This is a genomic window from Streptomyces sp. Root1304 (assembly GCF_001426405.1).
GTDB lineage: Bacteria > Actinomycetota > Actinomycetes > Streptomycetales > Streptomycetaceae > Streptomyces.
Map to the genome: position 1 here is coordinate 1 of NZ_LMEP01000028.1, position 57671 is coordinate 57671.

General features: G+C 71.8%; 51 protein-coding genes, 1 tRNA gene and 2 pseudogenes (1 of these 54 running past the window's edge). 35 read left to right on the forward strand and 19 right to left on the reverse strand.

Features of this window, described 5'->3' with window-relative positions; genetic code table 11:
• A partial coding sequence (locus ASD33_RS35955) for a hypothetical protein (RefSeq protein WP_206780093.1) occupies positions 1–276 on the reverse strand: 276 nt, incomplete at its 3' end.
• A 669-nt stretch (positions 277–945) separates the two neighbouring features.
• Here ASD33_RS35955 and ASD33_RS32415 point away from each other — a divergent pair.
• A pseudogene (locus ASD33_RS32415) lies at positions 946–1791 on the forward strand (site-specific integrase); the annotation flags it as partial.
• Here the strand turns inward: ASD33_RS32415 and ASD33_RS32420 are convergent.
• The gene (locus ASD33_RS32420; protein ID WP_056569643.1) at positions 1788–2897 is read right to left on the reverse strand and encodes a hypothetical protein; all 1110 of its coding nucleotides are present in this window, start codon (positions 2895–2897) and stop codon (positions 1788–1790) included. The pseudogene ASD33_RS32415 and the gene ASD33_RS32420 overlap by 4 nt on opposite strands.
• Before the next feature lie 186 nt (positions 2898–3083).
• A tRNA-Gly gene (locus ASD33_RS32425) sits at positions 3084–3154 on the reverse strand.
• A 415-nt stretch (positions 3155–3569) separates the two neighbouring features.
• On the opposite strand from ASD33_RS32425, the gene dcd reads away from it, so the two are divergent.
• Together dcd and ASD33_RS32440 are read left to right on the forward strand one after the other, a co-directional pair.
• On the forward strand, positions 3570–4145 hold the full coding sequence (dcd, locus tag ASD33_RS32435) for a dCTP deaminase (protein ID WP_030209939.1): 576 nt from the start codon (positions 3570–3572) through the stop codon (positions 4143–4145).
• Between the two features lie 13 nt (positions 4146–4158).
• Positions 4159–4656 (forward strand): phosphoribosyltransferase, encoded by a 498-nt coding sequence (locus tag ASD33_RS32440; protein WP_056569024.1) that lies wholly within the window; start codon positions 4159–4161, stop codon positions 4654–4656.
• Positions 4657–4735: 79 nt separating this feature from the next.
• On the opposite strand, the gene ASD33_RS32445 is transcribed toward ASD33_RS32440, so the two are convergent.
• From ASD33_RS32445 to ASD33_RS32455, 3 genes are all read right to left on the reverse strand, one after another.
• Positions 4736–5638, reverse strand: coding sequence for a Yip1 family protein (locus tag ASD33_RS32445; protein WP_056569027.1), 903 nt, complete (start codon positions 5636–5638; stop codon positions 4736–4738).
• Positions 5639–5843: 205 nt separating this feature from the next.
• Positions 5844–8099 (reverse strand): (Fe-S)-binding protein, encoded by a 2256-nt coding sequence (locus ASD33_RS32450; protein ID WP_056569031.1) that lies wholly within the window; start codon positions 8097–8099, stop codon positions 5844–5846.
• Positions 8100–8216: 117 nt separating this feature from the next.
• Positions 8217–8732 (reverse strand): sugar transferase, encoded by a 516-nt coding sequence (locus ASD33_RS32455; RefSeq protein ID WP_056569034.1) that lies wholly within the window; start codon positions 8730–8732, stop codon positions 8217–8219.
• Positions 8733–8944: 212 nt separating this feature from the next.
• Between ASD33_RS32455 and dnaK the strand changes: the two genes are divergently transcribed.
• Genes dnaK through ASD33_RS32475 form a run of 4 tightly spaced genes read left to right on the forward strand, consistent with a single transcriptional unit; the run spans position 8945 to position 13115 of the window.
• Positions 8945–10792 (forward strand): molecular chaperone DnaK, encoded by a 1848-nt coding sequence (gene dnaK / locus ASD33_RS32460; RefSeq protein WP_056569038.1) that lies wholly within the window; start codon positions 8945–8947, stop codon positions 10790–10792.
• Positions 10792–11427 carry a nucleotide exchange factor GrpE gene (grpE, locus tag ASD33_RS32465; protein WP_056569041.1) on the forward strand — a complete coding sequence of 212 codons (636 nt, stop codon included), beginning with the start codon at positions 10792–10794 and terminating at the stop codon, positions 11425–11427. The genes dnaK and grpE overlap by 1 nt, the downstream gene beginning before the upstream one ends.
• 55 nt (positions 11428–11482) lie before the next feature.
• Positions 11483–12667, forward strand: coding sequence for a molecular chaperone DnaJ (gene dnaJ / locus ASD33_RS32470; protein ID WP_056569044.1), 1185 nt, complete (start codon positions 11483–11485; stop codon positions 12665–12667).
• A 4-nt stretch (positions 12668–12671) separates the two neighbouring features.
• Complete coding sequence (locus ASD33_RS32475) at positions 12672–13115, forward strand: helix-turn-helix domain-containing protein (protein WP_056569047.1); 444 nt, start codon at positions 12672–12674, stop codon at positions 13113–13115.
• Positions 13116–13189: 74 nt separating this feature from the next.
• On the opposite strand, the gene ASD33_RS32480 is transcribed toward ASD33_RS32475, so the two are convergent.
• The gene (locus tag ASD33_RS32480; RefSeq protein WP_199863636.1) at positions 13190–14200 is read right to left on the reverse strand and encodes a helix-turn-helix transcriptional regulator; all 1011 of its coding nucleotides are present in this window, start codon (positions 14198–14200) and stop codon (positions 13190–13192) included.
• 107 nt (positions 14201–14307) lie between these two features.
• On the opposite strand from ASD33_RS32480, the gene ASD33_RS32485 reads away from it, so the two are divergent.
• Both ASD33_RS32485 and ASD33_RS36670 read left to right on the forward strand, forming a co-directional pair.
• Entirely contained in the window at positions 14308–14565 is a 258-nt protein-coding gene (locus ASD33_RS32485; RefSeq protein WP_056569053.1) for a hypothetical protein, read from the forward strand.
• Positions 14562–14882: a hypothetical protein gene (locus ASD33_RS36670; protein ID WP_057574034.1), complete on the forward strand. Its 321-nt coding sequence runs from the start codon at positions 14562–14564 to the stop codon at positions 14880–14882. The genes ASD33_RS32485 and ASD33_RS36670 overlap by 4 nt, the downstream gene beginning before the upstream one ends.
• Before the next feature lie 95 nt (positions 14883–14977).
• On the opposite strand, the pseudogene ASD33_RS32490 reads toward ASD33_RS36670, so the two are convergent.
• Positions 14978–15367: pseudogene (locus tag ASD33_RS32490) on the reverse strand (pyridoxamine 5'-phosphate oxidase family protein); the annotation flags it as partial.
• Between the two features lie 110 nt (positions 15368–15477).
• Between ASD33_RS32490 and clpB the strand changes: the two are divergent.
• Complete coding sequence (gene clpB, locus ASD33_RS32495; RefSeq protein WP_056569057.1) at positions 15478–18093, forward strand: ATP-dependent chaperone ClpB; 2616 nt, start codon at positions 15478–15480, stop codon at positions 18091–18093.
• A 1-nt stretch (position 18094) separates the two neighbouring features.
• Here the strand turns inward: clpB and ASD33_RS32500 are convergent, their stop codons facing one another.
• Complete coding sequence (locus ASD33_RS32500) at positions 18095–18514, reverse strand: hypothetical protein (RefSeq protein WP_056569059.1); 420 nt, start codon at positions 18512–18514, stop codon at positions 18095–18097.
• Positions 18515–18654: 140 nt separating this feature from the next.
• On the opposite strand from ASD33_RS32500, the gene ASD33_RS32505 reads away from it, so the two are divergent.
• Entirely contained in the window at positions 18655–19191 is a 537-nt protein-coding gene (locus ASD33_RS32505) for a YbjN domain-containing protein (protein WP_056569062.1), read from the forward strand.
• Between the two features lie 23 nt (positions 19192–19214).
• On the opposite strand, the gene ASD33_RS32510 is transcribed toward ASD33_RS32505, so the two are convergent.
• Complete coding sequence (locus ASD33_RS32510; RefSeq protein ID WP_056569646.1) at positions 19215–20351, reverse strand: hypothetical protein; 1137 nt, start codon at positions 20349–20351, stop codon at positions 19215–19217.
• Between the two features lie 210 nt (positions 20352–20561).
• Positions 20562–21755, reverse strand: coding sequence for a pyridoxal phosphate-dependent aminotransferase (locus ASD33_RS32515; protein ID WP_056569064.1), 1194 nt, complete (start codon positions 21753–21755; stop codon positions 20562–20564).
• Positions 21756–21905: 150 nt separating this feature from the next.
• Here ASD33_RS32515 and ASD33_RS32520 point away from each other — a divergent pair, with 150 nt between their 5' ends.
• The 19 genes from ASD33_RS32520 to ASD33_RS32610 all read left to right on the forward strand — a co-directional run bounded on the left by ASD33_RS32520 (position 21906) and on the right by ASD33_RS32610 (position 41911).
• Positions 21906–22157, forward strand: coding sequence for a hypothetical protein (locus ASD33_RS32520; RefSeq protein ID WP_056569067.1), 252 nt, complete (start codon positions 21906–21908; stop codon positions 22155–22157).
• 52 nt (positions 22158–22209) lie between these two features.
• Positions 22210–22455: a hypothetical protein gene (locus tag ASD33_RS32525; protein WP_079045135.1), complete on the forward strand. Its 246-nt coding sequence runs from the start codon at positions 22210–22212 to the stop codon at positions 22453–22455.
• Between the two features lie 333 nt (positions 22456–22788).
• Positions 22789–23307 carry a DUF2617 family protein gene (locus ASD33_RS32530; RefSeq protein ID WP_056569071.1) on the forward strand — a complete coding sequence of 173 codons (519 nt, stop codon included), beginning with the start codon at positions 22789–22791 and terminating at the stop codon, positions 23305–23307.
• 96 nt (positions 23308–23403) lie between these two features.
• Entirely contained in the window at positions 23404–25089 is a 1686-nt protein-coding gene (locus ASD33_RS32535) for a polyamine aminopropyltransferase (RefSeq protein ID WP_107103830.1), read from the forward strand.
• 94 nt (positions 25090–25183) lie between these two features.
• Complete coding sequence (locus ASD33_RS32540; protein ID WP_056569074.1) at positions 25184–26029, forward strand: SRPBCC domain-containing protein; 846 nt, start codon at positions 25184–25186, stop codon at positions 26027–26029.
• A 151-nt stretch (positions 26030–26180) separates the two neighbouring features.
• Entirely contained in the window at positions 26181–26966 is a 786-nt protein-coding gene (locus ASD33_RS32545) for an aldose epimerase (RefSeq protein ID WP_056569077.1), read from the forward strand.
• Between the two features lie 24 nt (positions 26967–26990).
• Complete coding sequence (gene pyrE / locus ASD33_RS32550; protein WP_056569080.1) at positions 26991–27530, forward strand: orotate phosphoribosyltransferase; 540 nt, start codon at positions 26991–26993, stop codon at positions 27528–27530.
• Positions 27531–27753: 223 nt separating this feature from the next.
• Positions 27754–28776, forward strand: a complete 1023-nt coding sequence (gene fbaA, locus ASD33_RS32555; protein ID WP_056569083.1) for a class II fructose-bisphosphate aldolase — start codon at positions 27754–27756, stop codon at positions 28774–28776.
• An 84-nt stretch (positions 28777–28860) separates the two neighbouring features.
• Positions 28861–30021 carry a MalY/PatB family protein gene (locus tag ASD33_RS32560; protein WP_056569086.1) on the forward strand — a complete coding sequence of 387 codons (1161 nt, stop codon included), beginning with the start codon at positions 28861–28863 and terminating at the stop codon, positions 30019–30021.
• Positions 30022–30238: 217 nt separating this feature from the next.
• Positions 30239–32200, forward strand: a complete 1962-nt coding sequence (locus ASD33_RS32565; protein WP_056569090.1) for a hypothetical protein — start codon at positions 30239–30241, stop codon at positions 32198–32200.
• 116 nt (positions 32201–32316) lie between these two features.
• Positions 32317–33762, forward strand: a complete 1446-nt coding sequence (locus ASD33_RS32570; RefSeq protein WP_056569093.1) for an MFS transporter — start codon at positions 32317–32319, stop codon at positions 33760–33762.
• 83 nt (positions 33763–33845) lie between these two features.
• Positions 33846–34259 carry a DUF3151 domain-containing protein gene (locus tag ASD33_RS32575; RefSeq protein ID WP_056569095.1) on the forward strand — a complete coding sequence of 138 codons (414 nt, stop codon included), beginning with the start codon at positions 33846–33848 and terminating at the stop codon, positions 34257–34259.
• A 387-nt stretch (positions 34260–34646) separates the two neighbouring features.
• Entirely contained in the window at positions 34647–35417 is a 771-nt protein-coding gene (locus ASD33_RS32580; protein WP_347232309.1) for a DUF3152 domain-containing protein, read from the forward strand.
• 124 nt (positions 35418–35541) lie between these two features.
• Positions 35542–36402 (forward strand): tryptophan 2,3-dioxygenase family protein, encoded by an 861-nt coding sequence (locus tag ASD33_RS32585; protein ID WP_056569100.1) that lies wholly within the window; start codon positions 35542–35544, stop codon positions 36400–36402.
• Positions 36395–37597: a kynureninase gene (gene kynU, locus ASD33_RS32590; protein WP_056569105.1), complete on the forward strand. Its 1203-nt coding sequence runs from the start codon at positions 36395–36397 to the stop codon at positions 37595–37597. The genes ASD33_RS32585 and kynU overlap by 8 nt, the downstream gene beginning before the upstream one ends.
• 94 nt (positions 37598–37691) lie before the next feature.
• Entirely contained in the window at positions 37692–38561 is an 870-nt protein-coding gene (locus ASD33_RS32595) for an alpha/beta hydrolase (RefSeq protein ID WP_056569108.1), read from the forward strand.
• 88 nt (positions 38562–38649) lie between these two features.
• A complete protein-coding gene (locus ASD33_RS32600; RefSeq protein WP_056569112.1) occupies positions 38650–39972 on the forward strand; it encodes a histidine kinase in 1323 nt (440 codons plus the stop codon).
• Positions 39969–40631 carry a response regulator transcription factor gene (locus tag ASD33_RS32605; RefSeq protein ID WP_079045137.1) on the forward strand — a complete coding sequence of 221 codons (663 nt, stop codon included), beginning with the start codon at positions 39969–39971 and terminating at the stop codon, positions 40629–40631. Before ASD33_RS32600 ends, ASD33_RS32605 begins: the two co-directional genes overlap by 4 nt.
• A gap of 83 nt (positions 40632–40714) precedes the next feature.
• Positions 40715–41911, forward strand: coding sequence for a cytochrome P450 (locus ASD33_RS32610; RefSeq protein WP_056569115.1), 1197 nt, complete (start codon positions 40715–40717; stop codon positions 41909–41911).
• 56 nt (positions 41912–41967) lie between these two features.
• On the opposite strand, the gene ASD33_RS32615 is transcribed toward ASD33_RS32610, so the two are convergent.
• Complete coding sequence (locus ASD33_RS32615) at positions 41968–42879, reverse strand: alpha/beta hydrolase (RefSeq protein WP_242427253.1); 912 nt, start codon at positions 42877–42879, stop codon at positions 41968–41970.
• Positions 42880–43010: 131 nt separating this feature from the next.
• Between ASD33_RS32615 and ASD33_RS32620 the strand changes: the two genes are divergently transcribed.
• Positions 43011–43457 carry a helix-turn-helix domain-containing protein gene (locus tag ASD33_RS32620; RefSeq protein WP_107103824.1) on the forward strand — a complete coding sequence of 149 codons (447 nt, stop codon included), beginning with the start codon at positions 43011–43013 and terminating at the stop codon, positions 43455–43457.
• A gap of 119 nt (positions 43458–43576) precedes the next feature.
• Here the strand turns inward: ASD33_RS32620 and ASD33_RS32625 are convergent, their stop codons facing one another.
• Positions 43577–45184: a hypothetical protein gene (locus ASD33_RS32625; protein WP_056569121.1), complete on the reverse strand. Its 1608-nt coding sequence runs from the start codon at positions 45182–45184 to the stop codon at positions 43577–43579.
• Positions 45181–46122, reverse strand: a complete 942-nt coding sequence (locus ASD33_RS32630; RefSeq protein ID WP_056569125.1) for an ABC transporter ATP-binding protein — start codon at positions 46120–46122, stop codon at positions 45181–45183. The genes ASD33_RS32625 and ASD33_RS32630 overlap by 4 nt, the downstream gene beginning before the upstream one ends.
• A 75-nt stretch (positions 46123–46197) precedes the next feature.
• On the opposite strand from ASD33_RS32630, the gene ASD33_RS32635 reads away from it, so the two are divergent.
• The gene (locus ASD33_RS32635) at positions 46198–46689 is read left to right on the forward strand and encodes a MarR family transcriptional regulator (protein WP_056569128.1); all 492 of its coding nucleotides are present in this window, start codon (positions 46198–46200) and stop codon (positions 46687–46689) included.
• Here ASD33_RS32635 and ASD33_RS32640 read toward each other — a convergent pair.
• Positions 46662–47639 (reverse strand): hypothetical protein, encoded by a 978-nt coding sequence (locus tag ASD33_RS32640; protein WP_056569131.1) that lies wholly within the window; start codon positions 47637–47639, stop codon positions 46662–46664. The genes ASD33_RS32635 and ASD33_RS32640 overlap by 28 nt on opposite strands.
• Positions 47640–47811: 172 nt before the next feature.
• Positions 47812–48615, reverse strand: a complete 804-nt coding sequence (locus tag ASD33_RS32645) for a hypothetical protein (RefSeq protein WP_056569134.1) — start codon at positions 48613–48615, stop codon at positions 47812–47814.
• 143 nt (positions 48616–48758) lie between these two features.
• Between ASD33_RS32645 and ASD33_RS32650 the strand changes: the two genes are divergently transcribed.
• Positions 48759–50042: an adenylosuccinate synthase gene (locus ASD33_RS32650; protein WP_056569137.1), complete on the forward strand. Its 1284-nt coding sequence runs from the start codon at positions 48759–48761 to the stop codon at positions 50040–50042.
• A 63-nt stretch (positions 50043–50105) separates the two neighbouring features.
• On the opposite strand, the gene ASD33_RS35905 is transcribed toward ASD33_RS32650, so the two are convergent.
• On the reverse strand, positions 50106–51914 hold the full coding sequence (locus ASD33_RS35905) for a serine/threonine-protein kinase (protein WP_056569140.1): 1809 nt from the start codon (positions 51912–51914) through the stop codon (positions 50106–50108).
• 27 nt (positions 51915–51941) lie between these two features.
• Complete coding sequence (locus ASD33_RS32660) at positions 51942–52772, reverse strand: oxidoreductase (protein ID WP_056569142.1); 831 nt, start codon at positions 52770–52772, stop codon at positions 51942–51944.
• 98 nt (positions 52773–52870) lie between these two features.
• On the opposite strand from ASD33_RS32660, the gene ASD33_RS32665 reads away from it, so the two are divergent.
• Both ASD33_RS32665 and ASD33_RS32670 read left to right on the forward strand, forming a co-directional pair.
• Positions 52871–53779 carry a LysR family transcriptional regulator gene (locus ASD33_RS32665; RefSeq protein WP_056569144.1) on the forward strand — a complete coding sequence of 303 codons (909 nt, stop codon included), beginning with the start codon at positions 52871–52873 and terminating at the stop codon, positions 53777–53779.
• Positions 53780–53950: 171 nt separating this feature from the next.
• Positions 53951–56230 carry a VCBS repeat-containing protein gene (locus tag ASD33_RS32670; protein WP_056569147.1) on the forward strand — a complete coding sequence of 760 codons (2280 nt, stop codon included), beginning with the start codon at positions 53951–53953 and terminating at the stop codon, positions 56228–56230.
• Between the two features lie 84 nt (positions 56231–56314).
• Here ASD33_RS32670 and ASD33_RS32675 read toward each other — a convergent pair whose 3' ends face one another.
• Positions 56315–57671, reverse strand: partial view of a serine/threonine-protein kinase gene (locus ASD33_RS32675; protein WP_056569151.1) — the 3' portion only. Its footprint extends 605 nt past the window's final position; the window shows 1357 of its 1962 coding nt (coding positions 606–1962); its start codon lies off the right edge, out of view; its stop codon occupies positions 56315–56317.

The following is a 57671-nucleotide window of genomic DNA, read 5'->3' on the forward strand; positions in this document are numbered from 1 at the left end:
GCCCGGAAAACGACCGGAAATACAAAGCGCTTCCGTGCGACCTGCGGCCGACGGGAGACGCTCGAAGATTTTTCGGGTACCAAAACTGCAACTGAGTTCGACAGTAGCATGTCGCCGCAGCCCGTGTGCGTCGAATATTTCCCCCTGTGTGTCGCTGGCAAAAACTCTCTCCGCGATGGCAGTTAAAATCTCAGGCCGCGAACACAGGTATTCATTCCTTCGAAAGTGGCGTTCAGGAAGCAAGGCGGTCAACCGGCTGCGGCGTCGGCGGGTCATCGCAACGTGCGTCTGCGGGTCGGAGTCCGGGGAGTCCTACCCGCAGCTCACAGGGGCGATGCGGTGGTGAGCCCGCGTCGGCCTCCTCCGGTCCACCGCCTTCTGGGAGGGCGTATTCGCACGGCGAGGGACGGTGGCGCCACCCAGGTCGTCGCGGTCGCATCTTGCGACGGCGAAGGGCCCGCCCCGAAGGGGCCCATTCACCAGTTGGGCACGAGGAGGGCACGAGTCAGGCCCGACAGGTCTAGATCACGACGAAGGCCCAGGTCGCTGACCTGGGCCTTCGCTCAAGAGCGGATGACGGGAATCGAACCCGCGCCATGAGCGTGGGAGAGCGCATCGATGAGGCACGTCGGCCGCCTTGCCGATCTCCTGCGACACGCCCCATGCCGTGCTGGCTGATGATCTCGGCGTCCCCGCGTCGCGTCCCCGCGTTCTCGGGCTGGACCTCGCACGCAAGGTGGGTCACCAGTACCGGGCGGCGCCTTGACGCCGCTCGCGCGGGTCTCATGGCGGCGGTCGTCACAACGGCCCCAGCGCATTCACTCCGCCGAGGCCGCCCTTCCGGATCGCCACACGTGAGCGTGCTCGATCCGTCTCCAATTCTACGACTGAGGGTCGGGGCGAGCCAGGAGGGCGAGTGGGCCATCGGGGAGACCGGCTCAGCCGCGTTCTCTGAAGGCGATCATGCAGACCGCGGTCGAGGACGATCTGATCCGGCGGAACCCCTGCTCCATCCGCGGGGCAGGCCGCGAGGACGCGGACGAGCGGCCCGTGGCCTCCATCGAGCAGGTCTTCGCCCTCGCCGAGGCCATCGGGATCCGCTGGCGGCTGATGGTCCTGCTCGGTGCCTTCGCCTCCATGCGTCCGGAGGAGCTGGCCGAACTGCGCCGCGCGGACGTCGACCTCGACACCGGGGCGGTACGGGTGCGGCGGGCCGCTCCGGAGCTGAACACCGGTCGCCGTGTGATCGGGGACCCCAAGTCCCGGGCGGGCAAACGGGAGATCATGCTTCCCGGCTTCGTCCTCCTGGACGTCCGCCGGCACCTGGAGTGGTTCGCGCAGGACGGGCCCGACGGCCTTGTCTTCGTGGGGGAGAGGGGCGCGGCCCTGCGCGGCACCACCTTCGGCCGCAAATGGCGCAAGGCCCGCGACGCGGTCGGCATGCCGAAGGAGTTCCGCTTCTACGACCTCCGGCACACCGGCAACACGCTCGCCGCCGACACCGGCGCCAAGCTGAAGGATCTGATGGTCCGAGCGGGCCAGTCGTCCGAGCGGGCACAGCTGATCTACCAGCACTCCACCAAGGCGCACCAGCGCAAGCTCGCCGACGCCATCGACGCCGATGTGCGCCGTCAGCGCACGGCGGTTCGGGGCCCTGGGTGGGGGCGCAGCCGCCGCTGTCCACAGGTTCCCGGTTCCGCCCGCGGGTTCCGGTGGAGCTGCGCGGGTGAGGCGACAGGCCCAGGTGGAGGTCCGGAGTGGACCCCCACCTGCTGCTTCCCAGCCTGCTAGAAGGGAGGCTCAGAAGCGGTTCCGGCCTTCGCGGGTTCCGCTGCCTCGATCAGCTTGTTGGTCAGCTCGACGGTGGCGAGGTACCACCAGAAGACCCAGTCGAGGAAGGCGTCGTTGTAGTTGGCGAGCTGGTCCGCCCGCCGGTGACGCAGGTCGAATCTGTTGGCGATTTCGAACAGGGCCCCGTCGTCGGGCTTTCCGAGGTCTTCGCGAATCAGGGCACGGCGTTCCTCCAGGATGCCGACGGCGGCAACGATGGCCGACCGCTTGCTCTCCAGAGATGCGTCGCGGGCGCGGAAGAGTGCGACGGCGTGCCGGACACGGTCGGTGACGGCGGGAGGGCTGTCGTTGAGGACGCGGTGCACCAGCTGACGACGCGCGTCGTCGGTCACGGCGACGAGCCGTCCCAGGTCCTCACCTTCAGCGGCGAGCTCGTACTCGATTCCGGCTTTGCGCAGTAGCTCGTTGATCTTCGCGCGGTAGAGGATTCGGGCAGGTCCGTTGTGGAATTCTGAGTGGTGCCACCCGCACCCGCCGCAGGAGTGGAAGCTCCGGAGCCGGGGACGGCTGACGAGGTCGTGGAAGACCTCGATCAGACCGTAGAAGGTGTCCTCGTCCCAGGTGGTCGGGGTCAGGGGCCACAGGTCTGGAATGCCCAGGCGCCGTTCGATCAGCGCGGAGGCCTCGGGCAGGTCGTCCGGCCCGTCGACGCACTCCTCGCCGAACTGCTCGACCAGGTAGTCGTTGCCCACGAAATCGGCAACGATCCGTGCGAAGTCGCGGCGGACATCTCGGGCTGTGCTCCCGTCGGCAGACAAGCCGCGTCCCTGTCGCTGAGGCCAGTAAGGCCGGGGCGCGAGCGCGGGCCGGATCTCCGAAGCGCGACTGATGAGTTCCGAGAACCAGTCCTCTCGCGTTCCCGTCCTGGACCGGCTTTCCCTCGTGGTCCCCCAGGGGTCACGGAAAGCATCGACCTCGCGGAAGTCCGTCACGGCTGTTGATCCGACCAGCGCCTCGGTCAGGAGCCACTCCGCGCGGTCCTCCCACGGAGAGCCGGCGTCCTCAGGATGCCTTCCCCTTCCGATTCGCCGGCCTGCAGGAGCGATCCTTCGGTTCACGAAGCCGAGCCAGATCAATCTCACCCAGGTTCGCCATTCCCGATGACGCGCGGTCTGGATCGGCCGCTGCCCTGATGCCGCATGAGGTCCCTATGGCACATGAATGGCACGCGGCCCCCGGTAGGTCTGGACAACAACGAAGCCCCAGGTCGCTGACCTGGGGCTTCGTGGAAGAGCGGATGACGGGAATCGAACCCGCGCTATAAGCTTGGGAAGCTCATGTTCTACCATTAAACTACATCCGCACAGCGGCCGGATGATCCCTGCCGCATCGTTGCACACTGTACCCCATGGTCCACTTGAGGCGAAGCTCATGCCTTTTCGTGTGCGGAGTGCCGTCTGGAGGGTGTCCCCTTCATCCCCTAATGTGGCTGCTCGTCCACCGCATGTGTAGGGGAAGGGACTTGATGGGTTCGATGGAGCGCACCGTCGTCCGTTGTGCCGAGGGGCACGTGTTCAGTACCGCTTCGTTCCCGCTTCAGCAGCTCGGGGCCGGGCGGATCGGGCCAGGGCGGCTCATCCGGTGTCCGCGGTGTGCGCGGCTGCGGCACGCGGTGCCGGTGGAGGCCGGACGGCGCTGAGCCGTGAGGCGCCGGGGCGCGGGCGTCTGCCGATCGGGGCAGGTCCGCGCCCTCTTCGTATCGTGCGTATCGTGGGGGCGTGCTTCTCTCAGACAAGGACATCCGGGCCGAGATCGATGCCGGACGGGTGCGCATCGACCCGTACGACGAATCCATGGTGCAGCCCTCGAGCATCGACGTGAGGCTTGACCGCTTCTTCCGGGTGTTCGAGAACCACCGCCACCCCCACATCGACCCCGCCGTCGAGCAGCTGGACCTGACCCGTGAGGTCGAGCCGGAGGGGGACGAGGCGTTCATCCTCCACCCCGGCGAGTTCGTGCTCGCCTCGACCTACGAGGTCATCACCCTTCCGGACGACATCGCGTCGCGCCTCGAGGGGAAGAGTTCCCTGGGGCGGCTCGGGCTGGTCACGCACTCGACCGCCGGGTTCATCGACCCCGGTTTCTCGGGGCACGTGACCCTGGAGCTGTCGAACCTCGCGACCCTGCCGATCAAGCTGTGGCCGGGTATGAAGATCGGGCAGCTCTGCATGTTCCGGCTCAGCTCGCCCGCCGAGTTCCCGTACGGGAGCGAGCGGTACGGCTCCCGGTACCAGGGCCAGCGGGGGCCGACGGCCTCCCGCTCGTTCATGAACTTCCATCGGACCCAGGTGTGAGGCGGTCGCAGGCATGAGTGAAGTACGCGAGAACCTGACGTACGAGGGTTTCGGGCGCGCCGTCCGCGAGCTGGCGCAGGCCGTCGCCGACGACGGTTACGAGCCGGACGTCGTGCTGTCGATCGCCCGCGGCGGTGTCTTCGTCGCCGGCGGCCTGGCCTACGCGCTGGACTGCAAGAACATCCACCTCGTGAACGTGGAGTTCTACACCGGGGTCGGTACGACCCTGGAGATGCCGGTCATGCTCGCGCCCGTCCCCAACACGATCGACTTCAGCGACAAGAAGGTGCTGATCGCCGACGACGTCGCCGACACGGGCAAGACCCTCAAGCTCGTCCACGACTTCTGCGTCGACCACGTCGCCGAGGTCCGTTCGGCCGTCATCTACGAGAAGTCGCACTCCCTCGTGAAGTGCGAGTACGTGTGGAAGAAGACCGACGAGTGGATCAACTTCCCCTGGTCGGTCGAGCCGCCCGTCGTCAAGCGTGAGGGCCAGATCCTCGACGCCTGAGCCGCACCCCGCGTCACACGGAAGGCCCCCACCGTCGCCGGTGGGGGCCTTCTCGCATCTCGTGCCACGCGATACGTCGTTACAGCGTGCCCAGCTTGATCAGGCTCAGCAGCGCCACCAGCTGGATCGCCGACGCGCCCAGCGCCTTCGGCCACGGCAGGTCGTGCGAGCGGCTGACCATCACGGTGAAGAGCGCTCCGGCCGCCAGCCACGTCAGCCAGCCCAGGACCTGGACCAGGCCGTTCTCGCCGCCCAGGAAGACCGCGAAGACCAGCCGGGGCGCGTCCGTCATCGACATGATCAGCATCGACAGGCCCACGGTCGGCTGCCAGGCCCCGTCGCCGCCCAGCTGGCGGGCGAGGGTGTGGGTGACCGCGCCCAGGATGAGCCCACCGAGGACGAAGCCCGCGGCCGTCATCAGCACGTAGGGGATCGCCGTCGACAGGGTCGCGTTGATCACCTCTTCGCGGGCCCGGTCGAAGCCGAAGATCGCGAGGAGCCCGTAGAGGAACGTGACGATCAGCGCCGGGCCCCAGACGGCGTGGTCCCGCATCCGCAGGAAGGTGTCCGCCGGACGCAGCACGATGCCGCTCAGGAGGGCCTTCCAGGGGAGCCGGGGGCCCGTGGGTACGGGGGCGGGCGCCGGCCCGGCCTGGCCGTAGGGGTCGTCGACGCTGAACATCTGGGTGTGGCCCGGGTTGTTCGCCGTGGACGCGTGCGGGTGCTGCGGCTGCCCGTAGGGGTCGCCGAAGTACTCGGGCTCGCCGTAGGGCTGCCCGCCCTGCTGCCCGCCGTACTGCTGTCCGCCGCCCTGGCGCCCACCCTGTTGCCCGTACGGGGCCGGGCCCCTGTCCGGGCCCTGCTGGGGCCACTGCTGCTGCGGGTGCGGCGGCGGGGCCGCGTTGTACCCGTACGGCGCCTGCTGCGGTTGTTGTTGCGGGGGGCGGTTGTCCCGGCCGCGTCCGTTCCTGAATCCAGCCACGTCGTCGAACGTACCCGCTTCCGCCGTGCGCGCGCTCCCCGGACCGGGCCTTGCCACTGAGCTGTGACATCCCCTAGGGGGTGTCCTGGAGGGGTCCCGGGGGTCGGGGGAGGGGCGTTCCCGGGGGCGTACGGGAAAGGGCCGCCCCGCGCATCACGCGGGGCGGCCCTTCTCTGCTGAGGCTCTGCTCAGGTTCCGTTCGGGCTCAGACCGCCGGTTCCGGCTCCTCCGAGGGCTCCGGCTCCGGGTCGACCGGGGTCTTCACCGATTCCAGGAGCAGCTGCGCCACGTCCACGACGGTGACGGACTCCTTCGCCTTGCCCTCGTTCTTCTTGCCGTTGACCGAGTCGGTCAGCATGACCAGGCAGAACGGGCAGGCGGTGGAGACGATGTCCGGGTTGAGGGACAGGGCCTCGTCGACGCGCTCGTTGTTGATGCGCTTGCCGATCCGCTCCTCCATCCACATCCGGGCACCACCGGCGCCGCAGCAGAAGCCGCGCTCCTTGTGGCGGTGCATCTCCTGCTGGCGCAGGCCGGGGACGGCGGACATGATCTCGCGCGGCGGCGTGTACACCTTGTTGTGACGGCCCAGGTAGCAGGGGTCGTGGTAGGTGATCAGGCCGTCGACCGGGGTCACCGGGACCAGCTTGCCCTCGTCGATGAGGTGCTGGAGCAGCTGGGTGTGGTGGATGACCTCGTACTCGCCGCCGAGCTGCGGGTACTCGTTGGCGATGGTGTTGAAGCAGTGCGGGCAGGTCGAGACGATCCGCTTCGCCGACTTCGGCTTCTTCGTCGACTCGTCCTCGTCGTCCTCGCCGAACGCCATGTTCAGCATCGCGACGTTCTCGGCCGCGAGCTGCTGGAACAGCGGCTCGTTGCCCAGACGGCGGGGGGAGTCACCGGTGCACTTCTCGTCGCCGCCCATGATCGCGAACTTGACGCCCGCCATGTGCAGCAGCTCCGCGAAGGCCTTGGTGGTCTTCTTGGCCCGGTCCTCCAGGGCGCCGGCGCAGCCGACCCAGTAGAGGTAGTCGAACTCGGAGAGGTCCTCCGCGTCCTTGCCGATGATCGGGACCTCGAAGTCGACCTCCTTGGTCCACTCGACGCGCTGCTTCTTCGCCAGGCCCCAGGGGTTGCCCTTCTTCTCCAGGTTCTTGAGCATCGTGCCCGCCTCGGACGGGAACGCGCTCTCGATCATCACCTGGTAGCGGCGCATGTCGACGATGTGGTCGATGTGCTCGATGTCGACCGGGCACTGCTCGACGCAGGCGCCGCAGGTGGTGCAGGACCACAGGACGTCGGGGTCGATGACGCCGTTCTCCTCGGCGGTGCCGATGAGGGGGCGCTCGGCCTCGGCGATCGCCGACGCGGGGACGTCCTTGAGCTGCTCCGGCGTGGCCTTCTCGTTGCCCTCCATGTCCTTGCCGCCGCCCGCGAGCAGGTACGGCGCCTTGGCGTGCGCGTGGTCGCGCAGCGACATGATGAGGAGCTTGGGGGAGAGGGGCTTGCCGGTGTTCCAGGCGGGGCACTGCGACTGGCAGCGGCCGCACTCGGTGCAGGTGGAGAAGTCGAGGATGCCCTTCCAGGAGAACTGCTCGACCTGGGAGACACCGAAGACGGCGTCCTCGGCCGGGTCCTCCCAGTCGATCTCCTGGCCGCCCGTGGACATCGGCTGGAGCGCGCCGAGGGCGGTGGAGCCGTCGGCGTTGCGCTTGAACCAGATGTTCGGGAAGCCGAGGAAGCGGTGCCAGGCGACGCCCATGTTGGTGTTGAGCGAGACCGTGATCATCCAGGTGAAGGACGTGACGATCTTGAGGCAGGCGAAGCCGTAGGTGAGGTACTGGATCGTGCTCAGGTCCAGGCCGTCGAGCAGCGCGATCAGCGGGTACGAGGCGAAGAAGCCCGGCTCCCAGCTGGTCACGTGGTGCTGGACGCCTTCGAGGGCGCGGAGCGTCATGATGCAGACGCCGACGATCAGGATGACGGCCTCGACGAAGTAGGCCTGGCCGGTCTTGGAGCCCGCGAAGCGGGACTTGCGGCCGGCCTTGGTCGGCTTGCTGAGCTGCCGGATCACGATGAGGGTCACGATGCCGAGGACCGTCATCAGGCCGAGGAACTCGGTGAAGATCTCGTACGGCAGCCAGTCGCCGATGATCGGGATCAGCCAGTCGGCCTGGAAGAGCTGGCCGAAGGCGTTGACGATCGTCAGGAGCAGCGAGAAGAAGCCCACCGCCACGAACCAGTGCGCGAAGCCGACGATGCCCCAGCGGTTCATCCGGGTGTGGCCGAGGAATTCCTTGACCAGCGTGATGGTGCGCTGCTTGGGGTCTCCGGTGCGCGTGCCGGCCGGTACGGGCTGACCGAGCCGCACGAAGCGGTAGATCTGCACGGTGGCGCGGCCGAACAGCGCGACGGCCACCACCGTGATGGCGATCGACACGATGATCGCGGCGAGTTGCATGACGGGCTCCTCGGGCGGGCCTACTAAGCGGTAACTTATTGAGTTCCCGCTGAGATTACCCGGTCGCGGCGCCGCGCTGTAGCGGCGCTCGCGGTGATATGTGTCGCTCAGGCAAACCTATCCGCGCGACACGGGCGAAACCGTCCGCGTGACCCGGGGAAACCTTGCCGCGCGACGCCTGCGGACTGCTGGAAGCGTACGCGCCAGGATCGTCAGATCCATCCCCAGCCAGTGGTGGTCCACGTAGTGGAGGTCGAGCAGCTCGCGCTCCTCCCACGGCAGGTCCGAGCGGCCGCTGATCTGCCACGGCCCGGTCAGCCCCGGGCGTACGGAGAGCCGGCGGCGGCCCTCGCCCGCGCACTCGCGGTGGCCCGGGGTCAGCGGACACGGTCCGACCAGCGACATCCGGCCCCCGACCACGTGCAGCAGCAGGGGCAGCGCGGCCAGCGGCCCCTTCGTGCGGAAGGTCAGCATCGTGAAGGGCCGGCCCTCCAGGCCCGCCACGGTGCGGCGGCGCAGGACCGCGCCGCTGCCGCTGAGGGTGACGGAGAGGGCGGTGCCGGCGATCAGCGGCGAGAGGACGAGGAGCAGGAGCATCCCGCCCGCCAGGTCGAACGCGCGCTTCGCCGTCATGCGGTCACACCCTCCGGCGGGAATCCTGGGATATGTCCGGACTCTCTCATGCGAACCTGGACGAAGGGGAGCGACGCGCGCTGAAGGCGCCTCCGTGAGCGCCCTGGCGGGTGAAGAGTTGAGTCGACTCGACTCAGGTCTGTTGACGTACTTCCGTTCGTCATGCATCCTTGAGTCAGTTCCACTCAAGTACGTCAGCTGGAGGAATCGAAATGGCACGTGCGGTCGGCATCGACCTGGGCACGACTAACTCCGTCGTCAGCGTTCTCGAAGGCGGCGAGCCCACCGTCATCACCAACGCCGAGGGCGCCAGGACCACGCCGTCCGTCGTCGCCTTCGCGAAGAACGGCGAGGTGCTCGTCGGCGAGGTGGCCAAGCGTCAGGCCGTCACCAACGTCGACAGGACCATCCGGTCGGTCAAGCGCCACATGGGCACCGACTGGAAGATCGAGATCGACGGCAAGAACTTCAACCCGCAGCAGATGAGCGCCTTCATCCTGCAGAAGCTGAAGCGCGACGCCGAGGCCTACCTGGGCGAGAAGGTCGTCGACGCGGTCATCACCGTCCCGGCGTACTTCAACGACTCCGAGCGCCAGGCGACCAAGGAGGCCGGTGAGATCGCGGGCCTCAACGTCCTGCGCATCGTCAACGAGCCGACCGCCGCGGCCCTCGCGTACGGCCTCGACAAGGACGACCAGACGATCCTCGTCTTCGACCTCGGTGGCGGCACCTTCGACGTGTCCCTCCTGGAGATCGGCGACGGCGTCGTCGAGGTGAAGGCCACCAACGGTGACAACCACCTCGGTGGTGACGACTGGGACCAGCGCGTCGTCGACTACCTGGTGACGCAGTTCCAGAACGGCCACGGCGTCGACCTGGCCAAGGACAAGATGGCTCTCCAGCGTCTCCGCGAGGCCGCGGAGAAGGCGAAGATCGAGCTGTCGTCCTCGACCGAGACGTCGATCAACCTGCCCTACATCACGGCTTCCGCCGAGGGCCCGCTGCACCTGGACGAGAAGCTCACGCGCGCCCAGTTCCAGCAGCTGACCTCGGACCTGCTCGACCGCTGCAAGGTGCCGTTCCACAACGTCATCAAGGACGCGGGCATCAACCTCTCCGAGATCGACCACGTCGTTCTCGTCGGTGGTTCGACCCGTATGCCGGCCGTCGCGGAGCTCGTCAAGGAGCTGACCGGCGGTCAGGACGCCAACAAGGGCGTCAACCCGGACGAGGTCGTCGCCATCGGCGCCGCGCTCCAGGCCGGTGTCCTCAAGGGCGAGGTCAAGGACGTCCTGCTCCTCGACGTGACCCCGCTGTCCCTCGGCATCGAGACCAAGGGAGGGATCATGACCAAGCTCATCGAGCGCAACACCACGATCCCGACCAAGCGGTCCGAGATCTTCACGACGGCCGAGGACAACCAGCCGTCCGTCCAGATCCAGGTCTACCAGGGCGAGCGCGAGATCGCGGCGTACAACAAGAAGCTCGGCATGTTCGAGCTGACCGGTCTGCCGCCGGCCCCGCGTGGCGTCCCGCAGATCGAGGTCGCCTTCGACATCGACGCCAACGGCATCATGCACGTGACCGCGAAGGACCTGGGCACGGGCAAGGAGCAGAAGATGACCGTCACCGGCGGCTCCTCGCTGCCGAAGGACGAGGTCGACCGGATGCGCCAGGAGGCCGAGCAGTACGCGGACGAGGACCACCGTCGCCGCGAGGCCGCCGAGTCCCGCAACCAGGGCGAGCAGCTCGTCTACCAGACGGAGAAGTTCCTCAAGGACAACGAGGACAAGGTCCCCGGTGACGTCAAGGCCGAGGTCGAGGCCGCGCTCGTCGAGCTGAAGGAGAAGCTCAAGGGCGAGGACACCGCCGAGATCCGTACGGCCACCGAGAAGGTCGCGGCCGTCTCCCAGAAGCTCGGCCAGGCGATGTACGCCGACGCCCAGGGCGCGCAGGCCGCGGGCGGCGACGCCGGCGCCGGCCAGCAGGCCCCGGCCGACGACGACGTCGTCGACGCCGAGATCGTCGACGAGGACAAGCCGAAGGGTGGCGCTGCCTGATGTCGAAGGAGACCCCGGGCTTCGAGGAGGAGCCCGACGTCCCCGCCGACGGCACGCCCGAGGAGACCGAGGCCGCCGCCTCCGCCGACAAGGCGGAGGGGGCGGCCCCGGCCGGGGACGCTACCGACGTAGCCCTTCTGGCGCAGCTGGACCAGACCCGTACCGCGCTCGACGAGCGCACCGCGGATCTCCAGCGGCTCCAGGCCGAGTACCAGAACTACCGCCGCCGTGTGGAGCGGGACCGGGTCACGGTCAAGGAGATCGCCGTCGCGAGCCTCCTGACCGAGCTGCTGCCCGTGCTCGACGACATCGGCCGGGCCCGGGACCACGGCGAGCTCGTGGGCGGGTTCAAGTCGGTGGCCGAGTCGACGGAGACCGTCGTCGCCAAGATGGGCCTCCAGCAGTTCGGCAAGGAGGGCGAGCCCTTCGACCCGACGATCCACGAGGCCCTGATGCACTCGTACGCGCCGGACGTCACCGAGACGACCTGCGTGGCGATCCTGCAGCCGGGGTACCGGATCGGCGAGCGGACCATCCGGCCCGCCCGCGTGGCCGTCGCCGAGCCCCAGCCGGGGGCGCAGGCGAAGGCGGACGAGTCGGAGGACCCCGACACGTCCGAGAAGGACAGCGAGTAACAGCCGTAGACCGAGTGACAGCCGTGACCGGAGCAGTCCGGAAGGAGGGACGTCGATGAGCACGAAGGACTTCGTCGAGAAGGACTACTACAAGGTTCTCGGCGTCCCCAAGGACGCCACCGAGGCCGAGATCAAGAAGGCGTACCGGAAGCTCGCCCGCGAGAACCACCCGGACGCCAACAAGAACGACGCCAAGGCCGAGGAGCGCTTCAAGGAGATCTCCGAGGCGAACGACATCCTCGGCGACCCCAAGAAGCGCAAGGAGTACGACGAGGCCCGCGCGCTCTTCGGGAACGGCGGCTTCCGGTCGCCCGGCGGCCCCGGCGGAGGCTCGTTCAACTTCGACCTGGGCGACCTCTTCGGGGGCGCCCAGGGCGGAGCGGGCGGCTTCGGCGGAGGCGGTGGCGGCGGTGGCATCGGGGACGTCTTCGGCGGCCTGTTCAACCGTGGCGCCGGCGGGGGCACCCGTACCCAGCCGCGGCGCGGCCAGGACATCGAGTCCGAGGTGACGCTCAGCTTCACCGAGGCCATCGAGGGCGCGACCGTACCGCTGCGGATGTCCAGCCAGCAGCCGTGCACGGCGTGTTCGGGGACCGGCGACAAGAACGGCACCCCCCGGGTGTGCCCGACCTGTGTCGGCACCGGGCAGGTCTCGCGCGGCAGCGGCGGCGGCTTCTCGCTGACCGACCCCTGCGTGGACTGCAAGGGCCGCGGCCTGATCGCCGAGAACCCCTGCGAGGTCTGCAAGGGCAGCGGCCGGGCCAAGTCCTCCCGAACCATGCAGGTCCGCATCCCGGCGGGCGTCAGCGACAACCAGAAGATCCGTCTGCGGGGCAAGGGAGCGCCGGGCGAGCGCGGCGGGCAGAACGGCGACCTCTACGTCGTCGTGCACGTCGACACCCACCCGGTCTTCGGCCGCAAGGACGACAACCTCACCGTCACCGTGCCGGTCTCCTTCACGGAGGCGGCGCTCGGCGGCGAGGTGAAGGTGCCGACCCTCGGCGGCCCCGCGGTCACGCTCAAGCTGCCCGCGGGCACCCCGAACGGCCGGACCATGCGCGCCCGGGGCAAGGGCGCGGTCCGCAAGGACGGCACCCGCGGCGACCTCCTCGTGACGGTCGAGGTCGCGGTGCCGAAGGAGCTGGACGACAAGGCACGCGATGCCCTGGAGACCTACCGCGAGGCGACCGCCTCGGAGGACCCCCGGGCGGAGCTGTTCCAGGCCGCGAAGGGAGCGTGACCCGGTGGACGGGCGCCGACGCAATCCGTACGAACTGACCGACGAGTCGCCGGTGTACGTCATCTCGGTGGCGGCCCAGCTCTCCGGTCTGCACCCGCAGACCCTGCGGCAGTACGACCGTCTCGGTCTGGTCTCCCCGGACCGTACGGCCGGCCGCGGCCGGCGCTACTCGGCCCGTGACATCGAGCTGCTCCGTCAGGTGCAGCAGCTGTCGCAGGACGAGGGCATCAACCTGGCCGGGATCAAGCGCATCATCGAACTGGAGAACCAGGTCGCGGCCCTGCAGAGCCGGATCGCGGAGCTGTCGGCGGCCGTCGACGGCGCGGCGGCGGCGATGCGGCAGCGCGAGGCCCAGGTGCACGCCTCCTACCGGCGCGATCTGGTGCCGTACCAGGACGTGCAGCAGGCGAGCGCGCTGGTGGTCTGGCGCCCCAAGCGCGCCGAGTAGCACGGACACACGCGGGAGGCCCCTTCCACAGGCTGTGGAGGGGGCCTCCCGCGTTGCCGTACGGCTCGGGCGTCCTACTTCTCCGGCGCCCGGTCGAGGATGCCCGACTGGGCGATGAGGTAGCCGAGCTGGGCCCGGCTGCCGCTGCCGAGGGTGGCGGCGAGCTTGGCGATGTGGGCGCGGCAGGTGCGGACGTTCATGCCGAGGCGGCGGGCGATGGCCTCGTCGACATGGCCCTCGACGAGGAGTTTGGCGATGGAGCGCTGGACGCCGCCGATGCCGTCCACGGAGGGGCTGTAGGGGATCTCCTCCTCCCAGGGCACGCCGTGCAGCCAGAACTGGTCGAAGACGCCGACGAGGTACTGGACGAGGCCCTCGTGGCGCAGTTCCAGGGCGACCTGGCGGTCGCTGCGCGCGGGCACGAAGGCGACCTTGCGGTCGACGATGATCAGCCGGTCGACGATCTCTTCCAGGGTGCGCAGTTCGAGCCCGTAGGGGGCGACGCGTTCGACGTAGGCGAGGGTGGCGGGGTGGTGCCGGGCCGTGTGCTGGTAGAGGGTGCGCATCCGGACGCCGCGGTCCAGGAGCGGTTCCATGCGGCGCAGCGCGGCTTCCAGGGTCTCGGGGCGGCGGCCGCTGCCGGGCTGGATGGTGAGGAGTTCGACCGTGCACTCGTTGATGACCCGGTCGAGGGTGGCGTTGATGACGCTGAGGCCTTCGAGGACGGTGATGGCCTGGGCGCCGGAGGGATCCTGCGTGTGGATGGCCATGAACGGCTCGAACGCGTCGGCCAGCGCGATGGCGTGCTGCCGGCGGACCTGTATCTCCTGCTCGATGGGATGCACGAGCTGGTTCAGGGCGATCGAGGGCGGCACGGGGTGCAGCCACTCGCTGTCGTCCGGGTCCGGGTGGAGGAGGGACAGTTCCTTGAGGCAGGGGGCCGCTTCGGCGTCCGCGCGGGCTATGCGGCCGGTGCGGAGCGCACTCGCATAGAGCTCCTTGCCCACGTCGCATAGTTCACCGTGACTGTGCTTATGACCGGACTCGTCGCATTCTCGCCTCATTTGCACCCCCCTCAGGGTCATGAATTACAGGAACATGATGCCCGGGTTGGCTGGTGAAAAGGGTCGGGAGTGAGCCATCGTCTTACTCGCGGGGGGGAGGTAGTGATCAAAAGAGGTGGAGATCGGCCATGACCAGGATGGTTCGTGCACTTAGCGCCATAGCCGTTGCGGCGGCTGCTCTCGGCGCACTCGCCGTCGGCGAGCCCTCGTGGGAGAGCACCCCGGCGCATTCCGTGGCAGGGCCGGGCGAGCCCTCGTGGGAGAGCAACGCGGCTCACGACCTGTGGGCGGGACCGACCGAGCCCTCGTGGGAGGTCGCTCCGCGGGACGGCTTCACGCCCGACGAGCCCTCCTGGGAGTTCGCTCCCAAGGGCGCGGGCGCGTGACCGTGCCGCCGGACGACCCCAGGTTCCGCCGGGAGATGGCTTCGGCCTACCGGTCCGGGTGGCACTTCGTCGACCTCGCCACGGCCATCCCCCACCGTGGCGACGCGTTGCGGGTGACTCTCTTCGGGGAGCCGATCGTGGTGGCCCGGGAGCAGGACGAGGACGTCCGCGCGTACCGGTGTCTCCGCCGCCCGCGCGGCGCCCCACAGCCCATCCGCTGTGCCATCCGGTACGGCATGATCTTCGTCAACCTCGACCAGCGGGACCACCAGCTGATCGAACCAGAGACCATCCCCGCCACCCCCCGCAGTGCCTGAGCGATTCCCCCGTCGTTGTAGATCGCTCCGGCACTTCCCCCACACAGCGGCGCCATCGCGGACCTGAAACGCGATGGCGTCGCTGTGCTTTTCCGCGCCCGGGTGAGGGCGATCTCGATGACGACCCGGTCCGGGTTGGGGCTCGGCGTGCGCCCGTAGCGCTCCGCGTAGCGCGCCACCGCGTCCGCGACGGTCTCCGCCTCCGTGCGGACGTGCGCGACGCCCTCCAGGGTGGCCCAGCGCCCCTTGTCGACCTGGCAGACCGCGACCCGCGCGCCGTCCGCGCCGGCCGCGAGCACGTGGGCGACCTTCCGGCTGTTCTTGTTGGTGATGACCCGCGCGTACCCCTGCTCGGGGTCGTAGGTGACGCCCACCGCCACGACGTGCGGGGTGCCGTCCGGGCGCGGGGTGGTCAGGGTGCACATGTGGTACTCGCGCCAGAAGCTGAGGTACGAGTCGGAGGGGTTCCTCGGGTCTGTGGCCATGCCCGGAAACTACACTCCCCGATACCTTGAGCGGAGGTGGCTCAACTTTGTGTACCCTGGAGGGGTCATAAAGGGAGAGGACCCACGAGAACCCAGGAGGAGCACCGCACGTGGACGCCGAACTGACCAACCGGAGCCGGGACGCGATCAACGCGGCGAGCAGCCGTGCCGTGTCCGAGGGGCACGCCGACCTGACCCCCGCCCATCTCCTGCTGGCACTCCTGACGGGTCAGGAGAACGAGAACATCACCGATCTGCTCGCCGCCGTCGAGGCCGACCAGGCGGTCGTGCGCGCCGGCGCGGAGCGGCTGCTCGCCGCCCTGCCGAGCGTCACGGGGTCCACGGTCGCGCCCCCGCAGCCCAGCCGCGACTTCCTCGCGGTCATCGCCGACGCCGACAAGCGGGCCAAGGAGCTGGGCGACGACTTCCTGTCCACCGAGCACCTCCTGATCGGGCTCGCCGCCAAGGGCGGGCCGGCCGGTGAGATCCTCGACCGGCAGGGCGCGAGCGCTTCGAAGCTGCTCGACGCTTTCGAGAAGAGCAGGGGAGGACGCCGGGTGACCACACCCGACCCGGAGGGGCAGTACAAGGCGCTGGAGAAGTTCGGCACGGACTTCACGGCCGCCGCGCGCGAGGGCAAGCTCGACCCGGTCATCGGCCGGGACCACGAGATCCGCCGCGTCGTGCAGGTGCTGTCCCGCCGCACCAAGAACAACCCGGTCCTCATCGGTGAGCCCGGCGTCGGCAAGACCGCCGTCGTCGAGGGCCTCGCCCAGCGGATCGTGAAGGGCGACGTGCCCGAGTCGCTGAAGAACAAGCGGCTGGTCTCGCTCGACCTCGGCGCGATGGTCGCGGGAGCCAAGTACCGCGGCGAGTTCGAGGAGCGCCTGAAGACCGTGCTCTCCGAGATCAAGGCGAGCGACGGCCAGATCATCACCTTCATCGACGAGCTGCACACGGTCGTCGGCGCGGGCGCCGGCGGCGACTCCGCCATGGACGCGGGCAACATGCTCAAGCCGATGCTGGCCCGCGGCGAGCTGCGGATGGTCGGCGCGACCACCCTCGACGAGTACCGCGAGCGGATCGAGAAGGACCCCGCCCTGGAGCGCCGCTTCCAGCAGGTCCTGGTCGCCGAGCCGACCGTCGAGGACACCATCGCGATCCTCCGCGGTCTCAAGGGCCGCTACGAGGCCCATCACAAGGTGCAGATCAACGACTCCGCGCTGGTGGCCGCCGCGACCCTCTCCGACCGGTACATCACCTCCCGCTTCCTCCCCGACAAGGCCATCGACCTCGTCGACGAGGCCGCCTCACGGCTCCGCATGGAGATCGACTCCTCGCCCGTCGAGATCGACGAGCTCCAGCGCTCCGTGGACCGGCTCCGCATGGAGGAGCTGGCCCTGAAGAACGAGACGGACGCGGCGAGCAGGCAGCGCCTGGAGAAGCTGCGGCGCGACCTCGCCGACCGCGAGGAGGAGCTGCGGGGCCTCACCGCCCGCTGGGAGAAGGAGAAGCAGTCCCTCAACCGGGTCGGCGAGCTGAAGGAGCGCCTCGACGAGGTCCGGGGCCGCGCCGAGCGCGCCCAGCGCGACGGCGACTTCGACACCGCGTCCAAGCTGCTCTACGGCGAGATCCCGGCCCTGGAGCGGGAGCTGGCGGAGGCCTCCGAGGCCGAGGCCCAGCAGGAGTCCTCCAAGGACACCATGGTCAAGGAGGAGGTCGGTCCCGATGACATCGCGGACGTGGTCGGCTCCTGGACCGGCATCCCCGCCGGCCGCCTCCTGGAGGGCGAGACGCGGAAGCTGCTCCGCATGGAGGACGAGCTCGGCAGGCGGCTGATCGGCCAGTCCGAGGCCGTCCAGGCGGTCTCCGACGCCGTCCGCCGCACCCGCGCGGGCATCGCGGACCCCGACCGGCCCACCGGCTCCTTCCTCTTCCTCGGCCCCACCGGCGTCGGCAAGACGGAGCTGGCGAAGGCGCTCGCGGACTTCCTCTTCGACGACGAGCGGGCCATGATCCGCATCGACATGTCGGAGTACGGCGAGAAGCACAGCGTCGCCCGGCTGGTCGGCGCGCCCCCCGGCTACGTCGGGTACGAGGAGGGCGGCCAGCTCACGGAGGCGGTCCGCCGCCGCCCGTACAGCGTGGTCCTGCTCGACGAGGTGGAGAAGGCGCACCCGGAGGTCTTCGACGTCCTGCTCCAGGTCCTGGACGACGGCCGGCTCACTGACGGACAGGGCCGGACGGTGGACTTCCGCAACACCATCCTGATCCTGACCTCGAACCTCGGCAGCCAGTACCTCGTCGACCCCTCGACCCCCGAGGACGTCAAGAAGCAGCAGGTCCTGGACGTGGTGCGGGCCAGCTTCAAGCCGGAGTTCCTCAACCGGCTCGACGACCTGGTGGTCTTCTCCGCCCTCGACCGGGCCGAGCTGGGCCGGATCGCACGGCTCCAGATCGACCGGCTCGCGAAGCGGCTCGCCGAGCGGCGGCTCACCCTGGACGTCACCCCGGAGGCCCTGGAGTGGCTGGCCGAGGAGGGCAACGACCCGGCGTACGGCGCCCGGCCGCTGCGCCGTCTCATCCAGACGGCGATCGGGGACCGGCTCGCCAAGGAGATCCTCGCGGGCGAGGTCGTCGACGGCGACACGGTCCGGGTGGACCGCTTCGAGGACGGCCTGATCGTCGGGGCGGCGGACCCGGCCCCGTCCGGAAAGTCCCTCTGACTCAGAGGTCGAAGGCCTCCACGCGTACGAGGGCGGTGCCGCCGTCCTCGTACGTGACCCGGAGGTGCACGTAGAGCACGTCGTCGAAGGACACGTTCACACAGCGGTCCACCTCGCAGGAGTGCGGCGGCTCGCCCGTCGGATAGGTCGCGTCCAGCCACCCCCCGAGCTCGGAGCGCGGCATCCGGAACTCGGCCTCCGCATGGGTGTCCTGCCAGTGGGCCGCCGTGCACCGGGCGTCCTCGGCGCTCATCGGCAGGCTTCCCTTGGCGAAGGCCATCAGCTGGGCGCAGTCGACCGGCTTCGGCTCGCCGATCTCGTCCCAGGCCATCGCGCCCCAGACGAGCAGGGCCAGCGGGCCGCCGCACACGAGGGTCACCGCCGCCGACACCCAGACCCAGGTCCACGGCCGCGGGCGCACCGGTTTCGTCCTGTTCCCCGTTTTCTCCCCCATGAGCACCAGATCTTGTCAGCCCGCAGCGGATCGCGGGAGGTGGGACTTGCCACGTACCGCCCGGCATGGGGGAGGATGGCGAGCATCCGTACGAAGGGAAATTCACGGTGAGCATCGACCCGTCCTCGATTCCGAATTTCGGGGGCCAGCCCCAGCCTCAGGCCGCAGGACCGGCGGGCCCCGTCGTCCCCGACCAGGACCTCGTCAAGCAGCTCCTCGAGCAGATGGAGCTGAAGTACGTCGTCGACGACGAGGGTGACCTCGCGGCGCCGTGGGAGGAGTTCCGCACGTACTTCATGTTCCGCGGCGAGGACGAGCAGCAGGTCTTCTCGGTGCGGACGTTCTACGACCGCCCGCACTCCGCCGACGACCGCGCCAGGGTCCTCGACGCGATCGACGACTGGAACCGCCGCACCCTGTGGCCGAAGGTCTACACGCACCTGCACGAGGAGGAGGACGGCTCCGCCACCCTCCGCCTCATCGGTGAGGCGCAGATGCTGATCGGCACCGGCGTCGCCCTGGAGCACTTCGTGTCCTCCACGGTCAGCTGGGTCCGCGCCTCCATCGAGTTCGACAAGTGGATCGTCGAGCAGTTCGGCCTGGAGTCCCCCGAGGAGAAGGCCGAGGGCGACGAGGAGGCGTAAGCCCCCTCGCTGGGCCGCTCGGCTCAGATCGCCATGCGCGCGAGCGTGAGGGCGTAGGCCCCGTAGCAGAACGAGAGCCCGGCCAGGGCCGCGATCACCACGACCGCGGCCCTCGGCCGGGCTTTCGTCAGTGCCCCGGCGAGCGGCAGCAGCAGCGGGAAGGCCGGGAGCAGGAACCGCGGCTTCGACTCGAAGAAGCCAGAGCCGCCGACCGCGATGAGCACGAGCACCGCCGTGTACGCGAGGACGGGCAGCGGCAGCCGCTCCCCGCACACGACGAGCGCGAAGAGCAGCACCCCCGCGCCGGTGAGGAGCAGCGCCATCGCGAAGCCGAACTGGGTCGGACCGCCCAGCATCTCCCGGACGAACAGCAGGGCGCCCTTCCCGAGGTCGAAGCGGGAGGTCCAGCCCGACTGCACCGCGAAGTAGCCGCCGAGCAGGTCGCCCCGGCGGGCCCCCACCCAGAGCAGATACGCGAGCCAGCCGGCCGGCGCGAGGCAGGCGGCCGCCCACACCCGGGACCCGGCCCGGCCGCGGGTCCGCCACAGCTCGCAGGCGACGGCGGTCAGGACGGCGGCGGCGACCGCGATGCCGTTGGGGCGGGTGAGCCCGGCGAGGCTCGCGAGGGAGGCCGCCCAGAGCCAGCGGCGGGTCAGCAGCGCGTACAGCGCCCAGGCGGCGAAGGCGGTCATGACCGGCTCCGTGTACGCCATGGTCAGCACGATCGAGTGCGGCAGCAGTCCCCACAGCAGGACGAGCACGACGGCGGTGGCCCGCCCCCGCAGCCGCTCCCCGACCGCGTAGACGCCCCATGCGGCGGCCCCGGCGGCGAGCCAGGACAGCAGCAGCCCGGCGGTGCCCCCGGCGACCGGCAGCACGGTGGTGACGGCCCGCACGAGCGCCGGGTAGAGCGGGAAGAAGGCCAGGTCGGACAGGATCATGTCGTGGGCGCCGTGCAGGGTCCGCCCGTAGCCGTGGGCCGCGATCCCGGTGTACCACCCGGAGTCCCAGGAGGTCGCGAGGAGCGTCCGGGGCGAGCGGCCGGTGTGCCGGGCCCAGAGCGCGAGGACCAGCACGCCGGTGAGCCGGGCGGCGGCGAAGAGCCCGAGCGCGGGCGCGGCCCGGCGGAGCGCGGCGCGCCACCGGGGGGCGCGGCGCACGGCCCGTCGGTCCGGGCTGTCCCGGACCGCGGTGGTCGTCGGCCGGTCGAGGGTCTCGGCGGACAGGGTGCACCTCCGGGCGCGCGGGAAACCGGTCACTGCCGATAAATCGGTCTACCCGACCATCGGCCCGGCGCCCGGGGGGCGCGCGCGGACACAACCCGCCCGGGGGAACGCCCCCGGACGGATCCCGCGGTCCGCGCCGCGGCGTCAGCCCAGCCGCTTGAGCCGCGAGACGGCCTCCTCCAGGACCTCGGTCTTCTTGCAGAAGGCGAAGCGGACGAAGGGGGCGCCGGCCTCGCGGTGGTCGTAGAAGACGGCGTTGGGGATGGCGACGACCCCGGCGCGCTCGGGCAGCGAACGGCAGAAGGCGAAGCCGTCCTCCTCGCCGAGCGGGCGGATGTCGGTGGTGACGAAGTAGGTCCCCGCGGGCCGGTAGACGGCGAAGCCGGCCTGCGCGAGGCCCTCGGCGAGCAGGTCCCGCTTGGCGGCCAGGTCGGCGCGGAAGCCGTCGAAGTACGCGTCCGGCAGGCGGAGCGCCTCGGCGACGGCGTACTGGAAGGGGCCCGCGGACACGTACGTGAGGAACTGCTTGGCCGAGCGGACGGCGGAGGTCAGCTCGGGGCTCGCGGTGATCCAGCCGACCTTCCAGCCCGTGAACGAGAAGGTCTTGCCGCTCGAACCGATGGTGACGGTGCGCTCCCGCATCCCGGGCAGGCTCGCGAGCGGCAGGTGTTCGGCGCCGTCGAAGACCAGGTGCTCGTACACCTCGTCCGTGACGACGAGCAGGTCCCGCTCGGTCGCCAGCTCGGCGACGGCGGTCAGCTCGGCCCGGGTGAGGACGGTGCCGGTGGGGTTGTGGGGGGTGTTGAGGAGGATCAGCCGGGTCCGGTCGGTGACGGCGGCCCGCAGTTCGTCCAGGTCGAGGACGAAGCGCCGGTCGCCGTCGCCGTCCTGCTCGGGACGGAGGGTGACCGGGACCCTGGTGCCGCCGGCCATCGCGATGCAGGCGGCGTACGAGTCGTAGTACGGCTCCAGGGCGATCACCTCGTCGCCCGGCTCGACCAGGGCGAGCAGCGCGGCGGCGATGGCCTCGGTGGCGCCCGCCGTGACCAGCACCTCGGTGTCGGGTTCGTAGGAGAGGCCGTACCGCCCGCGCTGGTGGTCGGCGATGGCCGAGCGCAGTTCGGGGACGCCGGGGCCGGGCGGGTACTGGTTGCCGCGGCCGTCCCGCAGCGCGCGGACCGCCGCCTCCCGGATCTCCTCGGGGCCGTCGGTGTCGGGGAAGCCCTGACCGAGGTTGATCGACCCGGTCCTGGTGGCGAGCGCGGACATCTCGGCGAAGATCGTCGTCCCGAACTCGGCGAGGCGGCGGTTGAGCAGCGGTCGTGTCATGACGGCCATCCTGGGGCCGGACTCGTGCCGCCGCCAAGCTCTGGACTTGCTCAAGTGCGCTTTGGCGGGCGGCCGGAACGGGGATCGCCCTGGCATGAACATCGCATACCTCATCGTCGGCCTCACGGTCGTCGCCGCGGTCGTCGTGGCGGTCGGGGCGTGGGCGGCCGGGCGCGGCTCGGGTGCCGGTGGCGGCGCGAGCTGGTGGGCGGGCTCGTCCTCCTCCTCGTCCTCCTCGTCCTCGTCCTCCTCCTGCTCGTCGTCCACGTCGTTCTCCTGCTCCACCTCCTCGTGTTCGAGCTCGTCCGGTTCCTCGTGTTCGAGTTCTTCCTGCTCCTCGTCGAGCTGCTCCAGCTCCTCGTGCAGCTGAGCCCGGAGCCGAAGCTCTGGACTCGCTCAAGTCGGCTTTGAGGGGGTGCCGCACCGGGCATCCCCCTCGCACAGAAGAACGGGGGAAGTACCGATGGACATCTTCATCATCTTCATGGGGGGCCTGATCCTCGTCGGGGTCGCGTCCACCGTCCGGAACCGGATCGGTTCCCGGCGCCGGTGGCCGAAGAAGCGGGGCCGCCGGTCGGGCAGCGGCAGCGGCAACTGGGCCGACGGCGGCGGCGGGGGCGGCTGCGGCGGCGGCAGTTCGTGCGGCTCCGGCAGTTCGTGCGGCTCCGGTTCCAGTTGTGGCGGAGGCGGCTGCGGCGGCGGAAGTTGAGTGCGGGGCCGCCGCGCGGGTACGGGACGACCGTGCGGCCATGAGGCTGCCGCGCGGTGACGAGGCGTGAGGCACGTGACGCGGGCAATCCATGCGCACATGTCGATCGATTCCGATTGAACAGTTGAACTGTGGGGTCCCCGAAGGGGTTGGAAAACACAGCAAGTTGGGTAAAAACGCTGCGAGTCGCCCGGCGTCCGTGGTTCTCTCGCTCCTGACAGAGACAGCCCTCGGACCGTGTGTGGACCCGAGCCGGCGATTCCCCACTCCCGTTGAATCCTTCTCCGGGGCGCCCCCGGCCCACCCGTCAAACCGTGTTTGCGGAGCCGACCCATGCTCACCACCCTGAAGACCTCCTACACCGACACGCGCGCGGCCGATCTGGCCTGGGCCCTCGGGCGCGAGCCGCTGCCCGCCCTCGCCGTGCTCGACCTCGAACTCACCGGCGCTAAACTCCAGTTGAGACTGCTCGGCGCCTCCCACCAGGTCCTCCTGGAGGAAGACGGCCGCACCTGCTCGGAGACCGTCGCCTGCATGCCCGGGAGCAGCACCCCGCTGCCGCTCGGTGTCTCCAAGCGCGTCGGCGACTGGGAGTACGAATTCGCCGCACGCGTCGAGACGCTCTCGCACGGCTCCTTCGCGGGCCGCGCACAGGAGTTGCTCGCGCTCGTCGCCGACCATCCCAACGGACTCGCGGGGACCTTCCCCGGCTCGCCGCACGCCTTCACGGCGATGCTCGCGCAGCGTCACGAGGGCCAGGTGCGGTGGCGCACCTGGCACGCCTACCCGCAGGAGGGGCAGTTGGTGGTGACCAGGACCCGGATCGGCGTACGTATGCCTGCCACGCTCTGATGCACCCCCCAGGAGCCGCAGATGCACTCGTGTGGGTGACAAGAGGTATCCGAATCGTGACGTAGCGTTACGGTCATGATCGAGCCGACCGTGACCATGCCACCCAAGAGGGTGCGGCGGGCGCCCGTGCGGCGGCCCGAGCCGCCGCGCGAGACGGTGCGGTTCCCGGTCCTCGCGGTGGTCTTCGTCTGCGCCGCCTGCGGACTGGTCTACGAACTCGAACTGGTGGCGCTCGCCTCCTACTTGATCGGCGACTCGGTCACGCAGGCCTCCGTCGTGCTCTCCGTGATGGTCTTCGCCATGGGGGTGGGCTCGCTCCTCGCCAAGCGGCTGCGCTGCCGGGCCGCCGTCGGCTTCGGCCTGGTCGAGGCCGGGCTCGCGCTGGTCGGCGGCTGCTCGGCGATGGTGCTGTACGCGGCCTTCGCCTGGCTCGGTGAATCGCGGTACGTGCTCGTGGCGTTCTCGCTGGCCATCGGGGTGCTCATCGGCGCCGAGATCCCGCTGCTGATGTCCCTCATACAGCGCTCCGGACGGCCGGCCGAGGGCGGGGAACGGGCAGGGCGGGCCGGGCGGAAGGCCTCGCTCGGCGAGCAGGACGACGCCGCCGGGACGGTCGCCGACCTCTTCGCCGCCGACTACGTCGGCGCGCTGGTCGGCGGCCTCGCCTTCCCCTTCCTCCTGCTGCCCTGGCTCGGGCAGTTGACCGGCGCGCTGGTCACCGGCGCGGTGAACGCGGTGGCGGGCGGCGGCCTCGTCCTCTGGGTGTTCCGCCACGACCTGACGGCCCGCTCCCGCGCGCTGCTCGTCGCCGTGAACGTGTCGGTGCTCGCCGTCCTCGCCACCGCGACCGTGCTCGTCGACGACTTCGAACAGGCCGCCCGCCGCGCCGTGTACGGGGAGTCGGTGCGGGTCGCCGTCCACACCGACCTCCAGGAGGTGGTGGTGACGGGCGGGGTCGGGGGACCGCCCGACCTGTTCCTCGACGGCCGCCTCCGGGTCGCCGGGCAGGACGAGTACCGCTACCACGAGGCGCTCGTCCACCCCGCGATGAACGGGCCGCACGCGCGCGTGCTCATCGTCGGCGGCGGCGACGGCATGGCCGCCCGCGAGGTGCTGCGCTACCCCGGGGCCGACTCCGTCACCGTCGTCGAACTCGACCCGGGCGTCGTCCGCCTCGCCCGTACGGACCCGGCGCTCGCCGCGCTCAACGCACAGGCGTTCCGCGACCCGCGCGTCCACGTGGTCTACGCGGACGCCTTCCGCTGGCTCCGGGGGGCCGCCGCGCGGGTGCAGGAACGGTACGACGTGGTGATCTCCGATCTGCCCGACCCCGGCATCACCCCCAGCACCAAGCTGTACTCGGAGGAGTTCTACGGCCTGGTGGCCCAGATGCTCACCCCGTCCGGACGCTTCGCCGTGCACGCCGGGTCCGTCACCGACCGGCCGCGCACCTACTGGACCGTGGACGCCACCCTCCGCGCGGCCGGCTTCGCGACCCGCCCGTACAGCGCGGGCGGCCGCACCCCCGGCTTCGCCGCGGGACCCGACCGGGCCGACCGCGCCGGCGGTACGGGAGAGGGCCCCGGCGACTGGGGCTTCCTCCTGGCCGTACGGGCGGCGGGGCCCGGCGCCCCACCGCCGCCGCTCGGGCTCGCCGCCGACGCGCCCCTGCTGCGCTCGCTCGGCCCGGGCTCCCTGGAGGCGGCGGCGCGCCGCGCCGAACGCGGCCGGGGCCCCGAACTGCCGCCCTCGACGCTGGTCCACCCCCGGTACGGCGGCTGAGCGGGGGGCGGTCGGGTGTCGTCCGCCCCGGGGCGGACCCGACTGCGGGGCAAACAGGCGACGGCGCGCCCCGGCCTGAGTAGGCTCGGCTTCCATGGAGCATGAGGTGTTCGTTCCGGTCCCGGCCGAGGTCCTGCGCGCGACGCTCACCGACCCGAGCCGGGTGGTGCGCTGCGTTCCCGGCCTCCAGCGGGACGCCGACGCGACGGCGGGCCCCCTGACGGGCCGGCTCAAGGTGCGGGTCGGCGGCAACACGATCACCTACCGGGGCGCCCTGAAGGTCGTCGAGCGCGACGGGGCCATCACCTACGAGGGCCACGGCACCGAGGCCCGGGGCAAGGGCGCGGCCGAGCTGTCGCTCACGGTCGTCCTCACTCCGGTGGCCGAGGGCACCAGCCTGAGCTTCACCGGCGCCCTGACGGCGGAAGGCCGGCTCGCCGAGACGACGGAGGAAGCGCGCTCCACGACGGGCACCCGGCTGCTCGACAAGTTCGTGGCGGCCGTGACCGCGCTCGCGGGGGAGCCGGCCCCGGAGGAGTCGCGGGCGGCCGATGCCGATGCCGAGACAGACACCGAGGGCGAGGGCGACAGCGACGACGACGGGGTCGACGACGGTGTCGAGGAGCCCCGCCGGGGCATCGCCTTCGACGCGCAGGTCCCGCCGCCCTCCCTCGACCCCCTCCCGGCCGAGGGCTTCGGCGACACCCCCATCGAGTTCCCCGCCCCGCAGCCCGCCGCCGAGGCCGCCCACGCCCGCCGGACCATGATCGGGCGGAGCGCCGAGGAGGTCGACCACGCCCCACCGCGCGGCCGGTACGCCCCCGTTCCCGCCCCCGAGGCGTCCAACGCCGGTGCCACCCTGCGCTGGATCGCACCGGCCGCGGCCCTCGCGCTGGCCTCCGCGGTCGTCGTCGGCCGGGCGTTGCGCCGACGGCGCTGAGACTCCGCCGCCCGCCCTCCGCCCCCGGCGCGGGCACGCCGCCCCTGCCCCCGCCCCGGCTCCGCCCCGGCTCCGTCCGTGTGCGCCACGACCGGCGCGGGAAGGGTCGTCCGCGTTCGGTGCTCCGCACGATTAGGGTCGGTGCGTGAGCATGCAGACGCGACTGACGGCGGGCGACGCCGAGTTGACCATCAGCCCCGAGCGCGGCGGCCGTATCGAGAGCCTGCGCATCGGCGGCACCGAGGTGCTGCGCCAGGGCGAGCGCTTCGGAAGCTTCCCGATGGTGCCCTGGTGCGGGCGGACCGAGAACGGCCGCTTCCGCAACGGGGCGACCACCCACCAGCTGCCGGTCAACGCGCCCCCGCACGCCATCCACGGCACCGTCCGGGACCTGGCCTGGAAAACCGCCAGGAGTTCCGCGACCGAGGCGGTCCTGACCTGCGAGCTGGGCGACCCCTGGCCGTACAAGGGCAAGGTCACCCAGGTCTTCGAGCTGGCCGAGGACTCCCTCACCCTCCGGTTCGGGATCGAGACCTACGACGACTCCTTCCCGGCCCAGGCCGGCTGGCACCCCTGGTTCCTGCGCAACCTCGGCCGGGGCGGCCAGGACGTGCGGCTCGACTTCACCGCCGCCTGGCAGGAGGAGCGCGGCGAGAACCACCTCCCCACCGGACGCCGGATCGACCCCCTGCCCGGCCCCTGGGACGACTGCTTCGGCATGCCCGACGGCGTCGACGTCACCCTCACCTGGCCGGAGGAGCTGGAACTGAAGGTCGCGAGCCGCGCGCCCTGGGTCGTGATCTACGACGAGCCCGAGGACGCCGTCTGCGTCGAGCCGCAGTCCGGCCCCCCGAACGGCCTCAACACCCATCCGCGCCTGGTCACCCCGATCGACCCCCTGGAGATCGAGAGCACCTGGCGCTGGAGGCGACTGTAAAAGACGCCCCTTAAGCTGCTGGGCATGACTGACGTACGCGCTGAGCTGCTCCAGCAGATCAAGGACAAGGCCGTGGTGCACGGCAAGGTGACCCTCTCCTCGGGTCGGGAAGCCGACTACTACATCGACCTGCGACGGATCACGCTGGACGGCGAGGCCGCGCCGATGGTGGGCCAGGTCATGCTGGACCTGACCGCCGACCTGGACTTCGACTGCGTCGGCGGTCTGACCCTGGGCGCCGACCCGGTCGCGACCTCGATGCTGCACGCCTCGGCCGCGCGCGGGCAGCGCCTCGACGCCTTCGTCGTACGGAAGGCGCAGAAGGCGCACGGCATGCAGCGCCGGATCGAGGGCACGGACGTCAAGGGCCGTCGCTGCCTGGTGGTCGAGGACACCTCGACCACCGGCGGTTCGCCGCTGACCGCCGTCGAGGCCGTCCGCGAGGCCGGCGGCGAGGTCGTCGCCGTGGCCACGATCGTGGACCGGGGCGCCGCCGAGGCCATCGCCGGTGCGGGCCTGACGTACCTCACGGGCTACCAGCTGGGCGATCTCGACCTGGCGTAACCGCCGCGAAGTCGTGACTTAGGTCCCGGACCCCCTCCAGAGCGGTCCTGACCTGCTTTTTTGCCGAAGGGCGGGGTGTTTCACGTGAAACACCCCGCCCTTCGGCGTGCCGCGCCCGTGGGAGCCCGTACAAGAGTCTGGAAAGATGGTCTCGACGATGACGTCGCCCCCAGGTCAGGGACAGCAGTAGCAACACACCCCGCACATCACAAGGAGCGGACGAATGCCCATCGCAACCCCCGAGGTCTACAACGAGATGCTCGACCGGGCGAAGGCAGGCAAGTTCGCCTACCCGGCCATCAACGTGACCTCGTCCCAGACCCTGCACGCTGCGCTGCGCGGCTTCGCGGAGGCCGAGAGCGACGGCATCATCCAGATCTCGACCGGCGGAGCCGAGTTCCTGGGCGGCCAGTACAACAAGGACATGGTCACGGGCGCCGTTGCCCTGGCCGAATTCGCGCACATCGTCGCCGCGAAGTATGACATCACCGTCGCGCTGCACACCGACCACTGCCCGAAGGACAAGCTGGACGGCTACGTCCGTCCGCTGCTCGACATCTCCGCCGAGCGCGTCTCCCGTGGCCTGAACCCGCTGTTCCAGTCCCACATGTGGGACGGCTCCGCCGAGACCCTCGCGGACAACCTGGCCATCGGCCAGGAGCTGCTCGCGAAGGCCGCCGCCGCCAAGATCATCCTTGAGGTCGAGATCACCCCGACCGGCGGCGAGGAGGACGGTGTCAGCCACGAGATCAACGACGAGCTGTACACCACCGTCGACGACGCGCTCCGCACCGCCGAGGCCCTGGGCCTGGGCGAGAAGGGCCGCTACCTGCTCGCCGCCTCCTTCGGCAACGTGCACGGCGTCTACAAGCCGGGCAACGTCGTGCTCCGCCCCGAGCTGCTCAAGGACCTCCAGGCCGGTGTCGCCGAGAAGTACGGCAAGGCGTCCCCGTTCGACTTCGTCTTCCACGGCGGCTCGGGCTCCACGGCCGAGGAGATCGCCACCGCGCTGGAGAACGGCGTCGTGAAGATGAACCTGGACACCGACACCCAGTACGCCTTCACGCGTCCGGTGGCGAACCACATGTTCAAGAACTACGACGGCGTCCTGAAGGTCGACGGCGAGGTCGGCATCAAGTCGACCTACGACCCGCGCACCTGGGGCAAGCTGGCCGAGGCCGGCATGGCCACCCGTGTGACCGAGGCGTGTGCCGCGCTCCGCTCCACCGGCACCAAGATGAAGTAACCGCAGCACCCGCGGTGATCGTTTGAGCGAAGGACCCGGCACCTCCCGAGGTGCCGGGTCCTCGTGCGTCGACGGGAGGGCCCGATGTACGACTTCGACCGGGAGATAGACCGGCACGGCACCTGGTCGGTGCAGTGGGACGGGATCGCGGACCGCTTCGGCGTGCCCGATCTGCTCCCCTTCACCATCTCCGACATGGACTTCGCCTCCCCGCCGGAGGTCCTCGCGGCCCTCCAGGAGCGCGTGAGCCACGGGGTCTTCGGCTACACGGACTGGCGGCTCGGGGAGTTCCGGGAGGCGATCCGGCACTGGTACGCGAGCCGGTTCGCCACCGAGATCGACCCGGAGGCCCTGGTCTACGCGCCCTCCGTGCTCAGCCAGCTCTCCCAGCTGCTCCAGATGTGGACCGCGCCCGGTGAGGGCGTCGTCGTCCACACCCCCACGTACGACGGCTTCCGCAAGGCCGTCACCGGACTCGGGCGCGAGCTGCGCGGGGTTCCGGTCGGGGACACGGAGGCCCTGGAACGCGAGCTGGCCCGGCCGGACAGCCGGATGCTGCTGCTCTGCTCCCCGCACAACCCGACCGGCCGGGTGTGGACGGAAGCGGAACTCACCCGCTTCGCGGAGCTGGCCGAGCGGCACGGCGTCTCCGTCGTCAGCGACGAGATCCACGCGGACCTGACCACCGAGGGGCACCGCCACGTGCCGTGGTCCCGGATCGCGGAGTCCGGCCGGGGCCGCCGCTGGGCCCTGGTCACCTCGGGCACGAAGGCCTTCAACTTCCCGGCACTCTCCGGTTCGTACGGGATCGTCGGCGACCCCGACGAGCGCACGGCCTTCATCCGGCGGATGGAGACCGGCGAGGGCCTCGCCTCGCCCGCCGTGCTCTCGCTGACCGCCCACATCGCCGCGTACCGGCACGGCGCGGCCTGGCTGGACGAGCTGCGCGCGTACGTGGCGGGCACGATGACCGTGATCGGCGAGCGCCTCGCGGCCGGGCTCCCGGACCTCGTGTGGGCGCCCCCGCAGGCCGGCTACCTGGCCTGGATCGACCTGCGGCCGCTCGGCATCGACGAGACCAGGCTCCAGGAGGAACTGGTGGCGGTGGAGAAGGTCGCGATCATGCCGGGCGGGGTGTACGGCACGCCGGGCTTCGTCCGGCTGAACGTGGGCTGCCCCCGGAAGAAGGCGGAGCGAGGCGTGGAAGCCCTGGTCAGGGCGGCGACACGGCTGCGGACGGCCTGAGGGGAGACCCTCCGGGCAGCGCGGGCCGCCCCGGTCGGGGAGGGCCTGCGAGGGCGGCGGCGGCCACGGTCGGGGAGGCCCTGCGAGGGCGGCGGCGGCCACGGTCGGGGCCGCCGCCGATACCCGGAGGCGAGGTGTCGCAGGCGTGTTCTAGTCTTCGTGCACCGTGCCCCGCTCTGAGGGCCGGAGACCATGGTTTCTGGGGGGTCTCTTCATCGTGCGCAAGCGCGCTCTCTCTGCCGCGACATCGTTCGCGGTCCTGTTCGGCTCCGCCGCGATCGTCACCGGTGCGGTGGCCCCGGCCGCCGCCGACTCGATCGTCCCGCTGAACGTAGGAACGATCGGCGACATGGTCGTCGACGGCGCCCACCAGCGCCTGTTCTTCAGCGACACGTACAACAACCGCGTCGTCGTCACCGACTTCGCGGGCCGGTTCGTCCAGGCCGTCGACAACCTGCCCTACGTCCGCGACCTCGACCTCTCCGCCGACTCGACCACGCTGTACGCGGCGCTGCAGAACGCGGACAAGCTCGTCGCCATCGACACCACACAGCTGGCCGTCACCACCGAGTACCCCACGGGCGAGGGCACCAAGCCCTCGACCGTCGCGGCCGCCGCCGGCCGGCTCTGGTTCGGCTACGGCGAGGCCTGGGACTCCGAACTCGGGTCCGTCGACCTGACCTCGGCCACGCCGACCGTGGCGCTGGCCCTCACGACGGGCGCCGACTGGTCGAGCCCGCCCACGCTCCGCACCGCCCCGTCGGCGCCGGACACCCTCGTCGCCGCCGACGGCAGCATCAGCTCGGGCCCGGTCGTCGTGTACGACACCGGTTCCGGTACGCCGGTCCTGCGCACGTCCACGAACCGCGACGGGTTCGTGAAGGACATCGAGATCGCTCCCGACGGCAAGAGCGTCGTCGCGGCCGACCGGGTCACCTCGCTCACCCGGCTCAGCCTGACCGACCTCTCCGAGCAGGAGCACTACCCGGTGTCCTGGAGCGCGGAGTCGGTGGCCGTCGCCCCCGACGGCACCGTGGCCGGCGGGACCTGGGACCGCGACGACGTCGGCGACATCTTCGTCTTCGCCGGCGGCTCCGCGACCCCGGCGAGCGTCCGGGACACCAAGGCCTGGCTGCCGTACGGCGAGATGGCCTGGGCGCCCGACAGCACCCGGCTCTTCGTCCCGGTGCAGGACTCCGGCCAGTCCTCGTACTCGCTCCGGATCTACACCGCGCCGAAGTACCACACCACCTCCGTGACGGTGAAGGCCCCGGCCGCCGCGCCCATCAACAAGGCGCTCACCGTCTCCGGCTCGCTCGCCTCCACGCTGCCGCTGCCGGCCGGCACCCCGCTCACCGTGACGCGGTACGACGCCGAGAGCCCGAGCGGCAAGGCGCTCGGGACGCGGGCCGTCGCGGCGAACGGCACGTTCTCGTTCCCGGACACCCCGCCCGCGGCGGGGAAGGTCTCGTACCGGGTGGCGTACCCGGGCGACGCGAAGCACGCGAACTCCAGCGGGACGGCCGCCGTGAAGGTGGCGCCGTTCCCGACGTACCTGAAGCTCGACCAGAACGGTCGCACCGTCAACTACAACACCAGCGTGACGTACACGGCCTCGCTGGGCTGGACGTACCGCAACCGCGTGGTGGAGATCTGGTCCGATCCGTACGGCCCCGAGCCGAAGCGGCTGCTCAAGCGCGGCACGGTCAACTCCGCCGGCAAGCTCGCGGTGACGGTCAAGATGACCCGCGACAGCTACGTCTCCGCGGTCTTCGCCGGTGACACCCGGTCCGGCGCGGCCACGGCGACCTCCGCGGTGAACACCCGGGCCGGTCTGACGACCGCGCTGACCCGGCACTACAAGTGGACCAAGATCGGCACCATCTGGTACCAGACGTACCACCAGACCGCCGACCCGCTGGTCACCGCCTGGCACAACCCGTACCCGGGCCGCAAGACCCGCTACGACCTCCAGGTCTGGTACGACGGCGCCTGGCGCTACGCCGGCTCGGACCTGATCCCGCTGAACAGCGGCGGCATGGTGTACTTCGCGTTCGACGGGGACGGGGCGGCGGGCGTCCGCGCCCGGGTCCGCACCTCGTACATCGACGACGTCTCCGGCGACCGGGTGAACAGCACGAACTACGGTCCGTGGAAGTACTTCAACTTCACCCGCTGAACCGTCGACCCGCTTCACCCGCTGATCCGTCCGACGCACCCGTCCGACGCCGCCCCGTCCGCCGAATCCCCGGATTCCGGCGGGCGGGGCTCCGTCGTTCGCGGGACCATGCAGGCATGGACATCCGGCTGAGCTCCGGGACCGGGCGCTGGGTCGTGTTCACGACCGTCCTGGGCTCCGGGATGGCGCTGCTCGACTCGACCGTCGTCAATGTCGCCCTGCCGCACATCGGCGAGGACCTGGGCGCCGACCTCGCCGTGCTCCAGTGGACGGTCAACGCCTACATGCTGACCCTGGCCGGGCTGATCCTGCTCGGCGGGGCGCTCGGCGACCGCTTCGGGCGGCGCCGGGTCTTCGTGATCGGGGTGGTGTGGTTCGCGCTCGCCTCGCTGATGTGCGGACTCGCCCCGAACGCCGGGGTCCTGATCGCCGCGCGCGCCTTCCAGGGCGTGGGCGGCGCGCTGCTCACCCCCGGTTCGCTGGCGTTGATCCAGGCGAGTTTCCACCGGGACGACCGGGCCAGGGCGGTCGGCCTGTGGTCCGGTTTCGGGGGTGTGGGGGCGGCGATCGGGCCGTTCGTGGGCGGCTGGCTGGTGGACGGTCCCGGCTGGCGGTGGGTGTTCCTGCTGAACGTGCCCCTCGCCGCCGTCTGCGTCCCCGTCGCCCTGCGGCACGTCCCGGAGTCGCGGGACGAGGCCGCGCACGGCCGGTTCGACGTGCTCGGCGCGGTCCTCGGCGCGTCGGCGCTCGCGCTCGTGACGTACGCGCTGATCGGCGCGGCCTGGTGGGCGGGGGTCGCCGGGGTGGCCGTCGGGGCCGCGTTCGTGCTGGTCGAGCGGCGGCGCGGGGAGGCGGCGATGGTGCCTCCGTCGATCTTCGCGTCCCGGATGTTCACGTCCGTCAACCTGGTCACCCTCTGTGTGTACGCGGCCTTCGGCGGCTTCTTCTTCCTGGCCGCCCTCCAGCTCCAGGTGGTGGCCGGCTACTCGGCGCTCGGTGCCGGTACGGCCCTGCTGCCGACGACCGTCCTGATGCTGCTGCTCTCGGCGCGGGCCGGGGAGCTGGGGGAGCGGATCGGGCCCCGCATCCCGCTCACGGTCGGGCCGCTGCTGTGCGCGGCCGGGATGCTGCTGATGCTGCGGGTCGGGGAGGACGCCTCGTACGTACGGGACGTGCTGCCCGCCCTGCTGGTGCTGGGGCTCGGCATGACGACGCTGGTCGCGCCGCTGACCGCGACGGTGCTCGCTTCGGTGGACGTGTCCCGGGCGGGCCTGGCGAGCGGGATCAACAACGCGGCGGCGCGGGCGGCCGGGCTGCTGGCGGTGGCCGCGCTGCCGCTGCTCGCCGGGATGGGGCCGGAGGCGTACCGCTCGGCGGAGGAGTTCGGGGCGACGTTCCGGCGGGCGATGCCGATGTGCGCGGGCATCCTGGTGGTGGGCGCGGTGGTGGCCTGGACGACGATGCGGGGCCCGGTGCGGGCGGACTGCCACCCGGAGTGCAAGGTCCACTGCGGGGTGTCGTCCCCGCCGCTCGACCCGGGGGAGCGGGACGCGGCGGCGTGATCGGGGCTGCCCCCGGCCCGTGGCGGCGGGCTCGGCGGGGACGTGTCGGCCTTCCGGCCCCGCGTCTGAGGCAGACTGACCCCATGGCCATCCACGAGAACCTCCTGGGGGGACCGGCCCCCACCCACCTGCCCGACGATCCGGGTCCGCGCGAGCTGCTCGCGAACGGTACGGCTCCGGCGGACGTCGCCGCGAAGTACCCGACCTCCTCGCTCGCCTGGGCCCAGCTCGCCGACGACGCGTACGAGCGCGGCTCGGTCGTCGAGTCGTACGCGTACGCCCGGACCGGCTACCACCGCGGCCTCGACGCGCTGCGCCGCAACGGCTGGAAGGGCCACGGCCCGGTGCCGTGGGAGCACGAGCCGAACCGCGGCTTCCTGCGCGCGCTGCACTCGCTGGCCCGCGCGGCCGGCGAGATCGGCGAGAAGGAGGAGTACGAGCGCTGCACGACCTTCCTGCGCGACTCCTCGGAGACCGCGGCCGAAACCCTCGGCTGAACAGGCCGGACGAGCTCGGCCGAGCAGGCACGACCGCCTCGGCCGAGCAGGTACGACGGGTGACGCCGGGCCGGGAGTCCCCGGCCCGGCGTACCTGACACTGTCCGGTTTTCCCCCTGCCCCCACGGACAGGGGGAAAACCGGACAGACTCTCCGGCTCGTTCGAGCGTGTTCGAGACGGCCGGTACGATCCCCGGGACCAGCAGCACCGAAGACGCCGGTACCGAGGCCCCACTTCCTCTTCCCCCACCACCGGCCGACGCAGGGGAGAAGTCTGTCGTGGGCAAGCGTGCCTCTACCGCAGGACGGCGACGAACGCGGAGCCGGCGGCGGGGCAGAGACAGACGCGGCCCCATAGCCCGGCTCGCCCTTCCCGTGCTGGTCCTGATGACGGTCGCGCTCGGCGCGGGCGCCGCCCTCGCCCACTACAACGGCCGGGCCCCGGACGGGACGGCCGCCCCGGCGCCCGCCACGACGGAGGCGACGACCGAGGCCGCCGCCCCGGCGCCCACGACGACCACGCCCACGCCGCCGCCGGTCAAGGCGAAGCCGAAACCGAAGCCGAAGCCCACCCCGAAGAAGACCACCGTGCCGCAGTCCGGCGCCGGGACCTTCACCACCGCGCAGGCCTCCGGTTCCCCGGTCGGCGACAGCGGGGTCCTGCGCCGCTACCGGGTCCAGGTCGAGGACGGCGTCGACCTGTCGGCGCGCGAGACGGCCGCCGAGATCCAGCAGATCCTGTCCCACCCGCGCGGCTGGGCCGCGCACGGCCGGGGCCGGTTCCAGCTGGTCTCGCAGAACGCCGACTTCGTCATCCGGATCGCCACCCCGGACACCGCCGACACCCTCTGCGCGCGGCAGGGCCTCAACACCCACGGCGAGCTGAACTGCGAGACCTCCGACGGCGTCGTGGTGAACCTCAAGCGCTGGATGCTCGGCTCGCCCACCTTCGCGGGCACAGCCGCCGAGTACCGGCACCTGATCATCAACCACGAGGTGGGGCACGAGATCGGCATCCGGAAGCACATGGGCTGCCCGGGTCCGGGCAAGCTCGCGCCCGCGATGATGCAGCAGATCAAGGGTCTGAACGGATGCCGGTCGAACGCGTTTCCGTACAGCGAAGACGGGATCTACATCACCGGGCCGATCGTGTCATGATGCGCTTGGGACGGCGAGCGACGGTGCACGCCTCCCGAGGGGACCGGGGCTCCCGTGCCGCACGCATCGAGGCGGACACGGTGGAGCAGACCGCTACCCGGTAGTACGCATCGAGGAGACAGAAATGTCGTCCCTTCCCGCTTCTCCCGACCTCTCCGGAGCCGGCCAGGCCGTCGAGGCCCCGAACCTCGACTTCGCGGGCACCACGCCGTACGAGGACTACGTCCAGGCGGACGTCCTGACCCACCTCCAGCACCTCCGCTCGGACGACCCGGGCGAGATGGTCTTCCTGGTCACCACCCAGGTCATGGAGCTGTGGTTCACGGTCATCGTCCACGAGTGGGAGACCGCGAGCCGCGCCCTGCGCGAGGACCGCGTCCCCGTCGCCATGGACGCGCTCAAGCGCTCGGTCCGCCAGCTGGAGGCCCTCAACCACTCCTGGCGCCCGCTCGCGCAGCTCACCCCCGCCCAGTTCAACTCCTACCGGGGCGCCCTGGGCGAGGGCTCCGGCTTCCAGTCCGCGATGTACCGGCGGATGGAGTTCCTGCTCGGCGACAAGGCCGCGTCCATGCTCGTCCCGCACCGGGGCGCGCCCCGCGTCCACGCGGAGCTGGAGAAGGCGCTGCACGAGCCGAGCCTGTACGACGAGGTCCTCGGGCTGCTGGCCCGGCGCGGCCTGCCCGTCCCGGCCGCCGCCCTCGGCCGTGACCTGGCGCAGCGCTACGAGCCCTCCGCCGAGGTCGAGGCCGTCTGGGCCGGGATCTACGCGGAGGCCGACCAGAACGGCGAGCTGGTCCGGCTCGGCGAGGCCCTGAGCGACGTCGCCGAACTCGTCTGGCGATGGCGCAACGACCACCTGGTGGCGACCCGGCGCGCGATGGGCGCGAAGACCGGCACCGGCGGTTCGGCGGGCGTGGCCTGGCTGGAGAAGCGGGCCCAGAAGAACGTGTTCCCCGAGCTGTGGACGGCGCGCAGCCATGTCTGAGCCGTACGAGAAGAGGGCCGCGGGCCTCGACGCCGCCGACGCCCTGGCCGGGCACCGGAAGAAGTTCGCCCTCGACGAGGGGACCGTCTACCTCGACGGCAACTCGCTGGGCGCGCTGCCCGCGCACGTCCCGGCCCGGATGGCCGACGTCATCACCCGCGAGTGGGGCGAGCTGCGCATCCGCTCCTGGGGCGAGTCGGGCTGGTGGACCGCGCCCGAGCGGATCGGCGACCGGATCGCGCCGATCGTCGGCGCCGCCCCCGGGCAGGTCGTCGTCGGCGACTCGACGAGCGTGAACGTCTTCAAGGCGGTCGTCGCGGCGGCCCGGCTGAGCGGTGACGACAGGGACGAGATCCTCGTCGACGCGACGACCTTTCCCACGGACGGGTACATCGCGCGGTCCGCGGCGCGGATGACGGGTCACCGGATCGTGCCCTGCGACCCGGCCGGCATGGCGGACGCGGTGAGCGGCCGCACGGCCGCCGCGCTCGTCAACCACGTCGACTACCGCAGCGGCCGGCTCCAGGACCTGCCCGGCATCACCGCCGCCCTCCACGGGGCGGGCGCGCTGGCCGTCTGGGACCTGTGCCACAGCGCGGGCGCGCTGCCCGTCGGGCTCGACGCGCACGGGGTCGACCTGGCCGTCGGCTGCACCTACAAGTACCTGAACGGCGGGCCCGGTTCGCCCGCGTACCTGTACGTCGCCGAGCGTCACCAGGCCGCCTTCGACTCGCCGCTGCCGGGCTGGAACTCGCACGCCGACCCGTTCGCGATGACCCCCGGGTACGAGGCCGCCGCGGGCGCCGTGCGCGGCCGGGTCGGCACCCCCGACATCCTCTCCATGCTGGCGCTCGAAGCGGCGCTCGACGTGTGGGACGGGGTCGCGATCGAGGACGTGCGGGCGAAGTCGCTGGCGCTGACGGACTTCTTCCTGGAGTGCGTCGGGGCGTACGTCCCCGAGGGCCTGGTCACCTCCGTGACCCCCGGGGAGCACGGCGAGCGCGGCAGCCAGGTCGCGCTGCGCTGCGAGGACGCGCCCGCCGTGATGGCCGAACTGATCGAGCGCGGGGTCGTCGGTGACCTGCGCCGTCCGGACATCCTGCGGTTCGGTTTCACCCCGCTGTACGTGGGCTTCGCGGACGCGGAGCGGGCGGCCAGGGTCCTCGCGGACGTCCTGGCCGGCACCGGGAAGTAGGTCGGATGATCGCCTGATCTGCGGGGGCTCCGGTGCTGGTACCGTCCCCGCAGGTCAGGCCAATTCGGCCGCCTACCCGAGAGGTTGGAACAGCATGCCGGACCCCGCCGCGCGCGCAGCCGCCGAAGAGGCGTCCGCCTTCTCGCACCCGGCCGTCGCCCCGGACGCCACCGCCGCGTACGGCGACCACCCGGACCAGGTGATCGACTTCTACGCCCCGCGCGACGGCCGCACCCGGGCGCCGCTCGTCGTCGCCCTGCACGGCGGTGCCTGGCGTGCCCCGTACGACCGTGTGCACCTCACCCCCTTCGTGGACTTCCTGGCCCGCCGGGGCTTCGCCGTGGCCAGCGTCGAGTACCGGCGCGGCAGCGACATCCCCCGGCAGGGTGGTGCCGCCCCCGTCGCCGGGCGCTGGCCGGAGACCTTCGACGACGTGGCCGCCGCCCTCGACGCCCTGCCGGAGCTGGCCACCGCGCACCTGCCCTCGGCCGACACCGGAAAGATCGTGCTCACCGGCCACTCGGCGGGCGGCACGCTCGCCCTGTGGGCCGCCGCCCGGCACGTCCTGCCGGCCGGCTCCCCCTGGCGGCTGCCCGCCGCGCCCGCGCTGCGCGGGGTCGTCGCGCTCGCCCCGATCGCCCACTTCGACCGGGCGGTCGAGCTGGGGGTGTGCGGCGACGCCGTCACCGAACTCCTCGGCGGCCCGGTCGCGTACGGGGAACGGGCGGCCTCCACCGATCCGTCGGCGCTGCTGCCGACGGGGATCGCGACCACCGTCGTGCAGGGTCGCGAGGACGTCGACGTGCCGTACGCGGTCGCCGAGGCGTACGCGGACGCCGCGGCGAAGGCCGGCGAGGAGGTCGGCTTCACCCTCCTCGCCGGCGTCGGCCACTTCCCCCTGATCGACCCGGCGGCGGACGCGTGCGCGGTGGTCGCGGAGGAACTCGCCCAGCTGGCCTTCTAGTCCGCGCGCCGGGCCTTCCTAGTACTCAGGGGGGACGGTCCAGGATCCGCATCCAGCGGGACGACCGGGCGGTGCGGGCCCCCGTACGGTGGTCCGCGTGACGCAGACACAGACCCCCGAGACGAGCCGCAGCCCCGAGTTCCGCCTGGTGCAGGCGGCGCTCGGGGGGCTGCGACAGGAACTCTTCCACGACGCCCTTGCCTACCGGCCGCTGCCGCGCATGGATGTGAACAGCGGGCCGACCCGCTTCCTGCCGGAGCGGATACGGACCTACACCGGCCTGCTCCCGCACGCGGCCGTGGCGTTCTGCGCCGTGATCGTCTTTGCCATGGGGTACGACCGGATCTACTACGCCTTCGGCCTGCTGGCGTTCGCGACCTCGATCGCGCCGGCCGCGATCGTGCTGCTCACCCTGGTCCGGCCGATCCTCGCCTTCTGGGCATCGCTCATGAGCGCCCCCTTCGTCGGGTACCTCGCGGGCTACGAGGGCGGCTGGCCCTGGGCGGCGAACTCGCTCGCTGCCCATCTGGTGGTCCTCGCTGTCGTCGCCGCCCGCTCCCGTCCTCGTACGGCTGTGTGGATGTGGCTGGTGACGGGGGCCTACTGCCTCTTCGCCGAGATGTTCCTCGGGGTTGGCCGCAGTTCCGACTCGGTGCCGCTGCTGTTCATCGCCGCGCTGGTCCTGCTGACCGTCACCGTCTTCCAGGTCCGCCGCCAGGCGACCCGCGAGGTCACCGCCCAGCAGACCGTCACCGCGCAGGAGCGCTCCAAGCGGACCCTCCTGGAGGAGCGGACCACCATCGCCCGCGAGCTGCACGACGTCGTCGCCCACCACATGTCGGTGGTCGCGATCCAGGCGGAGGCCGCCCCGTACCGGGTCGAGAACCCGCCGCCGGAGCTGGAGCAGGCCTTCCTCACCATCCGCGAGAACGCCGTCGCCGCGCTCACCGAGCTGCGCCGCATCCTCGGAGTCGTACGCGCCGAGGACTACGAGGCCCCCGACGCCCCGCAGCCGACCCTGGCCGATCTGGACACGCTGGTCGGGAACGTCGCCGACGCCGGGCTCGTCGTCGAGAAGACGGTGACCGGCGCGGTGCGGGAACTGCCGCAGGGCGTGGAACTGTCGGCGTACCGGATCGTCCAGGAGGCCCTGTCGAACGTGCTGCGGCACGCGCCGGGCGCGGCGGCGAAGGTCGAGGTCAGCTATGTCCTCGGCGGGCTGGGCCTGCGGATCGCGAACGGTCCCGCGCGCGGTCTGGTCAAGCCCTCACCGGGCGCGGGGCACGGCATCACCGGCATGCGGGAGCGTGTGACGATGCTCGGCGGGGAGATGACGGCCGAGGCCACCGAGGACGGTGGCTACGAGGTGACGGCCTTCGTCCCCGTGAGCCGTGAGGAGGCCGAGCTGTGATCCGCGTACTGATCGTCGACGACCAGGTGATGGTCCGCGAGGGCTTCTCGGTGCTGCTCGGCGCGATGCCGGACATCGAGGTCGTCGGCGAGGCCGTCAACGGCCGGGAGGCGATCTCCCAGGTCGCGGCCCTCCACCCGGACGTGGTCCTGATGGACATCCGGATGCCCGAGCTGAACGGCATCGACGCCACGCGGGAGATCGTCGCCGCCGACGCGGACGCGAAGGTGCTCGTGCTGACCACCTTCGACCTGGACGAGTACGTGTACCAGGCGCTGCGCGCGGGGGCCTCCGGTTTCCTGCTGAAGGACGCGTCGGCGCGGCAGCTCGCGGACGGGGTGCGGGTGGTCGCGGCGGGCGAGGCGCTGCTCGCGCCGACCGTCACGAAGCGGCTGATCACGGAGTTCGCGAAGGCGCCGGGGAACTCCCCGCGTCCGCCGGCGATGGCGCGGATCGGGGAGCTGACGGAGCGGGAGACGGAGGTCCTGGTGCTCATCGCGCAGGGCCTGTCGAACGCCGAGATCGCCGACCATCTGGTCGTCGCGGAGTCGACGATCAAGACCCATGTGAGCCGGGTCCTGGTGAAGCTGGGGCTGCGGGACCGCACGCAGGCGGCGGTGTTCGCGTACGAGGCGGGGCTGGTGCGGGTCGGCGGCTGAGCGCCGACGGGAAGGCCGGGGCGCCGACCGGGGGCCGGGCGTCGGCCGGGGCCGGGGTGCGGGTCCGGGGGTAGCGTCGGTCCATGGACGCTGTTGACGCTGCATACGACCCCTGGTCCCCGGAGTTCGTCGCCGATCCGTACCCCGCCTACGCCGCGCTGCGGGCGGCCGGCCGCGCCCACTGGCACGGGCCCACCCGGCAGTGGCTGATCCCGCATCACGAGGACGTGTCCGCGCTGCTGCGGGACCGGCGGCTGGGGCGTACGTACACCCATCGCTTCAGCCACGAGGAGTTCGGGCGGGAGGCGCCGGACGCCGCGTACGAGCCCTTCCACACGCTCAACGACCACGGGCTGCTGGATCTGGAGGGCGCCGACCACGGCCGGATCCGGCGGCTGGTGTCGAAGGCGTTCACCCCGAGGACGGTGGAGAACCTGGCGCCGACGGTACGGCGGCTGGCCGCCGAGCTGGTCGGTGGTCTGGTCGCGGCGGGCGGTGGCGACCTCCAGGCGATGGTCGCGGAGCCGCTGCCGGTCGCGGTGATCGCGGAGATGCTGGGGGTCCCCGAGGACGACGAGGAGCGGGGGCGGCTGCGGCCCTGGTCGGCGGCGATCTGCGGGATGTTCGAGCTGAACCCCTCGGAGGAGACGGCCCGGCGGGCGGTCGAGGCCTCCATCGAGTTCTCCGACTACCTCCGGGAGCTGATCGCGCGGCGGCGCCGGGAACCCGGCGACGACCTGATCTCGTCCCTGATCGCGGTGGAGGGGCTGACCGACCAGGAGATGATCTCCACCTGCGTCCTCCTCCTGAACGCGGGTCACGAGGCCACTGTGAACACCACGGTCAACGGCTGGTGGACGCTGCTCAGGGAGGGTGTCCGTCCGGAACCCGAAAAGTTGTCCACAGCTGTGGAAGAACTTCTGCGGTACGACACCCCGCTCCAGATGTTCGAGCGCTGGGTCCTCGACGACATCGAGGTCGGCGGCGTCGTGCTCCCGCGCGGCTCCGAGGTCGCGCTGCTCTTCGGCTCCGCCAACCGGGACCCGGCCCGCTTCGGCCCGACCGCCGACACCCTCGACCTCACCCGCGAGGACAACCCGCACGTCACCTTCGGCGCGGGTATCCACTACTGCCTCGGCGCCCCGCTGGCCCGCCTCGAACTGACGGCGGTCTTCGCGGAGTTGCTCCACCGGGCGCCGGACCTCCGGCTGGTGGCGGAGCCGGTACGGAAACCGGGGTACGTGATCCGGGGCTTCGAGGCGCTGTGGGTGGAGGTCTGAGGCACTGAGGGGCGCGCACCGGTCCGGGTCGCCGGACTCGGGCCGCCGGGCCCGGTTCAGCATGTCCCGGCGAGGACCTGGCGGAGGCGGTGCGCGTACGCCTCCGGGTGGCTGGTGTTGCCGTTGTGGCCGCCGGGGAACTCCAGTGGCTCTTCGCCGACGAGCCCGGCCAGGGCGGTCGCGCACCGGTGGTCGAAGACCGTGTGCGGGGTGGTGCGGCCGTACGCGGGGAGGATGCGCGTGCCGGTGTGCGCCAGTGCGGCCGGGTCGAGCGTGTCGCCGACGACCGCCGTGAAGTCGTGGCGGATGAAGTGGTCGAAGTTGGCGATCCGCCGGGCGTTCATCGGCTGGGGCGTCAGGCCGGGTTCGGCGTCGGCGTTCGTCGGGTCGATGCCCAGGGTCCTGGCGATCTCCGGCAGTACCGCGCCGAGACCGCCCTGCCGGTACAGGTCCTGGAGGGCGACGAGTTCGCCCTCGTGGTGGGCGCGCTCCGGCTCGGGCAGCAGGCGCGGGGCGACGGGTTCGTGGGCGACGAGGGTGTGGATCAGCCCGGGGTGGCGTACGGCGACGTGCAGGCCGATGACGGCGCCCAGGCTGCAGCCGAGCATGACCACGGGCGTGCCGGGGAGGACGTCCGCGTCGGTGAGTGCGGTGAGGAGGCGGTGGACGTCGTCGGCGTGCTCGACCAGGGTCGCCCCCCGCTCCGGGGCGTCGAGCCGGCTGCGGGAGAGGCCTCGGCGGTCGTAGGTGACCACGCGGTAGGAGTCGGCGAGCCGGTCGACGAGGTCGGTGCTGCGGTCGGCGTCGCCCTCGCCGCTCTGCGAGATCAGCAGCGTGGGTCCGGTGCCGCGGACCTGGTGGTGCAGGACCGCCCCCGGGACGTCGAGCGTGCCGACGATCGTGACGCCGGTCGCGGTCGCGGTCGCGGTCGTGGTCAGGGCGGTGGTCGTGGTCATGGTCGTCGTCATGGTGCTTCCCCCTTGTCTGCGGCGGGCGACGCGCCCCCCGTTTCCTTCTCCCTCACGTTATTCCATCCAACTCGATACATCAATCTCGATGCATCAAGATGGATGAATCGAATTGGATGTATGTTGACGAGGTGAATGGAGCCGAACTGTTCCTGCTGGGCCGCTTCCTGATGAAGATCGGTGAGGAGTCGCTGCCCGAGCCGCCCGGCGGCGAGGGCCGGTACGCCGGCAGCGCCCGGCTCGTGCTGATCGTCGCCGGTGACGTCGCCGCCCACCCCGACAGCGCCGTCGGCGAGATCGCCGCGCGGACCGGGCTGCCGCAGAGCCAGGTGTCCACGGCCGTGGCCCGGCTGAAGGAGGCCGGATCGGTGCTGGCCGTACCGGACCCCGCCGACCGGCGCCGGGTGCTCGTGCGCCCTGCCGCCGAGGCGTCCGAGCGCGTGGCGGAGGTGCGGGCCACCCGGATCGAAGGTGCGCTCGCCGCGGCGCTGGGGTCCGACGACCCGCAGCGCCTCCGGGAGGTCACGGAGGCGCTGGAGGTACTGGCCCGCACGCTCATGCCCTCCGCGGGGGCCTGAGCCGGACTGTCACGAGCCCGGCCGGACCCTCGCGAGCCCGAGGCGTACCGTCCCCGGCCCGAGGCGTACCGCCCCCGGCCCGAGGCGTACCGTCCCGGGCCGGGGGCGTACAGGGGTCCTCAGCTCACCATGTCCCTGCGCCGCAGCCCCGCGAGGCCCGCCGCCGTCAGTGCCACCGCCAGGGCCGTCAGGAGCAGGACCGGGGTCCAGGCCATCTCCTGGCCCGGGACCTTCGGCAGGTGGCCGAAGGGGGAGAGGTCCAGCGCCGCCTGCGGCAGGTTCAGGGCCGGGCCGATCCAGCCGAGGGCCAGACAGAGGCCGGCCACGCCCCACGCGGCGGTCGCCGCCTTCGGGGCGGCGCCCCAGAGGAGGACCGCGAGGGCCGCGAGCGTCCACACCGCCGGGAGCTGGACGAGCGAGGCGCCCAGGATCGCGCCGAGGTCGTGGCCGTACGCGAGGGCCAGGCCGAGGCCGCTGAGGAGCAGGATCAGGGCGGAGCCGCCGAAGGCGATCACCAGATGACCGGCGGCCCAGCGGAGCCGTCCGAGGGCGTTCGCGAGCAGCGGTTCGGCCCGGCCCGAGGTCTCCTCGCCGTGCGCCCGGAGCACCGAGCCGACCGCGAAGAGGGCCGCGACCATCCCGAAGAGGGACACCATGGTGGCGAGGAAGGCACTGGTCAGGGCGGTCTGGCCGCCCATCCGCTCGAAGATCTCGCGGGCCTGTTCGTTGTCGCCGACGATGTCGGCGGCCCCCTCGACCATGCCGCCGAAGACGAGCCCGCCGAGCAGGAAGCCCAGCGACCAGCCGAGCAGGGTGCCGCGCTGGAGCCGCCAGGCGAGCGCGCCCGCCGTTCCGAGCCGCCCCGCCGCCGGACCCGGCCGGGTCGCGAGGAAGCTCGCGCCGACGTCCCTGCGGCCGGTCAGCGCGTACGCCGCCGCCGTCTGGACCAGGACGGCGCCGCCGATCAGCAGGAGCACCCACCAGCGTTCACCGGCGAAGGCGCGGACGTTCTCGGCCCAGCCGATCGGCGAGAGCCAGGTCAGGACGCTGCCGCCGTCCGCGCTCCCGGAGTCCCCGGCCGCGCGCAGCACGAAGGCGAGGCCGAGGGCGGCGCCGGTCAGGCCCTTCGCGAGCCGGGCGCTCTCGGTGAGCTGCGCGGCGAGCGCGGCCGTGGTCGCGAACACCATGCCGGTGCCGCCGATGGCCAGGCCGAGGGCGAGCGCCCCGGCCGCCCCCTGGCCGGCCAGCCCGGCGGTGATGAGGAGGGCGACGGCGGCGTTGACGACGAGTGCGGCGAGCAGCGCGGCGGTGAGCGGGGCCCGGCGGCCGACCGCTCCGGCGGACAGCATCTCCTGACGGTCGGTCTCCTCCTCCTCGCGGGTGTGCCGGACGACCACGATCAGGCTCGCGACGGCGGCGAGGACGGCGGCGAAGGTGCTGAACCGCCAGGCGACGAGCCCGCCGAGGGAGTCGTCGAAGACGGGGCCGTAGAGCGCGCGCATCGAGCTGTTGGCGTTCATGGAGGCGGCGAGTTCGGAGCGCTGGGCGGCGGTGCCGTAGAGCCCTTCGAGCGAACCGGCGCCGCTGGCGACCATGCCGCCGGTGACGAGTGCCCAGACCGGGATCATCAGCCGGTCGCGGCGCAGGGCGAGCCGGGTGAGGGTGCCGGTGCCGGTGAGGGCGCCGGTGCCGGTGGGGGTGCGGGTTCCGGTGAGGACGGCGCTCATGACGCGGTCACCCCGGCCGTGCGGCCGCCGCCCGCGTGGTCGCCGTGCGCGCCGTTCTCGTCCGCGTAGTGCCGGAGGAACAGCTCCTCCAGGGTGGGCGGGGTGGAGGTCAGGCTGCGGACGCCCGAGGCGGTCAGGGAGCGCAGGACGGCGTCGAGCTTGTCGGTGTCGACCTGGAGCTTCACCTTGAGGCCCCGCACGTCGACGTCGTGGACGCCGGGGAGGGCGGTGAGGCCGTCGGGCGGGGAGGCGAGTTCGGCGGTGACGCTGGTGCGGGTCAGGTGCCGCAGCTCGGCGAGCGAACCGGACTCGACCGTGCGGCCCTTGCGGATGATGCTGACCCGGTCGCAGAGGGTCTCGACCTCGCTGAGGATGTGGCTGGACAGCAGGACGGTCCGGCCCCGGTCGCGGGCCTCCGCGACACAGCTCTGGAAGACCTCCTCCATCAGCGGGTCGAGGCCGCTGGTCGGCTCGTCGAGGACGAACAGGTCGACGTCCGAGGCGAAGGCGGCGACGAGGGCGACCTTCTGCCGGTTGCCCTTGGAGTAGGTGCGGCCCTTCTTCGTCGGGTCGAGCTCGAAGCGCTCGATGAGCTCGGCGCGCCGGGCCTTGTCGAGGCCGCCCCGGAGCCGGCCGAAGAGGTCGATGACCTCGCCGCCGGAGAGGTTGCGCCAGAGGGTCACGTCGCCGGGGACGTACGCGATGCGGCGGTGCAGCTCGACGGCGTCCTGCCAGGGGTCCTTGCCGAGCAGCCGGGTGGTGCCGGAGTCGGGGCGCAGGAGGCCGAGGAGGACCCGGATGGTGGTGGACTTCCCGGAGCCGTTGGGGCCGAGGAAGCCGTGGACCTCGCCGGTCTCGACGGTGAGGTCGAGGCCGTCGAGCGCGTGGGTGCGCCCGAAGGACTTGTGCAGTCCGGCGACGCTGATTGCCTGGGTCATGCTTCAGAACGTACGCTGATTTCACAAACTTGTGAAGTTAAGGAAGCGTATGAATCCGCGCTTAGAGTGGGGAACATGACGACGCCCAAGGAAACGACCGGGGAAGAGGCGGTCTCCCGCTTCGTCGAACGCTTCGCGGCCGAGATGACCGCCGCCGGCATGCAGCGCATGGCGAGCCGCGTCTTCGCCGCGCTCCTCGCCTCCGAGACGGCCTCCATGACCTCGGCCGAGCTGGCCGAGCAGCTGCGGATCAGCCCGGCCGCCGTCTCCGGCGCCATCCGCTATCTCTCCCAGGTCAGCATGATCAGCCGCGAGCGCGACCCCGGCACCCGCCGCGAGCGGTACGTCCTGCACAACGAGCTCTGGTACGAGACCTTCACCCGCCGCGACCAGACCCTGACGCGCTGGGAGAAGGTCCTCGACGAGGGCGCCGCGACCCTCGGGACGGACACCGTGGCGGGCCGCCGCATCGCCGAGACGGCCGAGTTCTTCGCCTTCCTCCAGCGCGAGATGCTGGGGATCATGGACCGCTGGGCGGCCTACAAGGGGTCGGGTACGGAGTCCTGACGGGCCTCCGTGGGCGGCGCGAGCCGGTCGAGGAGCGCGGTGAACTCCTTCCGCTCGTCCGCCTCTCGGTAGGGCCCCACCGGCCACAGCGGCCGTCCCTCGATCCAGGGCACCACGAACGGCCGGTGTCCGTCCCGGGTGAAGTCCTGCCAGCCATGCAGCCCGGCGGTGCCGATGGGCGCGGTCGGCAGGCCCTGGGGCATGGCCTGCCGCCGGGCGTGCTGGGCGAGCAGCGCGTACGTGGGACCGGACACGGGCCCGTGCGGGTACGCGCTGTCGGGCCGCGCGCGACGACGCCCGTCGGCGACGGCGTCCGGGCCGTCCTCGCCGGGCTCCCGGTCCTCGAAGGGGCCCACGCCCTCGCCGGGCTCCCGGTCCTCGAAGGGGCCCACGCCCTCGCCGGGCTCCCGGTCCTCGATCGGCCCCCAGCCCTCGACCGCCCCCGGGACCCGGGCAGGCTCGGGCGCCGGCTCCTGCGGCTGTCTCGGGGTCGCCCTGCGCATCAGCCCCTCCGCCTCCGCGTGCGCGACGATCCGGCGGCGTACGCGCTCGCCCCGCAGCGGCTTCGCCCAGATCAGCGGCCCGCCGCCGGGCGGCGCGACGACCCCGCCGGTGCGCGGGTCGCCGCACCACCACAGCACGCCGTCCGGGCCCGGCCGCACCGTCTCGTAGCGCTGCCGGGTCGCGATCACGGTCAGCGGCCACGCCTCGTCGCCGTCCGGGGCGCGCAGCACGAGCGTCGTCGCGTGCCCGGTGCGGGCGGCCGCCGCGGAGGGGAGCGCCGACCAGACGCCCCCGCCGAGGGTCCGCCGCATCCGCCGCGCCATGAACCGGGAGCCGAGCCCGGCGCCCAGGCAGATGATCCCGAGAGCGAAGGGCATGGCGGCCGTGGCGGACGTCGAGGCCTCCTCGATCAGCGTCCCGAAGGCGAAGGCCAGGGCGAGCGTCACGACTCCCGCGCCGATCAGCAGGCCCGCTCTTCGCCGGTACCTCTCCAGCGCCCCGCCGTCTCCTCGACGTCCAGCGCACACGTCATCGCACGTCCCCCGCCCCATCGGTCAATTCGAGCTGACGCTAGAGGTGCGCGGCGCCGACGCGCCAGCCGCGACCGGGAACGGCTCCCTACGCGGCGTCCCGGGGGAGCGTCAGCCCCCACGCCCCCGCTCCGACCGTCCACGTCCGGCGGCGGACCGGGCCCGTGAGGCGGCCGTCCGCCCGGTAGCGGAAGTCCGGGCCCGAGACCGTGAGGGTGTGGGCCGTCGTGTGGTGCGGCGGGGCCGCCGACGGGTGGACCGTCACCTCGGCCGCGCCGCCCGCCGAGCGGACCGTCAGGCCCTGGACCGGGGTGTCGACGTCCGTGAGCAGCACCCCGTCCGCCTCCACCCGCAGCCGGTGGGCCCGGGGCGCCACGGCCGTCGGGACCGGGCGGACCAGCGTGCGGACCAGGGACCGGCAGGTGCCCCAGACGGAGGTGGTGGCGGCGCCGAGCACCGGCGCGGCCGGGACCAGGAGGTCGCCGAGGACGACGCCGTCGCTGTCGTCGACCAGCAGGTCGAGCCGGCGCACCACCCCGTGGAGCACCGCCCGCGCGGCGGCGGGCGTGGAGCGCGGCACGCCCAGCGCGTGGGCGACTTCCAGGGCGCCGGGAACGCCGATCGGGACGAGGGCGAGGGCCGCCCCGGCGAGCTCCCGCTCGCGGTGCAGCAGGGCCACCGTCCGCAGCAGCGCGCGGTCGTCGCCGAGCACCACGGGGCGCCGGGACCCCCGCCTGGCCAGGGCCCTGGAGAATTCCTCGGGACCGTCCGGCAGGCAGATCTTCGCCTCGGCGCCCGCGGACAGTACATCCTTCGCGATCCGTACGGACTCGCCGTCACTTCGGCGGGCGACCGGGTCGACGATGACCAGCAGCTGGTCGTGATCCGACACCTCGGTCCTTCCTCGGGTAGCATCTTTGTGCAAGAGCCCCTTGCGCTATTGCGCCAGGGGCTTCGTCTATTCCGGGGCACACCGGTGAGGCGGCGTACGCCCCCTGACCTTGGACATGCCCCACCCGGAAGGGGTGTACGCCTGTGCCCGCACTTGTGCTGCTCGGTGCTCAGTGGGGTGACGAGGGCAAGGGAAAGGCCACCGACCTCCTCGGTGGATCCGTTGACTATGTGGTGCGCTACCAGGGCGGCAACAACGCCGGCCACACGGTCGTCGTAGGCGACCAGAAGTACGCGCTGCATCTTCTCCCTTCCGGAATCCTCTCGCCGGGGTGCACCCCGGTGATCGGAAACGGTGTCGTCGTCGACCCGGCGGTCCTGCTCTCCGAGCTGAGCGGGCTGAACGAGCGAGGCGTCGACACGTCGAAGCTCCTGATCAGCGGTAACGCCCACCTGATCACCCCGTACAACGTCACGCTCGACAAGGTGACGGAACGGTTCCTCGGAAAGCGCAAGATCGGCACCACCGGTCGCGGCATCGGCCCGACCTACGCCGACAAGATCAACCGCGTCGGCATCCGCGTCCAGGACCTGTACGACGAGTCGATCCTCATCCAGAAGGTCGAAGCGGCGCTGGAGGGCAAGAACCAGCTGCTCGCCAAGCTGTACAACCGCCGCGCGATCGAGGCGGAGCAGATCGTCGAGGAGATGCTCCAGTACGCGGAGCAGATCAAGCCGTTCGTCGCGGACACGACGCTGATCCTCAACAAGGCGCTCGACGACGACAAGGTCGTGCTCTTCGAGGGCGGCCAGGGCACCCTGCTCGACGTCGACCACGGCACGTACCCCTTCGTCACCTCCTCGAACCCGACCGCGGGCGGCGCCTGCACGGGTGCGGGCGTGGGCCCGACGAAGATCAGCCGGGTCATCGGCATCCTCAAGGCGTACACGACCCGTGTCGGCGCCGGACCGTTCCCGACGGAGCTGTTCGACGCGGACGGCGAGGCGCTGCGCCGCATCGGTGGCGAGCGCGGTGTCACCACCGGCCGTGACCGTCGCTGCGGCTGGTTCGACGCGGTCATCGCGCGGTACGCGACCCGGGTCAACGGCCTGACGGACTTCTTCCTCACCAAGCTCGACGTGCTGACGGGCTGGGAGCAGATCCCGGTCTGCGTCGCGTACGAGATCGACGGCAAGCGCGTCGAGGAGCTGCCCTACTCGCAGACCGACTTCCACCACGCGAAGCCGATCTACGAAATGCTGCCGGGCTGGTCCGAGGACATCACCAAGGCGAAGACCTTCGCGGACCTGCCGAAGAACGCGCAGGCGTACGTGAAGGCGCTGGAGGAGATGTCGGGCGCGCCGATCTCGGCGATCGGTGTGGGCCCCGGCCGCACGGAGACGATCGAGATCAACTCGTTCCTGTAGGAACCGGCGGGTTCCCCCGGAACCCGTAGGGCCCCCGCGGCACACGACGCACGTCGCCCGCGCCTAGTTCACCAGGCGCAGGCGGCGTGCGTCGTCGTCGTACTCCCGGACGAGCACCGAGGACTTCCGGGGGTCGAGCGAGTACCTCCAGGGAATGCCGTCCGCCACGCACGCGCGCTCCGACGCGGCCTCGTCGAGCACGGACGGGGTCGTGTACAGGAAGCCGCCGTCGACGCTCAGCAGGGCCGCCGTCGACTCGCAGTGCCTGCCGGTCCCGGTCCGGACGGTGCGCACGACCGGGTCCCCGAGGCCGCCGGGCCGGATGACGACGACGAGCCCGTCGCCCGCGGTCCACACCTTCCAGAACTCCCGGGGTACCCCGGTGCTCGGCGTCGTGCTCTTGGACACCGGGGAGAACGAGGAGTCGGTCTCCCGCCAGTAGAAGCCCGCGCCACCGAGATCGGCGTCGGCGCCCAGGGTGAGGTGGTCGGGGAGCCCGCAGTCCTCCGGCGAGGCGCCGGAGGGCGTGCTGCGCGTCACGTGGAAGGCCGAGAGCACGATCGTCGGTTCCGTCCGGCTGGTCAGGCCGATCTCGCCCTGGCAGACGGTCGTCCTGGTGGCGGACACGAAGGTGCCCGCGGTCCTGCCGAGCCGGGTGGAGTTGTGGATCTCCAGCCGCATGGTGAAGGGCACGTCCCGGTCGTACGAGTCGAGGCGCCACACCCCGGTGAACCGCCGGTCCTCCTGGGTGCCGTCCGAGGGCAGGGCGAAGGACGGCGCGGGCCCCGTCCAGGTGTACGCGACGGTGGCGGCCCCGACGAGGACCGCGGTCAGCAGTTGGCGCCCGGCCCGCAGTCCGCTGCGGAGCTTCCTGCGCGTCGCCGGGGAGAGCGCCGCCACGGGCGCCGCCACGGAGGCCCGGACCGAGGCCCGTACGGGGGTGCGGACCGGAGCCCGTACGGGCCTCGGCGTCGCCCGGATGAAGTCCGCCGCGTCCTCGTCCAGGCGGGCGAGCAGCTCCGGCGGGAGCCAGCTGCCGTCGAGGGCCTTGCGGGTGCGGGAGACGACCGTCTCCACCGACGGCCGCCCCTCCGGTTCCTTCGTCAGGCAGTCGTGGACCAGTTCCGCGACCGTCTCCGGGACCCCCGCCACGTCCGGGTCCTCGTAGGCCACGCGGAAGAGGAGGCCGTGGACGCCCGGGTCGCCGTTGCTGAAGGGGGCCCGGCCGGTCGACGCGTAGGCGAGGACCGAGCCCAGGGAGAAGACGTCGCTCGCCGCCGTGACCTCCTCGCCGCGCACCTGCTCCGGCGACATGAACTCCGGTGAGCCGAGCAGCACTCCGGTGCGGGTGAGGTCGCTCTCGGAGGAGAGTTCCGTCCGGCGGGCGATGCCGAAGTCGATGACCCGGGGCCCGCCGACGGTCAGCAGGATGTTGGACGGCTTGAGGTCGCGGTGGACCAGCCCCGCCTCGTGGATCGCGCGGAGCGCGAGGCCGAGCCGGTGGGCGAGGACGAGCACCGACGCCGCCGGGAGCGGCCCGAGACGGCCCTCGACGGCGGCGCGCAGCGAAGGGCCGGGGATGTACTCGGTGGCGACCCAGGGGACGGCCGCCTCGGTGTCGGCGTCCAGGACGTGCGCGGTCCACGCGCCGCCGACGAGCCGCGCCGCCCGCACCTCGCGGTCGAAGCGGCGGCGGAACTCCTCGTCCGCCGCCGCCTCGGCCCGTACGAGCTTCACGGCGAGCGGCCGTCCGTCGTGCTGTCCTTCGGGCGCCTCGGCCCGGTAGACGACGCCCATGCCGCCCGCGCCGAGCCGGCCGACGAGACGGTAGGGGCCTATGAACGCCGGGTCTTCCGGGCGGAGTCGGTCCACCGGCGGATCCTCGCACAGCCCCGTGGGTCAGGAGTCCAGCTTCGTGTCCCGGCCGACCTTCTCCCAGGTGGTGAGGTCGGAGCGGACCTGGTCCAGGTGCCCGAGGATCGTGTCGATGGAGTCGTCGCCGAGGGCGAGCCGCAGCGGAGTCTCGTCGGCGTCCAGCGCGGCGAGCACCGCCGCCGCGGCCTTCGCGGGGTCGCCGGCCTGGGTGCCGCCGCCGGTCTCCACGAACGCGCGGGTGGCGCCCACCGTGTCCGCGTAGTCGGCGATGCCCTCACCGCTGAGGCTGTGGTTGCCGAAGAGGCTGGTGCGGAAGGCGCCCGGCTCCACGATGAGCACCTTGACGCCGAGCGGCCCGACCTCGGCGGCGAGCGCCTCGGACATGCCTTCCAGGGCGAACTTGGTCGCGCTGTACGCCCCGAAGCCGGCCATCGACATCTGCCCGCCGACGCTGCTGAGCTGCACGATCGCGCCGGAACGGCGGGCCCGCATATGGGGCAGGACGGCGCGGGTGAGGGCGGCCGGGCCGAAGACGTGCACGTCGAAGAGGGAGCGCAGTTCGGCGTCGGAGGTCTCCTCGACCGAACCGACGTGGGTGCGGCCCGCGTTGTTGACGAGGACGTCGATGCGGCCGTGGCGGGCGGCGACCTCGGCGACGACCCGGTCGACGGCGGCCGTGTCGGTGACGTCCAGGGCGACCGGGTCGACCTGGTCGGGGTGGGCGGCGACCAGGTCGTCGAGGGTCTCGGTGCGGCGGGCGGCGGCGACGACCACGTCCCCGGCGCCGATCGCAGCCTCGGCGAAGGCGCGCCCGAAGCCGCTGTTGGCACCGGTGATCAGCCAGACCTTGCTCATGTGCGTACTCCCCGTGTGGTGTTCTGTGTTTCCGTGCTCAACGAGCCTGTCGCAGAAGGGCGTTGTCCGTCCAAGATCTGTCGTGATAACCCAGGGGCATGACGATCACGGACGTCCACGGCCGGGAACTCCGGTACTTCCTCGCGGTCGCGGAGGAGCTGCACTTCACCCGGGCCGCCGAGCGCCTGTACGTGTCGCAGCCCGCGCTCAGCAAGCAGATCCGGTCCCTGGAGCGGCAGTTGGGGGTGCGGCTCTTCGACCGCGACCGGCGCGGGGTGGCCCTCACCTCCGTCGGTACGGCCCTGGTGCCGCACGCCCGTGCCGCGCTCGCCGCCTGGCAGGAGGGCCACGAGGCGGTACGGCGGGCCCGGGAGGCCGAGCGGGGCCTGCTGGTGGTCGGGATGAGCACCAGTCCCGGGCGCGGCGGGCTGCTGCCCGCGATCCGCTCCCGGTTCACCGAGGTGCACCCGGAGGCCGGACTGAAGCTGCGCCAGGTGGGCTGGGAGGACCCGACGGCGGGGCTGGCGGACGGCGCGAGCGATGTGGCGTTCGTGTGGCTGCCGCTGTCCGGGGAGGAGCGTTTCCGCTGGGTGGTGGTGGCGACCGAGCCCCGGCTCGTGGCCCTGCCCGCCTCGCATCCGCTGGCCGCCCGGGACCGCCTGGACTTCGCGGACCTCCTCGACGAGCCCTTCCTCGCGCTGCCGGACACCGGACCCGAGCTGCGGGACCACTGGCTGGCGGTGGACTCCCGGGGCGGCCGGCCGCCGGTGGTCGGCGGGGAGATCGCGAGCGCGGACGAGACGTACGAGGCGCTCGTCGACGGCCGGGGGATCTGTCTGGTCGCGGAGGGCAACGCGCCGCTGCTCGCCCGCGACGGCGTCGTCACCCGCCCCGTCGACGGGATCGCCCCGAGCCGTTTCGCCCTCGCCTGGCGCGCGGACGACACCCGGCCGCTGGTGAGGGCGTACGCGCGCGCGGCGGAGGCGGGTACGGGGCCGGCGGTGTGAGGAGCCCCGGCCGGGGAGCGGACCGTGACGGCGGAGCGACATCCACTGTTCGTACAACCGTTGCCATGACTCGTATGTCTGACTGGTTGTCGTTCGTGCCAAGCGCGTGACGACCGGTCCACCGAGGGGGCGAGGTGCCTCCCCTCCTCCGACTGCAGAAACGGGACGTCAGTGCACTCTCACCGCCACCGCATCACCGGCCGCCGGCTCGCCGCCGCGGCCCTCGCCGTCGCCTCCGTCACCGGCGGCCTGGCCGCCCCGGCGTTCGCCGCCCCGGCCACGGGCGTACTCGCCGCGGAGGCCGCGACCGGGACGCAGCAGCAGGCCCTCGCCAAGCTGCCGCTCGACGCGAGCGTCGTCGGCAACGGCCCGACGGGCTTCCTCTGGATATACCAGGACACCTTCGGCTGGACGCGGTACGCGGACGGCTCCGTGACCAAGCTGCCCCGGGGCGACGGCGCGGAGCCCGCGTTCTACCACGGCGGTGCCGGGTCGGACGTCGTCGTCATGACGGACCGCGCCAAGCCGAACGTCTTCACCCTGTACGACATGGGCGCCAAGGACACGGCCCCCGTCGTGATCGACGCGAGCCACCTGGGCTCGGGCTACCACTACTCGGGACTGCTCGGCTCCACCGTCGTCATGACCGCCCCGAACTGGGACGGCACCGCCGACATCCGCCTCTTCAGCAACGAGGACGGCCGGACCGTCGACCGGGCGGTGCGGGGGATCCCCGCGGCGGCGCGCTGGGTCAAGGTCGACATCAGCACGCCGGACACCCTGATCCTCCGCTACGCACCGAACGGCGACGAGAGCGCCTGGCGCGCAGCCCTGGTGGACGTCGCCTCCGCCACGGTCGTGGAGGACCGGCCCCTGACCGCCTCGAGCCGCTACAGCTTCCAGACCGACACCGCCGTCTCCGCCACGCACGTCGCCTGGACCGAGGACCCGAGCGCAGGCAACGCGGTCCTGCGGGTCGGGCTGCGCGGGCAGGAGGAGTCCAAGCGCATCCCGCTCGGCCGCGGCACCGCGCTCACCACCGAGTTCCTGGGTGACTGGGTCCTGTACGGCCTCACCGACGGCAGGGACGCCGACGCGCCCCACCCGCTCAACGCCCTGACGGCCCGCTCGCTGAAGGACGACCGGACGGTCAAGCTCCTCGACTTCGTGCGCGAGATCCGCTTCGACGGGGAGGGCGCGCTCCTGGTGGAGGGCGGCACCGTCGGGCAGGGCGAGGGCCTCTACCGGATCACCGCCGCCCCCGGGGGCGACCCGGTCGTCACGCTCATGGCGAGCACCGGCCGCTCGGTGGTCCTGAACCTGACCGGCCAGACCGTCCCCGCCTCCGTCGATTTCGGCAAGTCCCCCCTCCCCACGCTGAGCTGGAAGTTCGACCCGGCCGTCAACATCCGCGTGAAGGTGGTGCTGACCCACAAGGCCTCGGGGCAGACGACGACCCTCCTCAACAAGTACCCGAACGCGGAAGGCCTCGTCGAACTGCCCTGGTACGACCGGTTCGACAACCACTCCACCGTCCAACGCGGCGCGTACACATGGCGGATGACGGCCCAGACCGGCTACGGCCTCGGCCCCACCTACGAGCGGAGCGGCAGCCTCACGGTGGGCGGCCCGCACCTCCCGCACAACTTCACCGACAGAGTCCGCCCCGACCTGCTCGTCAAGTCGCCCACCGGGTACCTGAGCGCCTACGAGACCAACGATGTCCTGGCGTACAACGGGCCGGACGCCGAGGTGCCCATGGCGGAGTCGAAGTGGGCCACGACCGGCTGGGGCGTGTACAACCACCTCGTCACCCCCGGCAACATCGGCGGCGCGCCGCAGGCGGACGTGCTGGGCCGAGACCGGAACGGCGTCCTGTGGCAGCACCTGGGCACCGGCGACAGGAAGAAGCCCTTCGCCCCCCGGACCCGGGTCGGCACCGGCTGGCAGGCGTACCGGCTGATCACCGGAGGCTCCGACCTCACCGGCGACGGCCGCCCCGACCTGGTCGGGATCGACAAGGCCGGCGTCCAGTGGCTCCACAAGGGCACCGGCAGCTGGAGCAAGCCCTTCGCGGACCGCGTGAAGATGAGCGCGGGCTGGGGCATCTACAACCTCGTCACCGCCACCGGAAACCTGGCCGGCGGGCCCGCCGGCGATCTCGTCGCCCGCGACAAGGACGGCGTCCTCTGGCTCCACCTCGGCCGGGGCGACGGCACCTTCGCCCCCCGGACCCGTATCAGCGACGGCTGGAACCAGTTCACCGAGATCACCGCCGTGGGCGACCTCGGCAACGACGGCCGCCCGGACCTCATAGCGAGGAACCCCGCGCACACCACCTACAAGCTCAGGGTCTACAACGGCACGGGCCTGTGGGCGACGCCGCTCAAGGAACTCGGTCCCTACTACTGGAACACCATGTTCATGGACGAGAGCGACGCCCAGTACTGACATCCAGTACTGACATCCAGTGACATCCCGCACCGACGAGGAGGGCGGGCCCCGGAATCCCGGGGCCCGCCCTCTCGGCTTCGCCTACGACCGGCGGTACGCGTTCGGTTCGCCGTCGAGCATCGGGTAGACCAGCAGCCGGTCCTTGCCCTCGAAGGTGTCGACGACCAGGAACTGGGACAGGCCCTCCTGGCATTCGCGGTCCCAGGCGGTGGTGTCCCGGCTGCGGGGGCCGACGACCAGCATGGAGGTTCCGGCGCCCGCGAGGACGGACGTGGTGCCACAGGCCCAGTCCTCGTCGGTGTTCACGCCGTCGACCGTGCGCGGGTAGCCGTCGATGACGCTGAGCACGGGCGCGCCGACCGGGCCCTGGGTGATCGTGACCTCGGAGGTGAAGCGGCTGTCCGACGCGCCGTAGATCTCCGGTGTGGGGATGCGCGACCAGTGCCCGAGGAAGCGGGCGGGGACGGCCGCCGGGCCCCGGCGGGCCTTGCGGTAGGTGGTCTTCGTGGTGCCCGAGGACCACTCCAGGACGTCGGGTGAGCGCAGGGTGAGGGTCTGGTGGGCGGCCGGCACGCAGCGCTGGGCGGGCACGCTGGTGGTCACGTCGGACTCGCCGTAGACGACCTTGTCCTCGTCGGCCGAGACCAGCCGGGAGCGGCCCATGCACATCCGGTTCTCGGTGACCTGGACGTAGACGGCGCTCTTGGAGCCCACGGCGCCCTGGGCGATCTCGATCCGGGCGGTCTCGCGGGGGAACTCGGCCGAGCCCTGCACGACGCCCTCCCAGGCGCCGAGGAAGGCGGCGGGGACGATCCCGGCGGGCCGGGCGGAGACGTCACCGGCACCGCGGGCCCGGTTCTTCTGGTCGTCGCTCCCGGTGCCCGGATCGGGCCAGAAGGTGTACGTGAGACCGGCCGCGGCGGCCACGACGAGCGCCGTGATCCCGGCGACCAGCCCGGTACGACGGCGGCGCGCCGGCCGGGCGGGGCCCTGGGGCGCGGTGGAGGACCCGGCGGGCAGGGGAGTGGGCGGGGTGGGATCACCGGAGCCGCCCGGGGCGACCGAGACAGCGTCCATGAGGGCGGGCACGGCGGCCCCGCCCGCACCCGCCACACCGGCCCCGCCCGCCCCGGTCTCCGCCGCCTCCGCCCTGATCTCCGCTTCGAGCAGCTGCGCCGCGTGCCGTCCCAGCCGCGCCAGGACGTCCGCCGGGAGCCACGGGTCCGGCACCGACAGCGTCTGCGCGATCTCCGTCGCCGACGGCCGCCCGGCCGGGTCCTTGGCGAGGCAGGCCCGGATCAGCCCGGCCAGTTCGGGCGCCAGGTCCGTCAGGTCGGGCTCGTCGTGGGCGATGCGGAACATGGTGGCGTGGACGCCGCTGTCCGCCGTCCCGAACGGCGCGCGCCCGGTCGCCGCGTACACGAGCACCGACCCGAGG

What these genes read in the sequence shown, in the direction of transcription:
- ASD33_RS32440 (WP_056569024.1), top strand. Translation starts at nt 4,159, where the DNA reads ATGAGTGAAGTACGCGAGAACCTGACGTACGAGGGTTTCGGGCGCGCC.
- ASD33_RS32450 (WP_056569031.1), bottom strand. Translation starts at nt 8,099, where the DNA reads ATGCAACTCGCCGCGATCATCGTGTCGATCGCCATCACGGTGGTGGCC.
- ASD33_RS32455 (WP_056569034.1), bottom strand. Translation starts at nt 8,732, where the DNA reads ATGACGGCGAAGCGCGCGTTCGACCTGGCGGGCGGGATGCTCCTGCTC.
- dnaK (WP_056569038.1), top strand. Translation starts at nt 8,945, where the DNA reads ATGGCACGTGCGGTCGGCATCGACCTGGGCACGACTAACTCCGTCGTC.
- grpE (WP_056569041.1), top strand. Translation starts at nt 10,792, where the DNA reads ATGTCGAAGGAGACCCCGGGCTTCGAGGAGGAGCCCGACGTCCCCGCC.
- dnaJ (WP_056569044.1), top strand. Translation starts at nt 11,483, where the DNA reads ATGAGCACGAAGGACTTCGTCGAGAAGGACTACTACAAGGTTCTCGGC.
- ASD33_RS32480 (WP_199863636.1), bottom strand. Translation starts at nt 14,200, where the DNA reads ATGACCCTGAGGGGGGTGCAAATGAGGCGAGAATGCGACGAGTCCGGT.
- ASD33_RS32485 (WP_056569053.1), top strand. Translation starts at nt 14,308, where the DNA reads ATGACCAGGATGGTTCGTGCACTTAGCGCCATAGCCGTTGCGGCGGCT.
- ASD33_RS32515 (WP_056569064.1), bottom strand. Translation starts at nt 21,755, where the DNA reads ATGGCCGTCATGACACGACCGCTGCTCAACCGCCGCCTCGCCGAGTTC.
- ASD33_RS32525 (WP_079045135.1), top strand. Translation starts at nt 22,210, where the DNA reads ATGGACATCTTCATCATCTTCATGGGGGGCCTGATCCTCGTCGGGGTC.
- ASD33_RS32530 (WP_056569071.1), top strand. Translation starts at nt 22,789, where the DNA reads ATGCTCACCACCCTGAAGACCTCCTACACCGACACGCGCGCGGCCGAT.
- ASD33_RS32535 (WP_107103830.1), top strand. Translation starts at nt 23,404, where the DNA reads ATGCCACCCAAGAGGGTGCGGCGGGCGCCCGTGCGGCGGCCCGAGCCG.
- ASD33_RS32540 (WP_056569074.1), top strand. Translation starts at nt 25,184, where the DNA reads ATGGAGCATGAGGTGTTCGTTCCGGTCCCGGCCGAGGTCCTGCGCGCG.
- ASD33_RS32545 (WP_056569077.1), top strand. Translation starts at nt 26,181, where the DNA reads ATGCAGACGCGACTGACGGCGGGCGACGCCGAGTTGACCATCAGCCCC.
- pyrE (WP_056569080.1), top strand. Translation starts at nt 26,991, where the DNA reads ATGACTGACGTACGCGCTGAGCTGCTCCAGCAGATCAAGGACAAGGCC.
- fbaA (WP_056569083.1), top strand. Translation starts at nt 27,754, where the DNA reads ATGCCCATCGCAACCCCCGAGGTCTACAACGAGATGCTCGACCGGGCG.
- ASD33_RS32560 (WP_056569086.1), top strand. Translation starts at nt 28,861, where the DNA reads ATGTACGACTTCGACCGGGAGATAGACCGGCACGGCACCTGGTCGGTG.
- ASD33_RS32570 (WP_056569093.1), top strand. Translation starts at nt 32,317, where the DNA reads ATGGACATCCGGCTGAGCTCCGGGACCGGGCGCTGGGTCGTGTTCACG.
- ASD33_RS32575 (WP_056569095.1), top strand. Translation starts at nt 33,846, where the DNA reads ATGGCCATCCACGAGAACCTCCTGGGGGGACCGGCCCCCACCCACCTG.
- ASD33_RS32580 (WP_347232309.1), top strand. Translation starts at nt 34,647, where the DNA reads ATGACGGTCGCGCTCGGCGCGGGCGCCGCCCTCGCCCACTACAACGGC.
- ASD33_RS32585 (WP_056569100.1), top strand. Translation starts at nt 35,542, where the DNA reads ATGTCGTCCCTTCCCGCTTCTCCCGACCTCTCCGGAGCCGGCCAGGCC.
- kynU (WP_056569105.1), top strand. Translation starts at nt 36,395, where the DNA reads ATGTCTGAGCCGTACGAGAAGAGGGCCGCGGGCCTCGACGCCGCCGAC.
- ASD33_RS32595 (WP_056569108.1), top strand. Translation starts at nt 37,692, where the DNA reads ATGCCGGACCCCGCCGCGCGCGCAGCCGCCGAAGAGGCGTCCGCCTTC.
- ASD33_RS32610 (WP_056569115.1), top strand. Translation starts at nt 40,715, where the DNA reads ATGGACGCTGTTGACGCTGCATACGACCCCTGGTCCCCGGAGTTCGTC.
- ASD33_RS32615 (WP_242427253.1), bottom strand. Translation starts at nt 42,879, where the DNA reads ATGACGACGACCATGACCACGACCACCGCCCTGACCACGACCGCGACC.
- ASD33_RS32625 (WP_056569121.1), bottom strand. Translation starts at nt 45,184, where the DNA reads ATGAGCGCCGTCCTCACCGGAACCCGCACCCCCACCGGCACCGGCGCC.
- ASD33_RS32630 (WP_056569125.1), bottom strand. Translation starts at nt 46,122, where the DNA reads ATGACCCAGGCAATCAGCGTCGCCGGACTGCACAAGTCCTTCGGGCGC.
- ASD33_RS32635 (WP_056569128.1), top strand. Translation starts at nt 46,198, where the DNA reads ATGACGACGCCCAAGGAAACGACCGGGGAAGAGGCGGTCTCCCGCTTC.
- ASD33_RS32660 (WP_056569142.1), bottom strand. Translation starts at nt 52,772, where the DNA reads ATGAGCAAGGTCTGGCTGATCACCGGTGCCAACAGCGGCTTCGGGCGC.
- ASD33_RS32665 (WP_056569144.1), top strand. Translation starts at nt 52,871, where the DNA reads ATGACGATCACGGACGTCCACGGCCGGGAACTCCGGTACTTCCTCGCG.